A 55,833-nucleotide genomic window follows, 5' to 3' on the forward strand; every position below is an offset into this window, starting at 1 on the left:
CGGTGAGGTGACCGAGTAGGCACGCCACAGGCGCACCCCGTCGACGTCGACCCCGATCCGCACGTACTGACCGGCCGTGTGGCCGCGCCAGCCCCGTCCCGGCCTGATCACGATGGTCGCGGCGTCAGCCGTCTCGGGGTGTACGGCCTCGATGCGCCCTCGCAGGTCAGCGCCCGCACGCAGCGGGCTGACCAGGTCGAGGTAGTCCGACGGCAGCAGAGGCGTCGTGACCATCTCCAGCAGTTTCCACGCCCTGCTGCGGAGGGCTGTACTCGTCATGACCCCAGCTTGCTGTGCCTCAGGGCGTAAAGTCCTGACCGTAGGACGTAAATCTGGTCGACTGAATTGTTCGCAGGGAACAAAAACGTGAGTCATGTGATCCGGAGGGCCAGCGAACTGGCCTTGGATGAGACGACGGTCACCGTACTTCGGGCCGCGCTGAAGACCACCGCCGACGAGATCGTCCAGGCGATCATCGACGAGGTCCCTTCCTACGCGGGTGCCCTTTCGGGCCGCATGGGCGGCACGATCCGCCGAGCCGTCCGCACCGCCCTGGGGCACTACCTGGACCTCGCGAGCGGGAACGCCACCGGCGGCGACGGCGGTGACGCGGCCTACGAGCTGGGCCGCGGCGAGGTGCGCGACGGCCGTTCGATGGACGCCCTGCTCAGCGCCTACCGCGTCGGCGCCCGCGTGGCCTGGCGATGCCTGGCGGCGGGTGCCGTGCCCGCGGGTCTGCCCGCCGCGGAGGTCGCCAAGTTCGCCGAGCTGACCTTCGCCTACATCGACGAGCTCTCCGCCGCGAGCGCCGCGGGCCACGCCGACGAACTGGCCGCCCGGGGCCGGGCCCACGAGCGCCACCTGGAACACCTGGCCCGCGACCTCCTCGCCGGCGCGAGCCCGGACGTGCTGCTGGCCTCCGCTCAACGGGCCGGATGGCAGCATCCGGTTTCGCTGACCGCGGTCCTGCTGCCCGCCGCCCAGGCCCGGCCCGCCTACCGCGCCCTCGACCCGAGCACCCTCGTCCTCGACGATCTGCCGGACGCCACCGGTGTGCTGCTCGTCCCCGATGCCGATCGATCACATCTCTCGCGGCAGCTGACCGACCGCACCGCCGTGGTCGGCCCGGCCCGGCCATGGACGCGGGCGTCCGCCTCGTACGCACGAGCCGTACGGGCGCGCTCCCTCTCCTCCGATATCCGCGACACCGAGGACCACCTGCCCGAGCTGGTGCTGAGCGCCGACGTGGACGCTTTCGCAGACCTGCGTGCCCGAGCCCTCGCACCCTTGCGGACCCTGCCTGTCGCGACCGCGCGGCGGCTGGAGGAGACGTTGCGGGCGTGGCTGCTGCACCAGGGCAGGCGGGATGAGGTGGCGGCGGCGCTGTTCGTGCATCCCCAGACGGTCCGGTACCGGATGTCGCAGCTGCGGGAGCTGTTTCCGGACCTCGCATCGCCAGACCGGGTCCTTGAACTGACGCTGGCGGTGGGTCTTCGGGTCGGCTGACGCGTGCTTCGGCTGTCCATGACCGCGTCCGCGAGCGGTCCAGGGGCGAGGGCCGGGCCGCTCGCGTCGGGGACCACCGTGGTTCCGCGAGGGCCTTGTGCCTCCCCTCCGCCAGGTCAACCGTGATGTCGGCACGGCTCAGCGCCGATTACCGATGAGGCTCTCGCCTTCGGCAGGATGGTGACCATGAGCGAGATCCGCACCCCCCGCCTCCTCCTTCGCCGTTGGCATGACGACGACCTCGTGCCCATGGCGGAGATCAATACGGACCCGCAGGTCATGCGCTGGATCGACGACGGCGCGGTGCGTGATCTGGACCACACGGCCGAGGACATCGAGCGTTGGGAGGAGGAGTGGGACGAGGAGGGCTTCGGCCTCTTCGCGGTCGAGCTGCTGGCCTCCGGTGAACTGGCCGGCTTCACGGGGCTGTCCGTGCCTGAGTTCCTACCGGAAGTACTGCCCGCCGTGGCGATCAGCTGGCGGCTCGGCTCACAGTTCTGGGGCCAGGGATACGCGTCCGAAGCAGCCCAGGCCACGCTGGAATTCGCGCTCCAGGACCGCGGCCTCGACCGCGTCATCAGCATCAACCAGATCGGTGACGACGCCTCCGAGAACATCAGCCGCAAGCTCGGCATGGTGCCGGAACAGGTGACGGCACATCCGGTGTACGGCTATCCGCTGCGCGTCCACGCCATCGATCTCACCGAGTTCGAGGCATGACCTGGCTGAGCCTTGGAAGCGGCTGCGTCACCTCCGGGCGAAAGTCGGTTCGGCCCAGCCGGATCAATGCCGTACAGTTCACCGTACCGACGCGGGGTGGAGCAGCTCGGTAGCTCGCTGGGCTCATAACCCAGAGGTCGCAGGTTCAAATCCTGTCCCCGCTACTCACACGTGAAGGCCCGGTACACACCGGGCCTTCACTGCGTCTACGTCCGGCCGGGACCGGCTGCGACGCGGAACTGGACGCCGTGGCGTCCGGCGGCTCACCACCTCCAGTTCGAGGCGAGGACGCTGCTACAAGTGCGGCGCAGCGGTGTCTTCCTCGTGGCGCCGCGGTCGGCGTGGCGGGAGCCGGATCATGAAGCGGTCGGCGATCGATGCCATGAGCTCACCGGTCGTCGGCTGAGCCGGCAGGCGTGGGCGCCGGCTCCGAAGCTGCACGAGGCTCGGAAGTGCCGGCTGGCGGCGTGCCGTTGGCCTACGCGAAGAAGACCTGCCGCAGCCGGGCTCACCCCGCCCGACGAGCTGGGTGAGGCGGAACGCGTTCCTGCCGACGACGTTCTCGACGCCGCCACACCGGATCGCCTTGGGCATCGCGGGCCGGATTCCTGAGGGCCCGAGGTGGACGTGGAAGGCCGCTCCGCCATCCAGATCCGGTTCTGACAGATGTGATACGGACGATCTGTCAGTGACGGTCTCAGAGTGCGTCCACCGCGCTCACCTTCCAGCCCTCGTCCGTGCGCGTCATCGTCATCCGTACCCGATTCAGGTCCAGTCGGGAGCCGGAGACCTGTGTGCTCTCGGTGACCTGGTTGACGAAGAGCAGGACCACGACCTTGTCCGGGGTGGCTGACACGACGGAGGCCGGGGCGGCGATCGTCGCCTTCACCACGCCGTGGTACTTCTTCGCCGTCGGGGCGACCACCGTCTTCGTGGTCTTGGTGTACTCGTCGCGGAAGGTGCCCGTCAGGTGGGTGCGGGCGCGGGTGAAGTCGCGGTCCAGGTGGTGGTAGTCGTACGACAGGACGGTCGGGGCCGCTTTGCGGGCAGCCGCGACTGCCTCGGCGCGGGCCGCCTCCGTACGACGGGCGTCCCGGTACTGCCAGCCCAGCACGGCCATCGCGACCAGGCCCGCCACCAGCAGGACGCCGAGCAGGGCCGTGGGCAGCCTTCGGTGGCGGGGTGTGCCGTGTTCCGTCGGTGTGTCGTCCTCCTCGAACGCCTCCGGCGATGGCTCCGGCGGGTCCTGCCAGCCGTTCTTCGGGGCGTCGATCAGGACCGTGCGTCCCGCGACGGTGGCTACCGGCTCCGCGTCGCGGTGGCCGCGTTCCGCGCGCTTGGCCGCCGCGCGGGCGGCTGCCGTCATCGTGCGCCGGGTGGCGGTCGTCTTCGGCATGGTCGTACTCCTCAATCGTGCTTGTCAGCCGACGAACTCGACGTCCGACGTCAGCCAGCGGCCGTCCCTGTGGACCAGGTCCAGCTGGAGGCGGTATGTTCGCGCCTCGCCCTGCGGCACCGCCGTGTTGGTCACCTTGCTGTCGGCCACCACCAGGACACGGGCCGAGTTCGCGTCGGAGCGGACGATGCCCGCCTCCAGGACCTGGCCTTCGGAGACCGACTTGTTCTGGCGCACCAACTCCGTCAACTGCTCCGTCTGCGCCGTGAACTGCTTCTTGAAGTCGCCGGTCGCGCCCGACAGGACGTTCGCGCTGTCGCGGTCGTAGTGGCGGTAGTCCAGCGACGTGAAGTTCAGGGCTGACTGTCGGGCCGCGGCCAGGATGTCCTGGCGGTGCCGGTCCGCCTCGCACTGTTCCAGGAGGCCCAGGGTGAGCCAGATCGTCAGTGCCGTGGTGACGACGGTCGCCGTCGCCAACCCCACAGGCAGGGGCTTTCTCATGCCATCGGGCCAACGAGTAGCCATTGCCACGACTCCTTTCCGAATACGGTTCGCTGACCGCCCGTCGAGCCGATCCGGACGGTCGTTCCGTCCGGGCCGGTGGTGGTGCCGGTCTCCGGGTCGTACGGGGCGACGTATGCCGCCCGGTTCGTGTCGCCGTAGCCGCCGGTCGCTCCTGGCGCGTTCTGCGCGCCCCGCACCGACGACTCGCTCCCGCGCGGCAGCGCGCAGCGGGCCTGCGTGTTCGCGTCGCGGGTGCTGGTGTCCGCCGGGTCGCGCCGTGTCATGCCGTAGCCCTGGGTGCAGGCCGGCGGGTCGTCGGCGTTCACCACCAGGCCGAAGTGGGTCGTGCCGTCACCGGGGATGACCGTGTAGCTGCCCGCCACCATCGCCGGGAAGGTGACCAGGGCCTGCTCCACGCCGGGGAGGCGAGCCAGGGTCACTTGGCCGCCGCTGATCAGGTTCGCCAGCAGGACCGACAGCTCGGGCTCCACCGACTTCAGCAGCGAGTTCACCTCCTGCGCCGCCGGTCGAGCATTGCCGATCAACTTGCGCAGGTCCCCGTCGCTCTTCTTCAACTGGGCGGAGAGCAGCGCCAGATCCCGTGCGAAGGATCTGATCGACGAACCCTGGTCCGCTTGCGTCTTCAGGACCGTCCGCGAGTCCTCGATCAGCTCGATCGTCTCCGGCAGCGCCTCCGACGCCGACTCGATCAGCTCGTTTCCCGAGTCCACCAGGCGGCTCAGGTTCGGGCCGGTCCCCGCGAACGCCTTCTCCAACTCGTCCACGGTGACCCGCAGGTCTTTCCTGCCGACCGAGTTCACCAGGCGGTCCAGGCTGAGGACCAAGTCCGTCGTCGGCAGCGGTACGCGGGTGTTCCGGCGCGGGATGTCGCTGCCGTCCAGCAAGTACGGGCCTTGGGATGTGCGCGGCTGCAGGTCGACGTATTGCTCGCCCACCGCCGAGCGGTTCGCCACCACGGCGAGTGTGTTCGCGGGGATGCGGGGCGCCCCGTCCTCGATGTCCAGGGCCACGGACACACCGTCGTCGCCCGTCAGGCGCAGCGCGCCCACCTTCCCCACCGGCACCCCGCGGTACGTCACCTCGGCGCCGGAGAAGACGCCCCCGGAGTCGGGGAAGTCCGCGCGGACCGTGTAGCCGCGGTCCAGGACGTCATCCACCAACCCGGTGTATTCGGCGCCCACGTACGACACCCCTACCGCCGTGATGGTGGCGAAGGCCAGCAGCTGGATCTTGACCGTACGGGTGATCACGGCTGGACCCCCTTCAGCATCAGCTCGGCGAGTTCGAGATCGATCCCCTCGGGCCAGTCGCCCCCGGCCGCGTAGCCGGCCGTGCACACCGGCGGGCACAGCAGGTCGTCGCCGACGGGCGGGGAGGAGGGTGACGACGGCGTGTTCGGCAGCGCCGTGGGCGTCGGTACACCCGGCACCTTCGGGAGATCCGGTACGTCCGGCAGGTCGGGGGTCTCGGGAAGCCCCGGCCCCTCCGTGTCCCCGTCTCCGTCGCCGCCGCCCGGCTTCTCCGTCAAGTTGCCGTAGATCCCGGCCAGATCCAGGTCCGCAGTGATGTGGAGGTTCACATAGTCGCCCTTGATCGCGTCCACCGCGTTGCGTGGGAACGGGTAAGTCGTCAGCAGTTCAAGGGAGTTGGGGAGATCGTCGCCCGCTTTGTTGAGCTGCCGCAGGATCGGGCCGAGCTGCTTCAGGTTGGCGACCGTGTCGTCGTGCGAGGCGTCGACCACCTTCGTGCCCGTCCTGCCGAGCTCCGACAGCGCGGTGAGCATGCGCGTCAGGTCACGCCGCTGGTCGGCCAGGACCTTGAGAGCCGGTGGCATCGTGTCGACCGCCTCGGCGATGGTCTTCTTCTCCTTGCCGAGGCGTCCGGCGAGTCGGTCCACCGCCTTCAGGGCGCGGACGATGTCCTTCTTCTGCTCGTCCAGGCCGCCCAGGAACACATTCAGCTCCCCCAGCAGGGACTTCACCCGGTTCTCGCGGCCCTGCAGCGCCTTGTTCAGCTCCACGGTGATCGTCTTCAGCTGGGCCACCCCGCCGCCGTTGAGCAGGGCCGACAGCGCGGACAGCACCTCTTCGATCTCCGGGTTGCGGCCGCTGCGGGACAGCGGGATCACATCGCCTTCGCCCAGTCGGCCGACCGGCGCCGTGGCCGTCGGCTTCGACAGCGCCACGTACTTCTCGCCGAGCATGCTCGTCTGGCGTAGTTCCGCTGTCGCGTTGGCCGGCAGCTTCACCGAGTCCGCGACCCGGAGGCGTACGCGCGCGTGCCAGCCGTCCAGCTCGACCTTCTCGACCGCGCCGACCGTCACGTCGTTGACCTTCACCGCCGACTGCGGCACGAGGTCGAGTACGTCTCGGAACTCGACGGTGACGTGGTACGCGTTGCCGTCCGAGGCGGCCCCGCCGGGGAGCTGGACGTCGTACCAGCCGTTGAATTCGCAGCCGGAGAGGAGCAGCGAACCGACCGCCGCCCATGCGAGCACCCCGCCCTTGCGCGCTGCCCCCCTCATGCCCTCGCCCCCAGAATGCCGCCGAGCGTGCGGTCGACCGTGCCCGTGACCGCCGGGCCGCCCTGCGGCACCTCGGGCAGGGAGTCGAAGAGCTCCTTCAGGTCCCGGCAGTCGGTCTTCTCGCCCGTTGTCCGCAGGATCGAGCAGAGCAGCGACGCCGGGTCCTGCGCCTGATCGGCGTTGTTGCGGGTGTCGAGGGTGCCGGCCGACGGGTTGTAGGCGTTGTTGAGGTTCGACATGCCGGTCGGGGCCACCTCCAGCAGCTCCTCCAGCGCCGCCCGTTGGGTGACGAGCACCTTGGTCACCTTGCTCAGGCCCGCCACGTTCGAGGTCAGCGACCTCTTGTTCCGCTGAACAAAGGCCGACACGTCGCCCAGCGCCGTCCCCAGATTCTTCAGCGCGGCCGCCAAGTCCTCGCGCTCGCCCGCCAGTTGACCGGCGACCTTCGCGAGGCTGCTGTTGAACGACCGCACGCTCTTGTCGTCGGCCGCCAGCGCCGCCGTGAAGACCTGGAGGTTGCGGACCGTGCCGAACAGGTCGGTGCGGCCGTCGGACAGGGTCGTGACCGCCGCCGACAGGTCCTCGACCGTCCGGTGCAGGTTCTCGCCCTGGCCGTCGAGATTGTCCGCACTCACCCCCAGCAGCCGGGACAGGGCCCCGTCCTTGTTGGCGCCCTCGGGGCCGAGCGCCTCGGCCGTGGTGTGGAGGCTGTCGAAGATACGGTCCAGTTCGACGGGTACGGCCGTACGCGACTCGGGGATCTCGTCCCCGTCCCGCAGCACCGGACCGTCGCCCCGGTACACCGGCAGCAGCTGCACATAACGGTCGCTGACCACCGAGGAGTTGATGATGGCCGCCTGTGCGTCCGCCGGGACCTTCCGGCCGGCGTCGTACTCCAGCTCCACCCGCACCCGCCCGCCCTCCGGCGTGATCTCCTTGACCTCGCCGATCCGGACGCCGAGGACGCGGACGTCCGAGCCCGGGTAGATGCCGACCGTGCGCGGGAAGTACGCCGTGACGCGGACCGGCTCGGGGCGCGGCCACAGGACGTAGGCGAGCGCGACGACCAGGACAAGGGAGGTCAGCAGGGCCGTGCGCTTCTTCCAACGGCTGTTCATCGCGCCCCTCCCGTCCGCGTCCGGGGCACCACCGGAGCCGCGACCAGGTTCTGGACGTAGGAGTCGAACCAGCGGCCGTTGCCCAGGGTGTTGGTGAAGAGCCGGACATAGGGAGCCATGAGCTTGATGCTCCGGTCCAGGCTGGATTGGTTCCGTTCGAGCATGTGCACCACGCGGTCCAGGCCCTTGAGCGCGGGCCCGATCTCCTTGTCGTTGTCCTGGACCAGGCCGGAGAGCTGGATGCCGAGGGCGGCGGAGCTCTTCAGCAACCTGTGGATCGCCTCGCGCCGTCTGCTGATCTCCTTGAACAGCTTGTCGCCGTCCTTGACCAGCGTGGTGAAGTCCGACGACCGGTCGGCCAGTACGTCCGTGACGCCGTTCGCGTGAGCGAGCAGCTCGCGCAGCGCCTTGTCGCGGGAGGCCACCGTCCGGGAGATCTGCGACAGGCCCTTGATCGACGCCCGTACCTCCGAGGGGGAGTCCTCGAAGGTGGACGAGATGGTGTCCAGGGCCTTCGCCACGCGGTCGGTGTCGACCCTCTCCGTCGTGGTGGTGAGGTCGCTGAAGGCCTGTACGACGTCGTATGCGGGGACCGTGCGCCGGAGCGGGATCTCGCTGCCCGGCTTCAACCGGCCCTTCCCCTTGGGGTGCAGGGCCATGTACTTCGCGCCCAGGATCGTCTTGACCCGGATCGACGCGCCGGTCTCCGTGCCGAAGGCGGGCTCGCCCTTGATCTTGAAGGTGACCTTGACATGGTCGCCGTCCAGGTCGACCTCCTGGACCTTGCCGACCTTGACCCCGGCGATCCGCACCTCGTCACCCGGCTTGAGACCGCCCGCCTCGGCGAAGGCGGCGCTGTACGTCTCGCCGTCGCCGATCACAGGGAGGCGGTCGGCGTTGAAGGCGGCCACCGTCAGCAGGGCGAGGACCGTGAGGCCGACCGCCCCGATGACGACGGCGTTGCGCTCACGGAAGGGGCCCAGGCGAGGGAGCCGTAGCGGCAGCCGTATGCGAGGGGGTTCCACGCGCACCTTGAACAGCGGTTTCGGGCGATTCTTCCTCCGGCTCATGCCCCGCACCTCGCCCTCGCCACATGCAGGTCGGGAGTCAGCACCTGCTTGGTCCTCGGGAGGACGATCCGGCCGTCGAAGTCACACAGGTAGAAGTTGAACCACGAGCCGTAGGACGCCGTCCCCGTCAGCTCGTTCAGCTTGTTCGGCAGCCGCTTCAGCACGCCCTCCACGGTCTTCTCGTTGTCGTTCAGCGTCCCGGTGAGGTCGGTCAGCTCGGCGATGTCGTCCTTCAGCGCCGGACGCGCGTCCTTCAGCAGGCCCGAGGTGGCCTCCGTCAGATCGCCGATGTTCGTCAGCGACTGCCCGATGGGCTTGCGGTCGGCGGACAGCCCGGAGATCACCCGGCGCAGTTGCGTCAGCAGCCCGGAGAAGCGTGCGCCCCGCTTGTCCAGCGTCCCCAGCACGGTGTTGAGGTTGTCGATCACCGAGCCGATCAGCTTGTCGCGGCCGGCCAGCGTCGAGGTGAGCGACGCCGTGTGCACGAGGAGGCTGTTCACGGTGCCGCCCTCGCCCTGGAGGGTGCGGATGATCTCGGTGGCGAGCTGGTTGACGTCGTTCGGGCTGAGCGCGGCGAACAGCGGTTTGAAGCCGTTCAGCAGGGCGTTGAGGTCCAGGGCCGGTTGCGTGCGGGAGAGCGGGATCGTCGCCCCGGGGCGCAGGTGCCTTCCGGCGCCCGCGCCCTCCGTCAGCGCCACGTACCGCTGGCCCACCAGGTTGCGGTACCGGATGACCGCGCCCGTGCCGGTGAGCAGCGGCCGGTCCTGGCTGACCGTGAAGGTGACCTCGGCCAGCGTCCGGTCCTTGATCCGGATGCCCTCGACCTCGCCGACCCGCACCCCGGCCACCCGGATGTCGTCGCCCTCCTCAAGGCCGGTGACGTCGCTGAAGACCGCGCGATAGCGATGCTCCGGGGTGAAGGAGATGTTCACGATGGTGGCGGCCAGAAGGGCCGTCGCCAGGACCGTCACCAGGGCGAAGAGGCTGAACCTGATCAGGGGAGCGGCGGTCTGCCGTGCGCCCGTGGTTCTCATGCCACACTCACCGCCGTCCCGCGCGCCAACGGCCCGAACAGCAGCGTCGCCACCGGCGGCACCGCGTCAGCGGGCACGCCGAGAACCGGGGCCACGAGCGACCCGACGGCCCGCTGTTCGGCCCTGGTCGCGGACACACCGCCCGGCCCGGAGGACGAACTCGCCGCCCTCGAACCGTCGTTGAGATGAACCCCGGGCGCCGGCACCGGAGGACCCGGCAGACCACGGCAATCGGGCCCCGACCGCTCGCCGTAACGCGGCTCCTCGCCCGGCTCGTACGCCCCCTGCGGCCGTACGACCTCCAGCGTGATGTGCATCTTCCCGCCCCGGAACGCCTCCTCCGAGGCCTTCTCCTGCCGGACCAGACCGGCCAGCAGACACGGGTACTCGGGCGAGTAGCGGGCGAACAGCTCCAAGGTCGGGCGCGAGACCCGGCCGAGGGTGATCAGCCGGCCGCCGTTCGCGTCGAGGAAGTCCTCCGCCGTGCCCGCCACGGTCGCCGTGGCCTTCAGCGCCGCCGCCAGCCGGTCCTTCTGCTCGACGAGGGTGCGGCTGGTGGTGACGGTGTTGCGCAGGATCTCCATCAGGTCGGGTGCCGCGTCGCCGTAGACCTCGGCGACCTCGGCGAAGCGGGCGATGTCCTCGGTGAGGGACGGCAGATGGGGGTTGAGGCGGCGCAGGTAGGCCTCCAGGCGTGTGAGGTTGTCCCCGATGCGGTCGCCGCGGCCTTCGAGGGCGGTGGCGACGGCGGAGAGCGTGGCGTTGAGCTTGCCGGGCTGGACGGCGCGGAGGAGGGGGAGCAGGTCGTTCAACAGCTGCTGCACCTCGATGCCGACTCGGGTGCGGTCCTGGGTGATGACGTCACCGGCGCGGATCGGGCGGGCGGACGTATCGGAGGGCGGCACCAGGTCGACGTACTTCTCGCCGAACAGCGTCTTGGGCAGCAGCCGCGCGTGCACGTCCGACGGGATGCGGGCGACGTGCTCCGGCTTCAGCGCGATGTCGAGCCGCGCCTTCGTGCCGTCGGCGTGCACCTCGCGCACCTCGCCGACCAGCAGTCCACGCAGCTTGACGTCGGCCCGTGGGTCGAGCTGGTTGCCGAGGCCGTCGGCCTCCAGCGTGATCCGCACGACCGGCGTGAACGCCTGCCGGTAGACGGCCACGGACAGCGACAGCAGCAGTGCGAGTACGGCGAGGAAGACCACGCCGTACAACCGCAGTCTCAGCACCCTCATACGACGTGCTCTCATCCGTCCGCTCACCCCGCGATCCGTACGGTCGTGTTGGCGCCCCAGATCGCCAGCGACAGGAAGAAGTCCAGGACGTTGATCGCCACGATCGACGTCCGCACCGCACGGCCCACCGCGACGCCGACGCCCGCCGGGCCGCCGCTCGCGTAGTAGCCGTAGAAGCAGTGCACCAGGATGATCAGGACGGCGAAGACGAGCACCTTGCCGAAGGACCACAGCACGTCGACCGGGGGCAGGTACTGCTGGAAGTAGTGGTCGTAGGTGCCGGCCGACTGGCCGTAGTAGCCGGTGGTGATCGTGCGGGCGGCGAGGTACGACGACAGCAGGCCGACCACGTACAGCGGGATCACGGCGACGAACCCGGCGATCATCCGCGTCGTCACCAGGAACGGCAGCGAGGGCACGCCCATCACTTCCAGCGCGTCGGTCTCCTCGCTGATCCGCATCGCGCCGAGCTGGGCCGTGAAGCCCGCGCCGACCGTCGCGGACAGCGCGAGTCCGGCCACCAGCGGGGCGATCTCGCGGGTGTTGAAGTACGCCGAGAGGAACGCGACGAAGTTGGAGGTGCCGAGCTGGTTGAGGGCCGCGTAGCCCTGGAGGCCCACCTCGGTGCCGGTGAAGAAGGACAGGAAGGCGATCACGCCCACCGTGCCGCCCACCACCGCGAGCGCCCCGCGCCCGAAGCTCACCTCGGCCAGCAGCCGCAGGATCTCCTTCTTGTAGCGACGCAGGGTGCGTCCGGTCCACGCCAACGAGCGTCCGTAGAAGGAGAGTTGGCGGCCCAGCTCCTCCAGGTTTCGCAACAGAGCCATGCCTCAACCTCTCTGCGGGACGACCTGGAAGTACACGGCGGTCATCACGAAGTTGGTCACGAACAGCAACATGAAGGTGATCACCACCGACTGGTTCACCGCGTCGCCCACGCCTTTCGGTCCGCCCTTCGCGGTGAGCCCCTTGTACGAGGCGACGATCGCCGCGATCGCGCCGAAGACGAGTGCCTTGATCTCGGCCGCCCACAGGTCGGAGAGCTGGGCGAGGGTGGTGAAGGAGGCGAGATAGGCGCCGGGAGTGCCGTTCTGCAGGACGACGTTGAAGAAGTAGCCGCCCGCCACGCCGACCACCGACACCAGCCCGTTGAGCAGCACCGCCACCACCATCGACGCGAGCACGCGCGGCACGACCAGCCGGTGGATGGGGTCGATGCCGAGCACCTGCATCGCGTCGATCTCGTCGCGGATCTTCCGTGCCCCGAGGTCCGCGCAGATCGCTGTGCCGCCCGCCCCCGCGATCAGCAGCGCGGTCACGATCGGCGATGCCTCGCGCAGCACGGCCAGCACGGAGGCGGCCCCGGAGAAGGACTGGGCGCCCAGCTGCCGGGTCAGGCTGCCGATCTGGAGCGCGATGACCGCGCCGAAGGGGATGGAGACGAGGGCGGTCGGGAGGATCGTCACGCTCGCCACGAACCACGCCTGCTGGATGAACTCCCTTGCTTGGAAGGGCCGTCGGGGGACGGTCCGGACGACGTCCAGCGCCATCGCGAACAGGTTCCCGGAGTGACGTAGCGCCCCGATCGGTGACAGGCTCATGCGTTGGCCCTCAGTGCGGCTTCGCGTCGCGCGATCGCCTCCCAGCGGGGTGGCCGGGGGATGCCCGGCCCCGGCAGCAGGCGGGGAGTCAGCTCCTCGACGGGGGCCCGGTCGACGAGCGCGGCCAGCTCCTGCTCGACCTGCGCGGCGTCCTTCTCCTCCGCCATGCCGATCGGGCCCTGCATACGGCCGTTCAGGAACTGCCGTACGACAGGCTCGCCGCTGGTCAGCAGTTCCTCCCGGGGCCCGAACATCACCAGCTCGCGGCGGAACAGCAGCCCGATGTTGTCCGGCACCTGCCGGGCCGAGGCGATGTCGTGCGTGACGATCAGGAAGGTGGCGTCGATCTGGGCGTTGAGGTCGACGATGAGCTGGTTGAGGTAGGCGACGCGGACGGGGTCCAGGCCCGAGTCGGGCTCGTCGAAGAGGATGATCTCGGGATCCAGCACCAGGGCCCGTGCGAGCCCCGCCCGCTTGCGCATGCCGCCCGAGATCTCACCGGGCAGCTTCCCTTCCGCCCCGATCAGCCCGACCATGTCCATCTTCTCCAGCACGATGCGCCGGATGTCGCTCTCGGACTTACGGGTGTGCTCGCGCAGCGGGAAGGCGATGTTGTCGTACAGGTTCATGGAGCCGAACAGCGCGCCGTCCTGGAACAGCACGCCGAAGAGCTTCCGCACCTCGTACAGGTCGTGCTCGCGGAGCCGGGTGATGTCCCGGCCCTGGATCGTGATCGACCCGCGCTCCGGCTTCAGCAGTCCGACGAGCGTCTTGAGGAACACCGACTTGCCCGTGCCCGACGGGCCGAGCATGACCGAGACCTCCCCGGCGGGCAGCGTCAGCGACACGTCCTGCCAGATGACCTGGTGACCGAAGGACTTGGTCAGCCCTTCCACACAGATCTCGACACCCATCCGGTCCCACCCTTCACCCATGCCCGTGGAGCAGCTCTGACATCTGCTCTACGGGGAGGGGACGGGCGTCCGTCGCTCGGGGCGCGGAATTTTTTCTACGGCAGGGAGGTCGCCGTCGGCAGGGGGGTCGCCGTGGGGAGGGGGAGCGGGGCGGACGGTACGGCCGGGGGCTCGACCGGCAGGTCAGGGGCCTCGGGGAGGTCCGGCAGCTCCGTCACCTGGGAGACCTCCGGCGCGGACAGCACCGGCAGCGGAGACACGGGGAGCGGGGGGACGTCCGGGGCCGCCGCCGGCAGCGACGGCACGGACAGCGGCAGCAACGATTCGCCTGCCGGGGACTCGGCCGCCTTCGGTTCGCCCGATGTGGCGGTCGGCGTGTTCCCCCGGCGCGTGCGACCGTCGCCACCGCCGTCGGGCCGCTGAGCCTCCACGCCCCCCGGCGAGGCGACGGCAGGCCGCGGAGCCGCACCGCCTCCGCCTCCGCCCCCGTCGAGCGCGTACGGCAGGACGAACCCCGCCACCGCCAAGGTCGCCGCCGTCGAAGCCAGCCCCACGGCCTGCACCCTGCCGCCGCCGCGCGGCCGCCCCCACCCGATGAGGAACAGCGCGAAGCCGAGCGTCGCGGCCAGGGACTGCCGCAGGGTCCGCCGCGCCCGGGCGAGCAGCGACTCGACGGTCCGGTAGCTCAGTCCCATCCTGGCGGCGACCTGCCCGACGTCGAGGTCCTCCGACTTCAGCCGCAGCGCCTCCGCCTGGCGCGCGGGCAGCTCACCACTGCGGACCGCCAGCCACGTCGCCTCGGCCCGGTCGCACACCGCCTCCTCGACGGGAACGGGACCGGGCGCGACGAGGGTCGGGATCGTCCGCACCTCGGCCTCACGGTTCACCTGCCGGTAACGGTCGACGCACAGCCGCATCGTGACCGTCGTCAGCCAGGCCGCCAGCCGCTCGTCGTCCAGGCCGGGGCGCTCGGCGGCGCGCAGCATCGCCTCGTGCACCGCGTCCTCGGCGTCCTCCGCACTCATCGACCTGCGCCGGGCCACCTTGAGCAGTTGCTCGCGGTGGCTCCACATGCGCTGCCAACGCTCGTCGGAGGAATCCGCCTCCGCAGGCATGTCCGTCGCCATGAGGGCCCCTTCGCGCTCACCCGCCGGTCCTGTGCCGTCCGGCGGGGCGCGACATTACCGCTCGGTATCCGCCGTTGTGGAGGGGGTGGCGGTCATCGATTCCGCGCTGTTACTGGTCAGCGGGGCGTCGACGGACAGCAGGTCGTCGGCGGGGAGCTCGATGTCCGGGGAAGGGAGGGGGAGTTGCGGGCTGTCGGACTCCTCGGGGGCGGCGGTCGGACGGGACGGGGCGGGGGGCGATTGTGTGCGGGACGGGGAGGCGCTCGCAGGGGCGGAGGGTGCCCGTGTGGCCTTCTTCGGCTTCGGGTGTGACCGTGACGACGGCTCGGGGCGTGCCGAGGAGCCGGCGGAGGCGTCCGGGATCACCCGGTGTCCGTCCAGGAAGTACGCGTACCAGGCCCGCACCGTGCGTAGATAGGCCGCCGAGTGGTTGTAGCCGAGGATCGCCCGGTCCAGCTCGGCCGGGACCGACAGATCCCGCCCGCCCGCGCACAGGTAGCGCCCGGCGGCCAGGGCCGCGTCGAAGACGTTGTTCGGATCCGTACGCCCGTCACCGTTGCCGTCCGCGCCCCAGCGGGCCCACGTCGACGGGATGAACTGCATCGGCCCCACCGCCCGGTCGTACACCGTGTCCCCGTCGTGGGCGCCCCCGTCCGTGTCCCGGATCAGCGCGAAGGCCACGCCGTCCAGCCGTGGGCCGAGGATCGGTGTCACGGTCGTACCGTCCGGCGTCACGCTCCCCCAGACTCCGTCCGGGGGGACCCCCATCTCGCTTCGCTCGCCCCGGGCCTGCCCGGACTCCACCTGGCCGAGCGCCGCCAGCAGCTGCCACCGAAGGCGACAGCCGGGCGCCTCGCGAGCGAGCCGCTCCTCCGCCCGGCGGTACGCGGCGAACACGCTCGCCGGCAGCGCGCCGTACTCCTCCGCCTCGTCCCCGTCGGGCTTTCCGGTCCGCAGCGGCGGCAGGTCCGTGCGGTACGGGGTGTCGCCGGAGACGCTCGGTCCGTGCTCGGCGGGTTCCTGCCTCGGCGTCGGCGCCGAGGCGCGTGCCGGGACCGTGCCCGGCGCCCCTGACGCGGTCAGCGCGACCATCGCCGCCATCGCGGCCGCCGTACCCCTGGCGGCTCTGACTCCGTGCCCTGCCACTGTCCGTTCCCCTCCCTGAAGACGGCTGTCGTCTGCTCTACGGGGCGGGGCGGCGGGTCCGTCGCACGGTGTCACCTGTCCGGGCTATTCCTGGAGGTGAGGGTTCCGGAGTTCATCTACTCAGGAGTTGTGGACCCGAGCGCTCGGAGGCATCCCGTGGAGGACAACCGCCGGCTCCCCCTCGTCTACGTCCGCGGCTTCGCCGGCGGGACCCGGGGGATCGACAAGGCCGTGGACGACCCCTTCTACGGGTTCAACGAGGGGTCCACCCATGTGCGCGTCGGCGCGCACAACCAGCCTCTCTTTCATCAGTTCGAGAGCCCGCTGCTGCGGCTGCTGCGCGAGGAGGGGTACGAGCTACTCGTGAAGGGGAGCCAGGAGGCATATCTGGCCGGGCACTCCGAGATTCCCGCCAACTCCGTCTGGATCCACCGGTTCTACGACCGGTCGGCCAGTACCTGGGGCGGCAGCCCGCAGGACTACCGGCTGGAGAACGCCGCCGTCGACCTGCTCGACCTCATCGACCGGCTGCGGGAGAAGACGGGGGCGCCCGCCGTCCTTCTCGTGGCGCACTCCATGGGCGGGCTGATCTGCCGGTGTCTGCTCCAGAAGGTCCTGCCCGACCGGGGTCGCGAGGCGGCCGGCTGTGTCGCCAAGTTCTTCACCTACGGCACCCCGCACGGCGGCATCGTCTTCGACATCGGGGGTGGATGGCTGGAGCGGATGCGGGACGCCTTCGGGATCCAGGGCGCGGACATCTTCGGGCCCCGGCGGATGTACGAGTACCTCACTCCACAGGCCGACCTGGATCCCGACGGTCCGCCCGACGGGTGGGACGCCCGGGTGATGCCCCAGGGCGCGGGCGCGCTGCCCGTCGAGCAGGTCTTCTGTCTCGTCGGCACCAACCCGACGGACTACGACGTCGCCCTCGGCCTGTCGTCCGCCGCCGTCGGACCGCACAGCGACGGGCTCGTGCAGATCGAGCGGGCGTACGTGCCGGGCGCCCACCGGGCCTACGTGCACCGCAGCCACAGCGGGCGCTACGGCATGGTCAACTCCGAGGAGGGCTACCAGAACCTGCGGCGGTTCCTGTTCGGGGACACCCGGGTCGAGGCCTCGCTGGTCGGCCACCGGCTGTCCACCGACGACGACCTGGTCTGGCAGGCCGAGACCCGGCTCTCGGTGCGCGGGCTGCCCGTCCCCATGCACGAACGGTTCGCGGCCCACTGGAGCCCGATCCAGCTCGATCCACCCCCGGACGGGCAGGAGGCGTCGGTGCCCCTGGCGACCACGTTCCTCAACAGCGGTCTGCGCGCCGCCGAGGGCGAGCCCATGCGGTTCACCCTCGATCTACGGCTGATCTCGCTGCGCGAGGAGGGCGGCATCCTGAACCTCTTCGACCATCTGGAGCAGTCCGCCGATTTCGCCGACACGCTGGTCATCGACGTGGGCACACCCGAGGCCGATCCGGACGTCCAGGGGATCCGGGCCGCCTGGAACTCGGAGATCGAGGGCGCCATCCGCGCCCATCGCGCGGCCGCCACGCCTCGCGCCGACGAGGACCCCGCCCCCGGCCGCTGGGTCGCCCACATCCCGTTGCCCGCCGTCGCCACCCCGCTCGTCGGCCCCCACGCCCGGATCCGGCTCGTCGCCACGCCCTGGGCATGAGCGAGTGGCCGGACCTCGTCGGCGCTGACCCGCAGGTACAGTGACCCCATGCCGAAGCCGCCGTCGACCGACGCGGTCCCGGTGACACCGGATGTCCTGCTCGTCGTCGCTGAGCCCCGTACGTCCGAGCCGCTCTCCGCGCTGCTGGAACTCTCCGGCTACCGGACCGTCGCGGTGGACCGTGCCACCGAGGCCGGGCTGTTGCTCGGTGAGCGGCGGTTCGATCTGGTCATCCTCGATGTGACCGTGCCGGACACCGCCGCCCTGCGGCACAGTCGCCGTCTCCTCGCCCCCGACCGCCCGGCCGTCCTGCTGCTCACCGGCACCGGCGAGTTCCTCGGCAGCCTCCCCGGCGGCGCCCCCGACGCCGACGGGCAGACCGGCGGGGCGCACGGCCGGGTCGCCGAAGTCCTCGCCCGGGCACGGCAGTTGGTGCGGGGCGAAGGGCCCGCCGGAGGGGACGGCGCGCTGCGCTACGGCGATCTCGTGCTCGACGACGCCACCCGCCGGGCCCGGCGCGGTGAACGCGGCATCGAGCTCACCCCGGCCGAGTACCGGCTGCTGCGCTGCCTCCTCGTCAACGCCGAGCGCGTGCTGTCCAAGGAGCAGATCGGCCGGCATGTGTGGGACGACCCGCCGACCGACAGTGCCATCGAGCGGCTCGTCTCCCGACTGCGCCGGAAGGTCAACGGCGAGCAGAGCGCGCTGATCCACACCCGGCGGGGCTTCGGCTACTGGCTGGGGCGGGCGGCACGGCCGTAGAGCCACCATCCCCTGTGCCCTGGGTCACATTGGTCGAGTGTCCGGGATATGTCTGGGAGCCGTCAGCCCGGTTCGTTTGACTGGCCCCGGCTTTCCCTCCCCCCACGACCGAGGAGACCGCGCCCATGGAGCTGGACTTCGACCCCGAAGCCCTGCGTGCCAGGTACCGTGCCGAGCGCGAGCGTCGGATCCGGCCCGACGGCAACCGGCAGTACCGGTCCACCGTCGACGAGTTCGGTTCCTACGCCGACGACCCGTACACCGAGTTCACCGAGCGGGAGCCGCTGCGCGACCGTGTCGAGGCCGTCGTCATCGGCGGCGGCTTCGGCGGGCTTCTCGCCGGTGCGCGGCTGCGGCAGGCCGGTGTCGGGTCGATCCGGGTGATCGAGGAGGCCGGGGACTTCGGCGGCACCTGGTACTGGAACCGTTACCCCGGCATCCACTGCGACATCGAGTCGTACATCTACCTGCCGCTCCTCGAAGAGCTCGACCACGTCCCGAAGTGGAAGTACGCGCCCGGCGAGGAGATCCGGCAGCACGCCATGGCGATCGGCCGGCACTTCGACCTCTACCGCGACGCCTGCTTCCAGACCCGGGCGACCGAACTGCGGTGGGACGAGAGCGACTTGGCGTGGGTCGTCCGCACCGATCGCGGTGACGAGATGCGGGCCGGTCATGTCGTCATCTCCAGCGGCACCCTCAGCCAGCCCAAGCTGCCCGGCATCCCCGGGATCGAGAACTTCCGCGGCCGCACCTTCCACACCAGCCGCTGGGACTACTCCTACACCGGCGGCGATGCCGCGGGCGGTCTCACCGGCCTCGCCGACAAGCGCGTCGCCCTCATCGGCACCGGCGCCACCGCCATCCAGGTCGTACCGCATCTCGGGGCCGACGCCCGCGAGTTGTACGTGTTCCAGCGCACGCCCTCCTCCGTCGACGTACGCGACAACCGGCCCACCGACCCGGAGTGGGCCAAGGCGCTGGGGCCCGGCTGGCAGCGGCACCGTATGGAGAACTTCCTCAAGGTCGTCACCGGTGTCCGGCAGGACGAGGACCTGGTGAACGACGCCTGGACGTCCAGTGCCCGGCTCCAGGAGAAGCTCATCCCGACCAACGCCTACGCCGATGTCCCGCCCGAGGAACGCGAACTCGCCTATGAGATCGCCGACTTCCAGAAGATGAACGAGATCCGGGCGCGGGTCGACGCGGCGGTCGAGGATCCGGAGACCGCCGAGCTGCTCAAGCCCTGGTACCGCTACATGTGCAAGCGGCCCACCTTCAGCGACACCTACCTCCAGACCTTCAACCGGCCCGGCGTCACCCTCGTCGACACCGCCGACACCCATGGCGTGGAGCGGATCACCGAGAACGCGGTCGTGGTCGGCGACCGTGCATACGAGGTCGACTGCGTCATCTTCGCCACCGGCTTCGAGGTCGGGGTCTCGGGCGTGCTGTCCGGGCGGCTGCCGGTGTACGGCCGCGACGGCGCCGATCTGCTGCGGACGTGGATGAGCGGGGGCCCGAAGACGCTGCACGGCTTCTACAGCCAGGGATTCCCCAATCTCTTCCATCTCGGCCCGCTGCAGAACGCCTCCGCCGTGAACTACGTCCACATCCTCGACGAGCAGGCCACCCATGTCGCCGAGGTCGTCGCGGAGGCCCGCAAGCGGTCGGCCCGGTATGTCGAGCCGACCGCCCGGGCGCAGGACGACTGGGTGGCGACCATCCGTCACAAGGCCGCCGACCTGCACAAGTTCCAGGCCGAGTGCACCCCCGGCTACTACAACAACGAGGGCCGGCCGAGGGAGCGCAGCGAGTCGTACGGCGACGGCCCGGTCGCCTTCCACGAACTCCTGCGGCGCTGGCGCGAGGACGGCGGTATGCGCGAGGTTCTGGTGGAGGGGGGTGGCGAGGCGTGAGCAGGTACGGCGACGGCGGCCGATCCGTCAGCAGCACCCGTTGGGTGCCCCAGCGGCTCAACCCGCCCAATCCGCTGTGGGGTTCCAACGGGGTCGCCTTCGGGCCGGACGGGCGGCTGTACGTCGCCCAGTTCCTCGCCGGGCAGATCAGCGCCGTCGACCCGGCCACGGGGGAGGTGGAAGTGGTCGTACCGATGGACAGTCCCGTCCAGTCCCCGGACGACCTCGCCTTCGGCGCGGACGGGTCGATGTACATCGCCGACCTGGTGCCGGGGCGGGTGTGGCGGCGGAGCCCGGACGGGGAGTACACGCTCGTGTCCGGGGATGTGGCCAATCCCAACGGCATCACGTGTGTCGGTGACCGGCTGTTCGTGAACGAGATGAAGCCGGACGGGCGACTGATGGAGCTGTTTCCGGACGGGGGTGACCCCTTCGTCCTCACCGAGGGGCTCGCTCTCGGCAACGCCATGCAGCTCGGCCCGGACGGCCACCTCTACTACCCGCACATGATGAGCGGCCCGAATCCCCTGCTCACCGGCCAGGTCTGGCGGATCCCGCCGGACGGGGGAGTGCCCGAGGTCGTCGCGGACGACGTCCATCAGCCGGTCGCCGTACGGTTCGACCAGGGCGGCGTGCTGCATGTGCTCTCCCGTGGCCCCGAGGGCATCGTCACCCGCATCGACCTGCACGGCAGCGGCTCCCGCGACCTCGTCACCAGCGGGGTCGTCGGGCTGGACAACGCGGCCTTCGACACCGAGAACCGCATGTTCGTCTCCAGCTACGCCAGCGGCGGCATCACCGAGATGCACCCCGACGGGCGCACGCGGGAGATCGTGCCGCGCGGCCTGGACGGGCCGTACGGCGTCACCATCGACCTGGGGGGACACGTCTACGCCGCCGACCACTACCGCGTCACGAGCCCCGAGCCCTCGGGGGAGGGCGGCGTCACCACGCACTCCCTGCTGCACTTCGCGCACGGCATCGTGGCCGACGGCGAACTGCTGCACCTCACCTCGCAGTTCGGGCAGGTCCAGACGTACGACCCTGAGACGGGGGCGGTGCGCGAGCGGGCCGGCGGGCTGCGTCGGCCGCTCGGCATCGCGGTCGCGCCGGACGGCTCGCTGGTCGTCGCCGAGTCGGGCGCGGGGCGGGTGGTGGGCATCGGCGAGGACGACGCGATCAGCGTCCTGGCGGAGGGACTCGATCGGCCGGCGGATGTCGCGTTCGACGGCGAGGGGCGCTGCCATGTCAGCGACGAAGGGGCCGGCACGGTGCTGCGGATCGAGGGGGACGGGTCGGTGGTGGTCGTCGTGGACGGGCTCGACGCTCCGCAGGGCCTTGCCGTCCTGGGCGACGAACTGTTCACGGTGGAGACGGGGCGGCGTCGGCTGCGGGCGGTGTCCTTGACTACGGGGGAGGTGCGCACCGATGCGGAGGACCTGCCGGTCGGGGCGCCGGCGGGGGTGGTTCCGCGTGCCGAGCCTGCCCTCTTCGCCAACGGGATGCCAGGTATGGCACGGCGGTTCGCAGGGCTTTCCATCACGCAGGACGGGGCGCTGCTCCTGTCGGGGAATGGGGAGGGGACGGTGTTGCGGCTGACACCGAGAGTGTGAGTGCCGCGTGATGCTGGTGCAGGACCGTCAGCCGAAATGTTCGGGCCCCTGCACATGGCGCTCACTCCTCGAACAACGGCTCCTGCCCGTCGAACTGCTCGTCCTTCTCCGGCCGGTCCAGCCTGCGCTGCCGCGCCCCCACCACCAGCGCCGTGACCGCCGCCGTCGCCGCCAGCGCGGTCGGGACCATCCAGCCGCGGTCGAAGAGGTGGCCCATGGTGTGGTCGAGGGAGAGGCGGCCGGGGCCCGCGACGGCTAGGCCGGCCGCGGCGAGGCCGAGGGTGGCCGCGGTCTCGTAGCCGCCCTCTTGGGCGAAGAAGCCGTTGGGGGCGTGCACCGCGGCCGCTCCCGCCATGCCGCCGGCGGCCGCGGCGCCCGCGAGCGGTGTCGCGAGGCCCAGGGCCAGCAGCGTGCCGCCGCCGGCCTCGGCGAGCCCCGCGGCCGTGGCGCTCACCTTGCCCGGCCGGTAGCCGATCGACTCCATGAACTGGCCGGTCCCCTCGATGCCGTGTCCGCCGAACCAGCCGAACAGCTTCTGTGTGCCGTGCGCGGCCAGTACGCCGCCGGCACTCAGCCGGAGCAGCAGCAGGCCCAGATCACGTCGGTTGTAAGCGCTCACAGCGACTCCCGGGGCAGACAGCAGGGACAGGTCCCCTCCCGCGTATCCACCGTCGCACCCGGAATACCCGACCGGCCTCCGGTCGCCGCCGTTCGGGTGGCGGACCGCAGGGCCCGGTGTGAGGCTGACCGGTATGACGATTCAGACGTCCAAACTCAGCGACCCCGCCGTCCGCGCCTTCGTCACCGCCGTCAACGCCCACGACCGCGAGGGCTTCCTGAGCATCCTCTCGCCCGGCGCGACCATGGCGGACGACGGCACCGACCGTGACCTCGCCGACTGGATCGACCGGGAGATCTTCACCTCCCACGGTCATATGGAGGTCGACAACGAGTCGAACAACGGCCGCGACCTCCTCGCCAGCTACCGCAACGACACCTACGGCGAGATGCGCACCACCTGGCATTTCGAGGTCGAGGAGGACGGCAGGATCTCCCGCTTCGAGACCGGTCAGGCGTAACCGGTTTCTGTCAGCCGTGCCCGGGGGCTTGCCTTAGTGTGCGCTCCAACCCATAACGTCCCACCTCATGGAGACCAAGAGGACTTTGGGACGCGACGGCATAGAGGTAAGCGCTCTCGGCTTCGGCTGCTGGGCCATCGGCGGTGAATGGCAGTCCGTCGACGGGCAGCCCCTGGGCTGGGGCAAGGTCGACGACGAGGAGTCGGTACGGGCCGTCCGGCGCGCCCTCGACCTGGGTGTCACCTTCTTCGACACCGCGGACACCTACGGTGCCGGCCACAGTGAGCGCGTCCTGGGCCGCGCCCTCGGCAAGCGCCGCGCCGATGTCGTCGTCGCCACCAAGTGGGGCAACGTCTTCGACGAGGAGACCCGCACCCTCACCGGCGCGGACGACACCCCCGAGTACGCCCGCCGGGCGCTGACCGCGTCCCTGAAGCGCCTGGACACCGACCACATCGATCTGTATCAGCTGCATCTGTCCGACGCGGACCCTGAGCGTGCCGCCGAACTGCGCGATCTGTGCGAGGAGTTCGTGCGTGAAGGGCTGATCCGGGCCTACGCCTGGAGCACCGACGACCCCGCCCGCGCCGCCGTCTTCGCACGCGGGGAGCACTGTGCGGCCGTACAGCACATGGCGAACGTGCTCCAGGACGCGCCCGAGATGTTCGCGCTGTGCGCGGAGCTGGGGCTGGGGAGCATCAACCGCAGCCCGCTGGCGATGGGGCTGCTGACCGGCCGGCGCAGGAGCGGGGAGGCGCTGGAGGCCGGGGACATCCGGAATCGGCCGCCGGAGTGGCTGAAGGGATTCGCGGACGGGTCCGGTGCCGATCCGGACTGGGTCGGCCGTGTCGACGCGCTCAAGGAGGTCCTCGGCAGCGAGGGCCGCACGCTCGGCCAGGGCGCGCTCGCCTGGCTGTGGGCCCGCAGCCCGCACGCCGTGCCGATCCCGGGGTTCCGCTCCGTCGCGCAGGCCGAGCAGAACGCGGGGGCGCTGGAGAAGGGGCCGCTCACCGCGGAGCAGCTGGCCGAGGTCGACCGCATCCTCGGACGCTGATCACTTTGTCGTAGGCGACTGCGACTGCACGGCAGCCGTTCCACGCACCGGTGCGTATCTCGCGGTCCCACGCGAGATCCACCCCCACCCGGTGGCATGGAACGGCTGCCGTCCCCCCTCGGTTTGGCCTGCGGAAGCTCCCTACTCCAAATGTGAAGCTCTGGTGTAGGTGATGTTGAGCATAAGTCGCCTACCGGCACCGACGCAGCGGAATTTCACATTCCGCTTGTGCAAGTTGTGGAGACAACTATCGGCCGTCGGATCTCAGCCACGCCCCACGTACGGCATCGCGGTCGCCAGCACCGTCGCGAACTGCACATTCGCCTGAAGCGGCAGCTCCGCCATGTGCCGCACGGTCCGCGCCACGTCGGCGACGTCCATCACGGGCTCGGGCGCCACCGTGCCGTTCGCCTGGAGAGCGCCGGTCTGCATGCGTTCCGTCATGTCCGTCGCCGCGTTGCCGATGTCGATCTGGCCCACGGCGATGTCGTACGGCCGCCCGTCCAGTGAGAGCGCCTTCGTCAGACCGGTCAGCGCGTGCTTGGTCGCCGTATAGGCCACCGAGTGCGGGCGGGGCGTGTGCGCGGAGATCGAGCCGTTGTTGATGATCCGGCCGCCCCGTGGGTCCTGCTCCTTCATCTGCCGGTACGCCGCCTGCGCGCACAGGAACGCCCCGTTCAGGTTGGTGTCCACCACATGCCGCCAGGCGTCGTACGGCAGCTCCTCCACCGGCACCCCGCCCGGCCCGAACGTCCCCGCGTTGTTGAACAGCAGGTCGACCCGCCCGAACCGCTCCACCGTGGCGGTGAACAGGGCGGCCACGTCCTCCTGATGTGAGACGTCGGTCCGTACGGCGAGCGCGGCGCCCTCCGGCACCAGTGCCGCCGTCTCCTCCAGCGTTTCCACGCGCCGCCCCGCCAGCGCCACCGACCAGCCCGCGCGCAGCAGTTCCACCGCGACCGCCCGCCCGATACCGGAGCCGGCGCCGGTCACCACGGCGATCCTCGGGTCCGTCCTCGTCTCCGTTTGCCTGTCATTCATGGGGCCGCAGGCTACGCGACGGTCCGCCATTCGGAACTCATCTGTCTGCCATCCGAGTGTTGTGTACGCGCCAAGCCCGTGTCGTCACCGGCCACTCCAATGCCTCATGCATCCATCAGTCAGGGGAGGACCGGATGACCATCACGACAGACTCGCCCCAGCACAGCCCCGAACTGCGCGCGGCGGCCCGCCACATCGCCCGCCGCCGCTTCCTGACCGTCACCGGCGCGGCCGCCGCGCTCGCCTTCGCAGTGAACCTGCCGGCCGTCGGCGTCGCGGGCGCCGCAGAGCTCGACGCCCGCAGGATCACCGACAACCCCTTCACCCTCGGCGTCGCCTCCGGCGACCCGCTGCCCGACTCCGTCCTGCTGTGGACCCGCCTCGCCCCCGCCCCGTACCAGGCCGACAGCGGGCTGCCCGCCCAGCGGATCACCGTGCACTGGGAGCTGGCGCACGACGAGGGGTTCACCCGGATTGCCAGACGCGGCGCGGCCATCGCCTACCCGGAGTTCCACCACACGGTCCACGTCGAGGTCGGCGCGCTCGACGCGGACCGCGTCTACTACTACCGCTTCCGCACCGGCACCTGGATCAGCGAGACCGGCCGCACCCGCACCGCACCCGCCCGGACCGCCGCGGCGAGCTCCCTCACCCTCGCCGCCGTGTCCTGCCAGGCCTACACCGACGGCTACTTCACGCCGTACCGCCATCTCGCGCAGGACGACGTGGACGTCGTGTTCCACCTCGGCGACTACCTCTACGAGTACGCGGTCAACGCCGTCGGCGGCTACCGCAACTACACCGACCGCACGCTCCCCGCGCTCTTCAACCGCGAGACGGTCACCCTGGAGGACTACCGGCTGCGCTACGCCCTGTTCAAGTCCGACCCGGACCTCAAGGCCGCGCACGCCGCGCATCCGTTCGTCGTCACCTGGGACGACCACGAGACCGAGAACAACTACGCCGACGACACCCCGGAGAACAGCGTCCCGCCGGAGGAGTTCCTGCTGCGCCGGGCCGCCGCCTACCGCGCCTACTGGGAGAACCAGCCCCTGCGCCTGCCGCAGCGCCCCACCGGCCCCGACATGCAGCTCTACCGCCGGCTGCACTGGGGCAGGCTCGCCCAGTTCGACGTCCTCGACACCCGGCAGTACCGCTCCAACCAGGCCTACGGCGACGGCTCACAGATCCCCGGCCCCGAGGTCGACGACCCGGCGCGCACCATGACCGGCGCGACCCAGGAGCGGTGGCTGCTGGATGGCTGGCGCGACTCGGCGGCCCTGTGGAACGTCGTACCGCAGCAGGTCACCTTCTCCCAGCGCAAGTTCGACCTGACCACCCCGTCACGGGTGTCCATGGACGCCTGGGACGGCTACCGCGCCTCCCGCCGCCGGGTCCTGGACGGCGCCAAGGCGGCAGGGGTCGAGAACCTCATGGTCCTCACGGGTGACGTCCACGTCGGCTACGGCTTCGACATCAAGGACGACTTCGACGCCCCCGACTCCGCCACCCTCGGCACGGAGATCGTCGCCACATCCATCGCCAGCGGCCGCGACGGCACCGACAAGCCCACCAACTGGGACACCTATATGCAGGCCAACCCGCACATGCGGTTCTACAACGGGCGGCGCGGCTATGTGACCATCGCCCTCGGACAGCAGCTCGCGCGGGCCGACTTCAAGACGGTGCCGTACGTGACCACGCCCGGGGCGCCGGTCACGACGGCCGCGTCCTTCGTCACACAGGTGGGGGAGCAGGGGCTCAAGCCGGCGTGAGCGCGACCGCTTCGGCGTCCTCGCCGGGGTAGCGGACGCCGACGCGGTCCCGGATCGCGTCGAGCGTCCGCATCACGGCGAGCGTGCCCTCCAGCGGAACCAGCGGTGACTCGGTCTCACCGGCCCGCAGGGCCCGCATCACTTCGGCGGCCTCGTGGCGCAGGGTGTTGCGGGGCCCGTCCGCCGGGTCGGCCGTGAACTCCTCGGGGTCACGGCCGTCCCGGTGCAGCACAAAACGGTCCGGGAAGAAGAAGCCGCCCGGTACGTCGATACGGCCTCCCGAGCCGGTGATCGACGCGGAGGTCGCCGTACCGCCGACGATGGAGCAGTGCAGCGAGGCGAGTGCGCCGCTGTCCCAGGAGAGCAGGGCCCCGGTCTGGAGGTCGACGCCCTCGGGCGACATCATCGCGCGTGCCGTCACGTCCGACGGCTCGCCGAGCAGCAATTGCGCGAAGGACACCGGGTACACGCCGAGGTCCAGCAGGGCGCCGCCGCCCTGGGCCGGGTCGCGCAGCCGGTGCGAGGGCGGGAAGGGGCCGGCCAGCCCGAAGTCGGCCTGGACATGGCGCACCTCGCCGATCGCGCCGTCTTCGACGAGGGCCTTCAGGCGCCGGACCAGCGGGTTGCAGTACATCCACATGGCTTCCATGAGGAAGCTGTTCTTCGCATGCGCCAGGGCGACCAGTTCCTCGGCCTCCCGCGCGTTCAGCGTGAACGCCTTCTCGCACAGCACATTGCGCCCGGCCTCCAGGCACAGCCCCGCCGCCTCACGGTGCGCCGAGTGCGGGGTGGCGACGTACACGACATCGATGTCGCCGTCCTCGGCCAGCGCGCTCCAGTCGCCGTAGGCACGGGAAATCCCGAACCGCTCCGCGAACGCGTCCGCCGACTCCTGCCGCCGCGAGGCGACGGCCACCACCTCGGCATCGGGCAGATCGACGAGATCCGCGGTGAACGCGGCGGCTATCCCACCGGTCGCCAGAATCCCCCACCGCACGTTCCGCTCGGCCATCGCGGCCCCGCCCCTCGCTCATGTGTCCCCAGGCACTCCGTACGAGCTGAGAGCATAGAGGGCGGATTGCCGGGAGAGGGCGGAGAGGGAGGGACGCATGGGCGACCACGGGGGGCCGATACCGGACGTGTCGGAGTCGGCGGCACCGACGATGGACCGACCACCCACCCGTACCCTCCGCACCACAGGCCTCCTCGTCACCTTCATCCTCGGCGGACTGACGGCCACGCCCCCGCTGGCGATGGACATGTACCTCCCGGCGCTCCCCGAGGTCACCGGCTCCCTGCACGCGCCCGCCGCGACCGTCCAGCTCACCCTCACCGCCTGCCTCGCCGGCATGGCCTTCGGGCAGCTCGTGGTCGGCCCGATGAGCGACCGCTGGGGCCGCAGACGCCCGCTGCTTGCGGGCCTCGCCGTGTACGTCGTGGCCACCGCGCTGTGCGCCCTCGCACCCACCGTCGAGTCCCTGGTCGCCTTCCGGCTGGCGCAGGGACTCGCGGGCGCGGCGGCGATCGTCATCGCGCGGGCGGTCGTACGCGACCTCTACGACGGCCTGGCCATGGCCCGCTTCTTCTCCACCCTCATGCTGATCTCCGGCGTCGCCCCGGTCGTGGCGCCGCTCATCGGCGGGCAGATCCTGCGGGTGACGGACTGGCGGGGCGTGTTCGTCGTGCTGACGGTGGTCGGGGTGCTGCTGACCTGCCTGGTCTGGCGCAGACTCCCGGAGACCCTCGCGCCGGAGGAGCGGCACGCCGGTGGGGTGGGCGAGGCGTTGCGCGCCATGCGCGGGCTGCTCGCCGACGCCGCCTTCGCCGGATACACACTGGCCGGCGGCTTCGCCTTCGCGGCGCTGTTCGCGTACATCTCGGCCTCCCCCTTCGTGATCCAGGAGATCTACGGCGCCTCCCCGCAGACCTTCAGCCTGCTGTTCGGGCTCAACTCGGTGGGCCTGGTGGCGGTCGGCCAGCTCAACGGCAAGGTGCTGGTGGGGCGGGTGAGCCTGGACCGGGTACTGGGCGCGGGCCTCGCCGTGGTGATCCTCTCGGCGACCGCGCTGCTGCTGATGTCGCTCGGAGTGTTCGGCGAGGTGGGACTGCTGCCGGTGGCGGCCGCTCTCTTCGTCCTGATGTCCGCGATGGGCATCACCCTCCCCAACACCCAGGCCCTCGCCCTCCAGCGCACCAAGCACGCCGCCGGGTCCGCCTCCGCGCTCCTCGGCACGACCTCCTTCCTCATCGGCGCCGTCGCCTCGCCCCTCGTGGGCATCGCCGGGGAGGACACGGCCGTCCCGATGGCCGTCGTCCAACTGGCCGCAGCACTGGTGGCGCTGGCCTGCTTCATGGGAATGTGCCGTCCTTGGAACAGACGTGCGGACAGATGTGCGGTTGCGGAGGGAGCAGACAGCTGAGCGCGCCGAGACTGCGCGGGGACACTCCGGAAAGGGCCGGACTCGACCCCGAGGAGATCCGACATCTGGTCCGTGAGGTCCACGACCTCACCACCGGCCCCCGTCCCTGGGCGGCCGGCACGGTGCTGGTCGTCGGACGGGGCCCGTACATCGCCGTCGAGGAGGCGGCGGGCTGGGCGGTGCGGTACGCCGCCTACGACGAGGAGAAGGACGCCGGCGTCGAGCTGCCGCCCGACTCCCGTGTCCCGATGACCCCCTCGACCCCCTTCGACCTCGCCTCCCTCACCAAGCTCTTCACCTCGGTCGCCGCCGTGCAGCAGATCGAGCGCGGCACGCTGGGCATCGACGCGCGGGTCGGGGCGTATCTGCCGGACTTCCGGGCGGCGGTCCGGTACGGCATCACCGTGCGGCAACTGCTCACTCACACCTCCGGGCTGCGGCCGGAGCTGCCGCTGTACGACTGCGCGGACGACGCGGAACGCCTGGAGATGCTGCGCGCGGAACCCCCGATAGGAGTTCCCGGCACCTACTGCTACTCCGACCTGAACCTGTTGCTCCTCCAGCACGTCCTCGAACGCGTCACCAGCCGTACCCTCGACGTCCTCATCCACGACGGCATCACGCGCCCGCTGGGCATGACGGCGACCCACTTCGGCCCCTGCCCCGGCGCGGCGGCGACGGAGGACCAGCGGCGGCCCTGGGGGAAGGCGGACCGGGGGATGCTGCGGGGGGTTGTCCATGACGAGAACGCCTGGGCGCTGGGTGGGGTGGCGGGGCACGCGGGCCTGTTCTCCACGGGGCACGATCTCGCGGTCTTCTGCCGGGCGCTGCTGTCCGGGGGTGCGTACGGGCCCGCCCGCATCCTCGGGCCCGACTTCGTGGAACTCCTGCTGACCCCGCCGGGGCTGGGGTTCGCCGTGGACCAGCCGTGGTTCATGGGGGAGCTGGCGGGGCGGGGGGCGGTCGGGCACACCGGGTTCACGGGGACGTCGCTGGTGCTGGATCCGGCGACGGATACGTTCCTGGTGCTGCTGGCGAATACGGTGCATCCGCGGAGGCGGGGGGTGGCGAGCGAAGCGAGATGGGGGTCCCCCCGGACGGAGTCTGGGGGAGGGCCTCGGGCGGGGGCGGGGACTCGGGTGGCTCGGGCGGTGCGGGGGCGGTAGCGGGGTTTTTCGCCCCCGCCGCCCCTACCCGTCCCATCCTGGGGCTCCGCCCCAGACCCCGCTCCTCAAACGCCGGAGGGGCTGACATACCCAGCCCGTCCGGCGTTTGAGGACGAGGCCCGTTCAGGGCCGAAGCGGGGGTCCGGGGGCGGCAGCCCCCGGGGACGGGACGGGTAGGGGCGGCGGGGGCGAATAAAGGTCGGCCCAGTACCCCCCACCGGCGCCCTCATAGAATCGCCCCGTGAACGCCGCCCCCGTCCCCCCACCCGCCGAAACCCTCCGCACCACCCTCGCCACCCTCCTCGACGGCCTCCCACCCCGCCAGGCCGCCCAGGCAGTGGACCGCCTGATCGCCACCTACCGCGGAGCCACCCCCACCCACACCCCCATCCTCCGCGACCGCGCCGACGTAGCCGCCTACGCCGCCTACCGCATGCCCGCCACCTTCGAGGCCGTCCACACGGCACTGGAGGCGTTCGCACAGGCAGTACCGGACTGGACCCCCACCACCCACACCGACGTAGGCGGCGGCACCGGTGCGGCGACATGGGCCGTCACCGCGACCTGGCCGGGCGAGCGCAGCGTCACCGTGCTGGACTGGGCAGACCCCGCCCTCCAGATCGGCAAGGAGATCGCCGCCGCCAACCCGGCCCTGAAGAACGCCCGTTGGCACCGCGCCCGCATCGGCAGGGAACTCACCCTCGACCCCGCCGACCTGGTCACCGTCTCCTACGTCCTCAACGAACTCACCGCCCCCGACCGCACCACCCTCCTCGACACCGTCGCCTCCGCCGCCCAGGCAGTCGTGATCGTCGAACCCGGCACCCCGGACGGCTACACCCGCGTCATCGAGGCCCGCGACCGCCTCATCGCCGCCGGCTTCCACATCGCCGCCCCCTGCCCGCACAGCGCCGCGTGCCCCATCGTCCCCGGCACGGACTGGTGCCACTTCTCGGCGAGGGTCAGCCGCTCCTCCCTGCACCGCCAGATCAAGGGCGGCTCCCTCGCCTACGAGGACGAGAAGTTCAGCTACGTCGCCGCCACCCGCCTCCCTCCCACCCCGGCCCCTTCCCGGGTCGTACGCAAACCCCAGATCCGCAAGGGCCAGGTACTCCTGGACCTCTGCGAAACCGAGCCCTCCCTACGGCGCACCACGATCACCAAGCGCCACGGCGACCTCTACAAGGCGGCGAGGGATGCCGATTGGGGCGACGCCTGGCCCCCGGCAGAGGAGCAAGAGCCCTAGGAGTCGGCGGTCCACCGTGCCAGCATCCCCTCCGCCTCCGCCTCCGCCCGGTCCGCGGCCGACAGCCCGCCGATCGTGACGTGGTGGTTCCCACCCGGTACCCACAGCACCCGGGAGTCGGGGCCGCCGGGACGGAAGGGCTCGGCGACCGAGGGGTCCAGCGTGCCGTTGACGAACAGCAGGCGGCTGCCGCGCCGGCGGACCCAGTGGTCGATGTCCGGCATGGCGTCGGGGTCGAACCGCAGCGGGATGTCGCGCGGTACGAAGGAGCGGGGCTGGATGGGGTCGCGGTAGCGCAGGAGCCCGGTCAGGTGGGACGTCGGCACGCTGATGTATCCGAGCTGGGTGCCCAGTTGGTACCAGTACGGGATGTAGTTCCGTGCCGTCGCGTCGGCGTACAGGGACAGTCCGGCTGTGCGGTCCAGCCAGGCGTACAGCTCGTCCGACGTGGCGGCGGGGCCGGGAATCGCGGCGTGGTCCGCCGGTTCCGCGTCCTGCCAGTACATGAAGGACGCGCGCAGCACGGCGATCTCCAGTGCCTTGTCGGCGCTTCCGATGATGCGGAAGGTGCCGCCGGACGCCGTCGCCCAGGCCTCGTAGCGGGCGACCATCTCCGTACGGCGCAGCAGGATCCGCCGTTGCGCCGCCCTCACCGCCTCCCGGACCTGCGGGCTGCCGACGTTGTCGAGGAAGCGGACGAAGGCGGAGTCGTCCCGGTCGTCGACGTTGTTCGGGGCGCCGTACGCCACCGTGCCGTCCACGTCGTCGGGGTGGAAGCGGCGGTGGTAGATCGAGGCCATGCCGCCCTTGCTGCCGCCCGCCGAGATCCACGCGCCGCGGTACAGAGCGCGGAAGACCCGGACGATGTGGTGGTGGTCTTCCGCGGCCTGGCGGATCGTGAGGTGGGTGTAGTCGGGGGCCGGGGGGCGGGACGTACCGAAGTAGCGGTGTTCGAGGAGTAGTTGGTTCGCGTCCAGGAGCACCGTCGGTTCGGCCCGTCTCGGGGTGAGCACCGCCTGGTAGCCCGTCGTGAACAGGACCATCGGGCGGTCCGCCGACCTGTGCAGCAGCGTGACGCGCTGCTCGAACGTGCCCGCCGACGCATCGGTGTGATCCACTCGCTGACGCATCCCGAGCACGAAGAACCGGTAACCGGGCTCGGCCCCCGTCCGCTCCTCGATCAGCCTCACCCCTGGCAGCGCCCGTAGCGCGTCGGCGATGTCATTACGACGCCCCGGACGTGACCAGCCCGCCGCCGAGACCATCGGTGCCACCGACGCCGTAGCCGTGGCCGTGAGCATCCGTCGTCTCGTCCACATCGTGATCCTCCTCGTCATCGCCGACCGCCTCAGTACAGCCGCCGGGCACCGGACCGGGGATCCCGCACGAGAGGGGCCCGCCTCCCTCCGATGGGGGAGACGGGCCCGCCCGGCACGTCACGACGACTCGTCGGCCGTAGTCGCCCTTTCCTGTTCCTGTTGTTTCTCCTGGAACCGGAGCAACAGCTCCCGCTTCTGCGCCGTGGCGTCCGCACCGCCCCCGACCCGGCCTCCCTGCCGCCCGCCGCGCAGCGCCTTGCGGCCGAGGTTCCGGCGTGTGCCGCCGACTCCGAGCATGTCTCCACCGCTTCGGGCCATGGTGAGGCTCCTTTCCGCTAGGGCAACGAGACGTTTCGTCTCGCTCTCGCAATCAGGGTCCAGCGAGACGCTCCGTCTTGTCAACTGATAAATTCGAGCCATGGCAGCCCAGAAGTCCGCCCACCCCGCACCCAACTCCACCCGCCGCAGCGAGAAGTCCCGGCGGGCCATCTACGACGCCGCCCTCGCCCTCGTCGCCGAGGTCGGCTACCCCAGGACCACCATCGAGGGCATCGCCGCCCGGGCCGGCGTCGGCAAGCAGACGATCTACCGCTGGTGGTCGTCGAAGGCGGACGTCCTGCTTGAGGCCTTCCTCGACCTGAGCGAGCAGGCGTCCCGGGACGCGGGCCCGGAGTACGAGTTCGCGATCCCCGACACCGGCGACCTCGCCGCCGACCTCAAGGCCGTACTGCGCCTCACCGTCGACCAGCTCAAGGACCCCCGCTTCGAGGCCCCGTCCCGCGCCCTGGCCGCCGAGGGCGTGGTCAACGAAGAGGTCGGCCGGGTCTTCATGACCAAGCTCCTCGAACCCTCGCTTCTGCTGTACGTCGACCGGGTGCGCGCCGCCCAGGTGGCCGGCCAGGTCCGCCAGGACGTCGATCCGCGCATCGCCCTCGAACTCTGGGTCTCACCGCTCGCCCAGCGCTGGCTGCAGTACACGGGCCCGATCTCGTACGCATACACGGACACCCTCGTCGACTACGCCCTGTACGGCATCGCACCCCGCGCACGCTAGAGCCGCCGAGATCATTAAGGGCGTAAATGCTGCCAAAGCAGCCCATAATCCCTGATCAAACGGCTCTGTACGCCTCGCCCCACCTACCCCGGTTGTCCGCTACGGCCCCCCGAAGCGCACGATGGTGGGACCATAGGGCATGCTGTTCCGCACGACAGCGAGGCGAGGGGATAGATGAGCGCGGAGTTGGGCGGCCGGACCGGACTGCAGGGCAGACTCTCCCAGTGGCTGCGCGGACGCCGCCCCAAGGACGCCGCCGCCGATGACGGCGGTCGTGAAGCCCTGCTGCTCGCCGCCGCCGGAGCGGGGCTGCCGCTCGCGCCCGCCGCGCACCCCGCCCCCGGTTATCGATGTTCGTGCGACCGGGTCGGCTGTCCCACGCCGGCCCGGCACCCGGTGTCCTTCGCTTGGCAGACGCAGTCCACCACCGACCGGGGACAGATCGAGCGCTGGGCCCGGCACCAGCCGCAGGCCAATTTCATCACCGCCACCGGCATGGTCCACGACGTGCTCGATGTGCCGCTGGAGGCCGGGCGGCAGGCGCTGGAGCGGCTGCTCGCCGCCGGCGTCGAGGTCGGGCCCGTCGCCGAGAGCGACGACGGACGCCTGCTGTTCTTCTCCCTCACCCGCGGCACGCCCGAGGACGAGGACGAGTGGTGGCCCTGCGAGCTGGACTGCCACCCCGAGACCATGGACGAGCACCCGGGACTGCGCTGGCACTGCCGGGGATCGTATGTCCTCATGCCGCCCGCCCGGCTGCCGGGCGAGGGACAGGGCGTGCACTGGGTACGCGGGCTTGAGCATCCGCTGCCCGACCCGCTGAGCCTGCTGGAGATCCTCACGGACGCCTGCGCCCGCCATGCGGGTGAGGAGCCCGACCACCACGTCCCCGCGGCCTGGCCCCTCCGCCACTGAGCCGGCGCTACTCGCCCTTCGCCGACGTCAGCCCCTGCGTCCGCCCGATCAGCTCGACCTTTCCCGAGCCCTTCGGGTCGATGGCGATCTCGTTCGAGACGATCTCCATCGTCAGGGACTGCTTTATCTCGCCCGTGGTCACGGCCTCCACGGCTCTGCCCGGTGAAGGGACGCTGGTGCCCGCGTAAGCCGTGCGCTTCTCGTAGTAGCGCGTGGTGAAGAACACCATCGCGTCGCCGTCCGCCGTACGCAGCGCCACGGGGGCGTAGTCGCCGTCGGTCAGCGGCTCGTCGATGAACTGCGTGGCCAGGCCGGGCCGCTTGGCGTCCTTCTTCCGGTCGGCGCGCCACTCGCTGGTGTGGCGGCCGGACGCGAAGACGTCCCCGCCGTCCTTGAGGTACCCGGCGTACTCCTTGCTCAAGTCCTTCGGCGGTACGGCCAGTTCGGTCGAGTTCAGGGAGACCGCCTCGGCCCAGCCGTCCTTGTCGGTCTTGAACTCCGGTACGTCGTCGGGGGCCACCAGCGTCAGATACGCCGCCTCCCACGCGTCGTCCAGACCGCTGCGCGTGAACACGAAGAGCCAGCGCGCGTTGCGGATCTTGTTGGCGGCTGCGTCGGCCACGAACCAGCGGGGCCAGCCCGCCTTCTTCGGGATCGTGATCTTCACGTCCGACAGCTCCAGCGGGGTGTGCGCCGAGTTGCCGCTCGGGCTGAGGACCTTGCCCGCCTTCAGCTGTGCCGCGTTGATCTCGCCCATGCCGCCGGTGACGAAGTCGGCGTCGAGGGAGCTGTCGAACGCCTTGTCCGCCTTGTTGTACGCGACAGTGAACTGCTGGAGCGCCTTCGCGGCCTCCGCCTTGGTGGCCGAGGGGAGGATCTCCCGCTCCCCGTGGACCACCACGCAACCGCTCGCCGTCAACGACAAAGCGGTCACGGATGCCGCTATCAGTACGCCCCGGTCAAGCCTGCGGAGCCTTCGAGGGCCGCGTTCCCTGGTCATCAGGTGCCTTCACCTTCCCCTTCCCGGAGGCGAACCCTACCGGGGCCAGGAAGAGCGCGAGCGTCGGGATCAGGTACAGCAGCCACACCGTGACCTGGAGGACGGTCGGGTCGGGCTGGAAGTTGAACACGCCCTTCAGCAAGGTGCCGTACCAGCTCGCCGGATCGATGGTGTCGCTGATGTCGAACGCCTTGTCGCTCAGGCCCGGCAGCCAGCGCGCCTCCTGGAGGTCGTGGAAGCCGTACGCCAGCACCCCCGCCGCCACGACGACCAGCATGCCGCCGGTCCAGGTGAAGAACTTGGCGAGGTTGATGCGCAGCGCGCCCCGGTAGAACAGCCAGCCCAGGACGACCGCCGTGGCGATGCCCAGGGCGACGCCGATCAGCGGGCGCGGGGTGCCGTCACCGGCCGCGCGCACCGACGCCCACACGAACAGGGCCGTCTCCAGGCCCTCCCGGCCGACGGCGAGGAACGCGGTGGCGACCAGCGCGCCCGTGCCCATCTGCAGGGCGGCGTCCAGCTTGCCGTGCAGCTCGGCCTTCAGATGCCGCGCGGTGCGCCGCATCCAGAACACCATCCAGGTCACCAGGCCGACCGCGAGCAGCGACAAGGACCCGCCGAGCGCCTCCTGCGCCTCGAACGTCAGCTCCTGCGAGCCGAATTCGAGCGCGCAGCCGAAGCCGAGCGCGAGGGCGACCGCGACGCCGATGCCGATCCAGATGGGTTTGAGGGCGTCCCTGCGGTCCGTCTTCACCAGATAGGCGATGAGGATGCAGACGACGAGCGAAGCCTCCAGGCCCTCGCGCAGTCCGATCAAGTAGTTGGAGAACATGGGCCCTTACGCCCCCTTCCCGAACAGCGTGCTGCCCCACCAGTCGTCCTTGTCGCGGACGCCGGGCGGGACCGCGAACAGCGCGGAACCCACGTGCTGGATGTACTCGTTGAGCGAGTCGATGGCCAGATTGCGCTGGATCCGGATGAACCCGGTGCGCGGATCACGCTGGTAGGCGAGGAAGAACAGCCCCGCGTCGAGCCTGCCGAGGCCGTCGGTGCCGTCGGTGAAGGAATAGCCGCGGCGCAGGATCGTCGCCCCGTGGTTGGTCTCCGGGTGCGCGAGGCGGACATGCGCGTCGGGCTTCATCGCCTTCAGGAACGGCTTGTCACGCTCCTTGGCCTTGCCGACCGGGGCGCCCTCGCCCTTGTCGCGGCCGATGATGTCCTCCTGCTCCTGGAGGGAGGTGCGGTCCCAGGTCTCGATGTGCATCCGGATGCGACGAGCGACGAGGTAGGACCCGCCGGTCATCCACGCGGGCCCGTCCTTCTCCCCGACCCACACGAACTTCTTCAGTCGGTCGGTCTCCGTCCCGGCGATGTTCCGGGTCCCGTCCTTGAAGCCCATGAGGTTGCGCGGGGTCTGCTCCTCGGGGGTCGTGGACGAGGTCTTCCCGAAGCCGAGCTGGGACCACTTGATGACGACCTTGCCGAAGCCGATACGGGCCAGGTTGCGGATCGCGTGCACGGCGACCTGCGGGTCGTCCGCGCAGGCCTGGACGCACAGATCGCCGCCGCTGCGGTTCTTGTCGAGGTTGTCGCCGGCGAAGTGCGGCAGCTCGGCGAGGGCCTCGGGCCGCTGCCCGGCGAGGTCGAACTTCTCGAACAGCGAGGGCCCGAACCCGATGGTGAGGGTGAGACGGGACGGCTTCAGGCCCAGCGCCTCACCGGTGTCGTCCGGCGGAGCCTCCGCCAGCCCGCCGTACGCGCCCTCACCGACCGCGTGCCCCGCGGTCATCCGGCGCGCGGCGGCCGTCCAGTCCTTCAGCATCTGCACGAACTCGGCGCGGTCGTCGGTCTTCACGTCGAACGCGGCGAAGTGCAGCCGGTCCTGCACCGGGGTGGCGATACCGGCCTGCCGCTCACCGTGGAAGGGGATCGCGGCCCCCGTCTCGGCGGCGGCAGGCTCGACGTCGTCGCCCGTGCGGGCCATCGCCACGGCACCGCCGGCCGCGACGGCACCGAGCGCGAGCCCGGCACCGCCCCAGCCGATCAGCGCACGGCGGGAGGGAGTGGTCTCAGGTGCGTCGGTCATGCCCGTGTCCCCTGCCTCACTTGACGACGACGGCGGCGGCGAGCTTGGACAGCGGCTCCGCGAGGGCGTTGACGCCGTCCGACAGCTCCTTCTGTTCGGCCTTGCCGACCTTGTCGTACGAGGTGAAGTCGTACGACGCCTTGTCCGCCCGGTACTTGTCGAGCAGCGTGTTCAGCGCGCCGAACTGCTTGTCGAGCTCGGTGACGAGGGCGGAGTCGTTCTCCTCGGCGACCGGCTTCAGCAGCTCGTACGCCTTCTGAGCGCCCTCGACATTGGCCTTGAAGTCGACGAGGTCGGTGTGCGAGTAGCGCTCCTCCTCGCCGGTGACCTTGCCGGTGGCGACCTCGTCGAGGAGTTCCTTGGCGCCGTTGGCCATGGAGGTCGGGGTGATCTCGGCCTTGCCGACCCGCTTCTGCCAGTCCTTCAGGTCGGTGATGAGCTGGTCGGCGAGCTGCTTCTCCCGGTCGCCGATCTTCTTGTCCTGCCAGAGGGCCTTCTCCAGCCGGTGCCAGCCGGTCCAGTCCGTGGCCGGGTCCTGGCCGTCCTCCAGACCGTCCTCGCGGACGTCGACCTTCGGGTCGATGTCACCGAAGGACTCGGCGACGGGCTCGGTGCGCTCCCAGCCGATACGGGAGGTGGCGTAGGCCTTCTTCGCGGCCTCGATGTCCCCGTCCTTGACGGCCTTCGCGAAGGTCTCCGCGAGCGGCAGCGTCTCGTCGGCCTGCTCCTGGACATAGGTGCGGTAGGCGGCGACGGCCTTGTCCAGCCGCGGGTCACGCTTGGCGACGGCGCCCTTGCCGGTGGCCTTGACGGTCTGCCGGATGCCGTCGCCCTTCATGCCCGGCTTGCAGGCGATGGTGTAGTCGCCCGCCTTCACCTCGGCGGTGACGCGCTGCTTGGTGCCGGGGCCTATGTTCTCGCGCTCGGTGACGATGCGGTCGTCGGGGAAGAGGATGTAGACCTCGGTGACCTTGGAGCCCTTGTTCTCGATGGCGAGCTCGACATGCCCGGCCGGGAACTCCTTCGTCGACACCTCGCACTTGTCGTCCGTCGAGGTCACGTTGACGACCCGGTCGCCGCCCTCCGTGCTGCCCTTCTCGGTGCACCCCGTGACGGCGGTCAGAGCCGCCACGGCGGCGATGGCGGTGGTGACGGGGAGTCTGACGGTGCGCATGAAGGCTCCATGGGATGGCCGGAAATGTGCGTGACGAGCCTCACATGCAGGAAGGTGAGGCTCGCCTAACGCAGATAAGGATTACCTAAGTGGCCAAAATTGACCCCATAGTGAAGTCAAAGGAAGGTCAAAGGTTCCGCCGGGGTGCCACGAGCAGCTCCCCTGTCCGAGGATGCGAAAGCACTTCGACGGGCTGGTCATAGACCTCCGACAGCAGCCGCTCCGAGAACACCTCGGCCGGCGGCCCGTCCGCCGCGACCCGCCCGGCGTGCAGGATCGCGACGCGGTGCGCGTACGCGGCCGCGAGCCCCAGATCATGCAGCACGACCACGACGGCGTCCCCGGCCCGGGCCCGCTCCCGGCACACCCTCAGCACCAACTCCTGGTGCTTCAGGTCCAGTGCGGCGGTGGGCTCGTCGAGCAGCAGCAACGGCGTCCGCTGCGCGAGCACCCGGGCCAGCGCGACCCTGGCCCGCTCACCGCCGCTCAACGCGGAGAACGACCGCACCGCGAAGTCCCCCACCTCGGTGGCGGCCATCGCCTCGGTGACGGCTAGGTCGTCCTCGGCGGGGGAGGTGGCATGGGGCGCGCGTCCCATCCGTACGACGTCTTCGACCGTGAAGGGAAACGAGAGGCTCGCCGACTGGGGGAGCACCGCCCGCCGCAGGGCGAGCTCGGGCGCGGTCCAGTCCGCCGCCGGCCGCCCATGAATCCGTACGACACCCTCGACGCCCGGCAGATCACCGGCCAGCGCCCCCAACAACGTCGACTTCCCCGCCCCATTGGGCCCGACGAGCGCGAGCACCTCACCGGCCCGGGCGCCGACGGAGACCCCACACAACACCTCACGGGATCCGAGCCGGACACGAAGCCCCACGGCCTCGGCGAGGGTGTCGCCGGGTTCGGCGGGTGGGGGAGGGGTGGGGCGGGGGCGGAGGAGTCTCATGCGGGGGCTCCTTGGAGGGGCGATTGGGGGTGGCGTGGTACCGCGGAAAAGGCGGGGGGCTGAGCGTCGTCCCGGCGGAAGAAGGGTGGCGCGGTGGTGGGGGAGACGGGCCAAGGGTTGGTGTGGGCGGTTGATGAGGGGGTGCGGTGGCGGGAGGGCTGTCTCCGGGGCTCGCGAGGGGGATCGGTGGGTGGGTGGCGGCGGGGGCGGCCTTGGGTTTGATGGGGCGGTGTGGTGGCGGGCTGGGGGGATGAGGTGGCGTGATGGCGGCGGGTCGGGTCTGCTCTGGTGGTCGGTCGAAGGGGCGGCGGGGCCCAGGTCGGTGACGGGCGGTCGGCGTTGTCGCCGGGTCGGGCCACGTCCGCAAGGGGCGCGGGGAACTGCGCGACCAGCCCCCACCGACCCGCAGCCGGCCCGCAACCCTCACGTCCCCACCGACCCGCAGCCGGCCCGCAACCCTCACGTCCCCACCGACCCGCAGCCGGCCCGCAACCCTCACGTCCCCACCGACCCGCAGCCGGCCCGCAACCCTCACGCCCCCACCGACCCGCAGCCGGCCCGCAACCCTCACGCCCCCACCGACCCGCAACCGGCCCACGACCCACACGCCCCACCAACCCGCAGCCGGCCCACAACCCCTACGCCCACCCCCCTTGCCGCCGCCGAGTTCTCCGTAGCAGCCAGAAGAAGAAGGGGCTGCCGAGCAGGGCCGTGAGCACGCCGAGCGGCAGCTCCGCCGGCGCCGCCACGGTCCGCGCGGCGAGATCCGCCGCGAGCAGCACCACCGCCCCGCCCAGCGCACTGCCCGGAATCAGGAACCGATGCCCCGGCCCCGCCGCCATCCGCAGCAGGTGCGGCACGACCAGCCCGATGAACCCGATGACCCCGGAGACACTGACCGCCGCGGCTGTCAGCAGGGCGACGACAAGGATCAGCGCGACCCGCATCCGCTCCACGTCCACCCCCAGATGCCGGGCGGGCCGGTCGCCGAGTGCGAGCAGGTCCAGGCGGCGTGCGTACATCGGCGCCACCACCAGCCCCACCACCGCACACGGCAGAACCGCCGTCACCTTCGGCCAGGTCGACTGCGCGAGGGAGCCCAGCTGCCAGAAGGTGATCTGGTTCACCGCGGCGGTGTCCGCGAGGAAGATGAACAGACCGATCAGCGCCCCGGCGAAGGCGTTGACGGCGATCCCCATGAGGATCAGCGTCACGACCTCCGTACGCCCGCCCGACCGGGACATCGCGTACACCAGCAGCACGGTGCCGAGCCCGGCGACGAAGGCCATCGCGGGCAGCGTCCAGTTGCCGAGGAAGGTCAGCCCGAGCGAGATCGAGGCGACCGCGCCGACCGCCGCGCCCAGGGAGACCCCGATGGTGGCCGGTTCGGCGAGCGGATTGCCGAACACCCCCTGCATCAACGCCCCCGCACACCCGAGCGATGCCCCGATGAGCAACGCGAGCACGATCCGAGGGAAGCGCACGTTCCACAGCACGGACTCGGCGACCCGGTCCAACTCGCCCCCGCCGAGCCCGACTTTGTGCTGGATGGAACCGAGGACGTCCCCGACGGGAATCGGGTAGGCGCCGATCCCGGCGGCGACCGGGACGAGGGCGAGCAGCGTGAGGCTCAGCCCGACGGTCAGCAGCCAGGCCCTGGTGTGCCGTCGCCGCGGTGGTGTCGAGGCGACCGCCTCGGACGGCGCGGCCTTCTCCAGTACGGTCATCCCGCGTTCCCCTCGGTCCGCCGCCGCTTCAGCAGCGCAAAGCTTAGGTTAGCCTTACCTTCACTCGCCACCTTCTTCGGCGCCTCCCCCTCCCGCAAGTGCTTCAATTCCCAAGTGACTGATTACGACGTCGTCCGCGTCTTCTGCGGACCGACCGGCGGATACGGCAACGAACTCGGCGTAGTCCGCGAGGGATCCGTGCTTCCCGACCCCGCGGAACGGCAGGAGTTCGCGGCGAAACTCGGGTTCAGCGAGACCGTGTTCGTGGACGACCCCGAGCGCGGTGTCATCGACATCTACACGCCTTCCTCGCGGCTGCCGTTCGCCGGGCACCCGTGCGTAGGTGCGGCCTGGCTGCTCGACGTGCCCGAACTGGTCGTTCCGGCCGGGGTGGTCGGGGCGCGTCAGGACGGGGAGTTCTGCTGGATCGAGGCGCGGGCGGAGTGGGCGCCGCCCCGCACCCTGCGGCGGTACGGCAGCGCCGCCGAGGTCGATGATCTCGCGGTGCCTCCGGCCGGGGAGTGGGTGTATGCCTGGGCGTGGGAGGACGAGCCGGGCGGGCGGGTGCGTGCCCGTGGCTTTCCCGGGAGGGGCGACGGTGTCGAGGAGGACGAGGCCACGGGGGCGGCGGCGCTGCTGCTGACCGATCAGCTCGGCCGCGCCCTGAACATCACCCAGGGCGCGGGTTCCCAGATCCTCACGGCACCGCAGCCTGGGGGCTGGGTGGAGATCGGCGGGAGGGTGTTCCTGGAACGGTGACGTGCGCGGTCAGGCGGACAGGGGGAACTCTTCCGCCAGGGCCCGGAAGACCGCCGTGTTCAGCGCGAACGCCCGCTTGCACTCCGCCACGATCCGCTGCTTCTCCAGGTCGTCGGCCTGGACGCCGTCCAGCAGTTCGCGGTAACTCCGCTTGAACGCTGCCGGGTTGGTGATCTCCTCGAAGACATAGAAGCGGACTCCATCACCCTTACGGGCGAATCCCCATGTCTTCTCCGCCTTGTCGCGGATGATCTGCCCGCCGGAGAGGTCGCCGAGGTAGCGGGTGTAGTGGTGGGCGACATAGCCGGCCGGCCAGTCGGCGGCGCACTCCCGCACCCGCTCCGCGTACGCCCGCGTCGCCGGCAGCGCCGACACTCCCGCGCGCCACTGCGGACCCCGCAGATGCGCCAGGTCCCGCTCCAGCGACGCCAGCCGGAACAGCTCCGGCCGGATGAACGGACCGGCCACCGGGTCCGACGCCAGCCGCTCGGCGCCGGCCTCCAGGGCCTCGTACACGAACCACAGCTGCTCGGTGTACCGCGCGTACGCCTCCACGCCCAGCCGGCCGCCGAGCATGTCGCTCATGAACGTCGAGGTCTCCGCCTCGGTGTGCTCTTCGTGGGACGCGGTGCGGATGACTGTCGAGAAGGAGTCCATACGAGTATCCTCTTAGGTTAGCCTTACCTAAGTCAATAGCTTTGCCGACAGCATGTCGGTAAAAGGGTACCGAGAAAACCCGCCCTCCGCAGAGGACGGGTTCCGGCGGCCGGCTACGGCAGGGTGAGGATCTCCGTCCCCGTCTCCGTCACCACCAGTGTGTGCTCGAACTGCGCGGTGCGCCTGCGGTCCTTCGTGACGACCGTCCAGCCGTCGTCCCACATGTCGTACTCGTGCGTGCCCAGCGTCAGCATCGGCTCGATCGTGAACGTCATCCCGGGCTGGATGACCGTCGTCGCGTGCGGGCTGTCGTAGTGCGGGATGATCAGGCCCGAGTGGAAGGACGAGTTGATGCCGTGGCCGGTGAAGTCACGGACCACGCCGTAGCCGAAGCGCTTGGCGTACGACTCGATCACGCGGCCGATGATGTTGATCTGGCGGCCCGGCTTGACCGCCTTGATCGCGCGGTTCAGGGACTCCCGGGTGCGCTCCACCAGCAGACGGCTCTCCTCGTCCACCTCGCCCACCAGGTACGTCGCGTTGTTGTCGCCGTGCACGCCGCCGATGTACGCCGTCACATCGAGGTTGATGATGTCGCCGTCGCGCAGGACCGTGGAGTCCGGGATGCCGTGGCAGATCACCTCGTTGACGCTGGTGCACAGGGACTTCGGGAAGCCGCGGTAGCCGAGCGTCGAGGGGTAGGCGCCGTGGTCGCACATGTAGTCGTGCGCCACCTTGTCCAGCTCGTCCGTGGTCACACCGGGCGCGATCAGCTTCGCCGCCTCGGCCATCGCCCGCGCGGCGATACGGCCGGCGACGCGCATCGCCTCGACGGTCTCCGGGGTCTGCACCTCCGGACCCTTGTACGGGGTCGGCGCGGGCTTGCCGACATACTCGGGCCGGCGGATGTTTCCGGGTACGGAACGGGTGGGAGACAGCTCCCCTGGTACGAGCAGCGACTGGCCAGACATGCCAGCGAGTCTAAGACAGCCGCCATGGGGGACGATGACCGTGGCGATCCCAGTGGCGATCCCAGGTGAAAGGAGCCGGTCATGGCCCTGTTCAAGAAGCGCGCGGTCGGCAAACCGGGCGAGTGGTACTACTGCCTCGTCCACAAGAAGGTCGAGGAGGGCCCGGAGTGCCCGGCCAAGGACCGCTTCGGGCCGTACACCAGCCGCGAGGAGGCCCAGCACGCCATGGACCTGGCCCGTGAGCGCAACCTGGAGTGGGAGAACGACCCCAGGTGGCACGACGCCCCGACGGGCCCGGCGGACGACAGCTGATCAGCCCTGCGCCGGTGCGGCTGCTGCCGCCGCGCGCTGCTCCCGCAGCCGTACCGCGTGCTCGTTCGTCCGCGCGTCGTACGTCATCAGCTTCGGCAGACACAGCGCCAGCAGCCCCACCGCGCCCACGCACAGCAGCCCGCCCGACCAGACCGACGTCCGCACACCGCGCCAGGCCGCGACACCGCCCAGGTAGGTCTGGCCCAGCTGCGGGCCCACCGAGTACGACAGCAGCTCGATCCCGGCGAGCCGGCCGCGCAGCTCGTCCGGGATCGTCTGGTTCCACATCACCCCGCGGAAGAGTCCACTGACCATGTCGGCGCAGCCGCCGAGCGTCAGGAACAGCAGCACCAGCCATACGTTCCTGGAGACACCGGCCGCCGCGATGGCCACGCCCCACAGCGCCGCCGACACCACGACGGCCCGCCCGTGCCGGTGCACCCGCGAGGTCCAGCCGCTGGTCAGGCTCACCAGCATCGCGCCCGCCGGGATGGCGGCGTACATCAGGCCCAGCGACCAGGGGGCGTTCAACTCGTCCGCGAGGAACGGCAGTACGGCCAGCGGCATCGCGAACAGCATCGCCGCGATGTCGATGACATAGGTGCCGAGCAGCTCCTTGCGGCCCCAGGCGTAGCGGGCGCCCTCCGCGATGGCCTTCAGGGACGGCTTCGCGGCCTCGTGGGATGCGGGGGAGGGGGCGAGGCCGATGACGAACACGACGGACACGGCGAACGTCAGCAGATCCACGCCGTACGCCCAGCCGAGCCCCGCGTACGCGACGACCACACCGGCCAGGGCCGGGCCCGCGACACCGCCGACCTGCCAGCGCAGCGAGTTCAGGGCGCCCGCCGCCGGGAGATGGTCATGGGCGACGATGCGGGGCAACAGGGCGTCCATGGCGGGGCGTTGCACCGACACCAGCGCGGAGGACAGGGCGGCGATGACGTACAGCGGCCACACGGCGGGCCGCGGCAGCAGGGCGTTGAGCAGCAGTACGGCGCTCAGCAGGCCCTGCCCGGCCTCCGTCCACACGATCAGCTTGCGCTTGTCCAGGGCATCGGCCAGCGCACCGCCGTACAGCCCGAACACCACCAGCGGCACCAGCTCCACGGCCCCGATCGCCCCGACCGCCGCGGCGGACCCGGTCAGCTCCTTGATCTGCACGGGCAGCGCGACGAAGGTCAGAAAGCTCCCGAAGTACGTGACCAGACCCGCCAGCCACAGCTTCCGGAAGTCGGCGGAGGCACGCCAAGGGGCGAGGTCGGGAAGCATGGCGCGCAGGCGGGAGGGCGAGTCGGAGGTCACGACGGTTCATGTTCGGGTGGGGTATGTGGGGCGGGCAACCGAATTTGCCCGCCGGCGGCTCACCACCGCGGCGGTGGCGGTGCCGTCAAGGACTCCGCCAGCCTCGACAGCCGGTCCCGGAACCGACCCCGCCCCCTCCCGGAGGGCACCGCGTTCTCGCCGGCCGCCGCGCTCACCAGGTGCTGGACGGTGTCCAGGTCCAGCTCCGCACCCTCCGGCACGGCCAGCGTCTCGTGCGCCATGGCCGTCAGCTCGCCCTCACCGGGGCCGAGCGCCAGCACCGTCGCCCCGGCCCGCCGCACATCGTGCACCCGTTCCAGGAGCGGTGCCCCCGGCCGGTCCGGCGCCACCACCAGCAGCGTCTCCCCGCGCCGCGCCGCCGCCAGCCGCCCGAGCCCGACCGCCAGATGCGCCGGATCCGAGGCCCGCGCGTCATGCCGTACGAGAGTCGGGGCCAGCTCCGGCGTCCCCGACCACGCGGCCTCGTCCACCAGATGCGCCGCCAGATGCCACGGCTCGTACTCCCGCGTGCCGACCAGCAACAGCCCACCACCATGCGCCACCGCCGACGCCCGCAACGCCCCCGCGAACCGCCGGGTCGCCCCCAGCCACTCGGTCCCGGCGAGCACGTCACGCAGCAACGCGACACGTACGGCATCCATGCGACCGCATCCTGCCATAGGGCCTGTTCCGAGTTCCCCGCCTGCGCCCCGACGCCCGGCACGCACCCTCGCCGCACGGCGCCACAGGACAGGTGGCTCCGCCACATGACCTGCGACGCCGCACGCCGAGGGCACGCACCGAACGCCGCTGCGCCCGCGCTTCGCGCGGACGACGGGGAACTCGGAACAGGCCCTAACCGACCACTCGTGACCCGGAGTTCACCACGAATTCGCCCAACCTGGGCAGACGCCTTCGTTATCCCGCACAATCGCCCCGGCGGTGATACCGGCGACCCGAGGAGCTCCGATGACAGAGACCAGCGTCCCGTTCCGCGCCGGCACCGAGGGCTACGCCAGCTTCCGCATCCCTGCCGTCGTCGCCGCCGCGACCGGCACCCTGCTCGCCTTCTGTGAGGGCCGGGTCAACTCCGCCGCCGATCATGGGCACATCGACATCGTGCTGAAGCGGTCGACGGACGGCGGCCGCACCTGGGGGCCCCTGGCGGTCGTGGGCGACAACAACTACCACCTCGCGGGCAACCCCGCCCCGATCGTCCTGGACACCGGCCGGATCCTGCTCGTCTACATCCGCAATCATGTGAGCGCCACCGAGGCCGGCATCCTGCGCGGCGAGGTGAGCGACGCCGACGGGCGGCGGATCTGGGTGCGGTACAGCGACGACGAGGGCGTCACCTGGTCCAGCTCCAAGGAGATCACCGCGCAGGTGAAGCGGCCGGGGTGGAGGTGGTACGCCACCACGCCCGGCCACGCCATCCAGCTGAGCACCGGCCGGGTCGTCGTCCCCGCCAACCACACGATCCCGCCCACCGGCGACGACATCGGCACCGAGGCGAGATACAACAGCGGCCACTGTCTCCTCAGCGACGACGGGGGTGGCAGCTGGCGCATCGGCTATGTCGACGAGAACACCGACGGCTACATCAACGTCAACGAGACCACCGCCGCCGAACTCCCCGACGGCCGCGTCTACTTCAACACCCGCAACGACTCCGTGTCCCCCGGCAACCGCGCCGACGCCTACTCCGGCGACGGCGGCACCACCCTCACGAAGCCCTTCCGCCCGCAGGCCGGCCTCGTCGCCCCCATCTGCCAGGCCAGCGTCCTCCAGCTCCGCGACCCCGACGTGCTCCTGTTCTCCGGTCCCGCCGACCCCGGCGCCCGCGCCCTGATGACGATCCGCGCCTCCACCGACCACGGCGTCACCTGGCGCGCCGTGTACCCGGTGGACGGGCTGCCCGCCGCGTACTCGGACCTGGTCCGGATCGACGAGGACACGGTCGGACTCCTCTACGAGACCGGCGACTTCGGCCCGTACGAGAGCATCACCTTCAAGCGGGTGCCCGTGAACCGGCTCACCTGAGCGATCGGCGCGGGCGGGGCGGACGTAAAGTCGGCCCATGACCTCTACCGACAGTGCACAGCAGCCCGCCGACACCCCCGCGAAGGCCCCGGCCAAGGACCCCTGGGACCTCCCCGACGTCTCCGGGCTCGTCGTCGGCGTGCTCGGTGGGACCGGGCCGCAGGGCAAGGGCCTGGCCTACCGGCTGGCCCGGGCCGGACAGAAGGTGATCATCGGCTCGCGGGCGGCGGAGCGCGCCCAGGCCGCCGCGGAGGAGCTCGGGCACGGCGTCGAGGGCGCCGACAACGCCGAGTGCGCCCGCCGCAGCGACATCGTGATCGTCGCGGTGCCGTGGGAGGGGCACGGCAAGACGCTGGAGGCGCTGCGCGAGGACCTCGCGGGCAAGCTGGTCGTCGACTGCGTCAACCCGCTCGGCTTCGACAAGAAGGGCGCCTACGCCCTCAAGCCGGAGGAGGGCAGCGCCGCCGAGCAGGCCGCCGCCCTGCTGCCGGACTCCCGGGTGACGGCGGCCTTCCACCATCTGTCGGCGGTCCTGCTGGAGAACCCGGACATCGACGAGATCGACACCGATGTGATGGTCCTCGGCGAGGTCCGGGCCGACGTCGAGATCGTCCAGGCGCTCGCCGGCCGCATCCCCGGCATGCGCGGCATCTTCGCCGGGCGGCTGCGCAACGCCCACCAGGTGGAGTCGCTGGTCGCGAACCTGATCTCGGTGAACCGGCGCTACAAGGCGCACGCGGGGCTCCGCGTCACGGACGTCTGAGGAGATGGGGGACACTGTTCGGGTAGCTGTGCCAGCGGCTGCGCCCAGCAGTGTCCCCGAAGGAGCCGAGTGAAATGCCCCGCCTTGGTGTCTATGCCCTGATCGTCTGTGTGCTCGCCGTGGCCGCGGCCGTGGTCTCCTTCGCGCAGGGCAGCTGGCTGGGGATCGTGTGGGTGCTGCTGGCGGGGCTGTCGTCGAACATGACCTGGTACTACCTGAAGCGGGCCAGGGACGAGCGACGGGGCTCGGCCACCGGCTGACCGGCGGCCCGGCTCACGGGACGAGCGAGCAGCCCTCGTTCGAGCCCTGCCAGAAGCGGTAGAGGTTCTCGCCGCAGTAGCGCTCCACATCATGGACGTCCAGGCTGTCCAGGATCGTGTAGATCAGCTGGAAGAACTCGCGGTTCACCGCGGGGACCATGAGCAGCGCGAAAACGAACAGCAGCCCGAACGGGGCGAACGGCTCCACCTGGCGCCTGATGTTGTGCGACAGCCAGGGCTCGATCACGCCGTAGCCGTCCAGACCCGGCACCGGCAGGAAGTTCAGGATCGCGGCCGTGACCTGGAGCAGCGCGAGGAAGGCGAGCGCGAAGCGGAAGTCCCGGGGGACTCCGTCCAGCGCGTCCAGCCAGAACGGCGCGGTGCACACGGCGGCGAACAGCACGTTCGTCAGCGGGCCCGCCGCCGAGATCAGACTGTGCCGCCAGCGGCCCCGGATCCGGCCGCGCTCGATGAAGACGGCACCGCCGGGGAGACCGATGCCGCCCATGATCACGAAGATGACCGGGAGCACGATGCTGAGCAGGGCGTGCGTGTACTTCAGCGGGTTGAGCGTGAGATAGCCCTTCGCGCCGACCGAGATGTCACCGCTGTGCAGGGCGGTACGCGCGTGTGCGTACTCGTGCAGACACAGCGACACGATCCAGGCGGCCGTCACGAACAGGAACACGGCCACGCCGGGCTGCTCGGCGAACCCGGCCCAGGTGGCCCAGCCGGTCACGGCGGTGACGGCCAGGATCCCGAGGAAGACGGGGCTGATCCGCCGTTCGCTGCGGCGGCTGAGAGCGGTGGTCATGAGGACGGGCTCCTGAAGGACGGGACGAGGAACGGGGCGGCGGACCTGCCCGACCGTACCGGGCGTACGGGGAAAACGTCTCGCGAGGGGCGGCGGTTCCATGGAGGGTGGGGGCATGGCGATGTGGCAGGTGTTCTACGCGGACTGGCAGATGGAGTGCTGCGGGACGCCGTTCAAGGTGGGCGACGAGGTGAGCTGGCCGCTGCTGCAGAGCGACGGCGACGAGTTCTTGGACCCGAGTGATGGCGACCCTTGAGGTGCCGGACGGGGCTCGCCTCGCCGGGTGAGCTCCCGTGAGCTCCCCACCACCACCCCGCGAACCGCCCCCACTCCCCGACCCTGTGATCGCCCCGACGCCACCAGAGACAATGGACCACGTGCGCTACCGGATCCTCGGCTCCACCCAGGTACTACGCCCCGACGGCCGCCCCGTTCCGGTCGGCGGGGCGCGGCTTCGTGCCCTGCTCACCGTGCTGGCGCTGCGGGCCGGGCGGACCGTGCCCGTGGGGCTGCTGGTCGACGAGGTGTGGGGCGGGGAGCCGCCCGTCGACGCCACGGGCGCCCTCCAGGCGCTCGTCGGACGGCTGCGGCGGGCCCTCGGGGCGGACGCGATCCTCTCCGCGGAGGGCGGCTACCGGCTCGCCGCCGCGCCCGACGACATCGACCTGCACCAGTTCGAGCGGCTCGTAGGCGAGGGCACGCGCGCGTTGGCCGACGGCGACCCCGCCAAGGCGGCCGGCGTCCTCGACGACGCCCTCGCCCTGTGGCGCGGCCCCGCCCTCGCCGACCTCCCCGACCGCACCGCCGAGGCCGTCCGGCAGGAGACCCGCCGCGTCGACGCCCTGCGCGCCCGCCACACCGCCGCCCTCGCCCTCGGCCAGGCCGAGCAGTCCCTGCCCGAGCTGACGGCCCTGTGCGACACCCATCCCCTGGACGAGCCCCTCCAGGCCCTGCGCCTGCGCGCCCTGCGCGACGCGGGCCGCACGGCTGAGGCGCTGGCCGCCTACGAGGACGTACGCCGACTCCTGGCGGACCGACTGGGCTCGGATCCCGGCCCGGAACTGCGGTCGCTGCATGGGGAGTTGCTGCGGCTGGGGGAGGGCGCGCATGCGGGAGAGCGCGGAGTCCGGCCGCAGGTCGACGCCGGGGCGGGTGGGTCGAAAGACGGGGGCGGCCGGGTCGGCAACCTCCGTGCCCGGCTCACCTCTTTCGTCGGGCGTGAGGCCGACATCGAGGCCATCCGGGGTGACCTCGCCGCCACCCGGCTCGTCACCCTGCTCGGCCCCGGCGGCGCCGGGAAGACGCGGCTGTCGCAGGAGGCCGCCGAGACCGTGCGGGACGGTGTGCCGGACGGGGTGTGGTTGGCCGAGCTCGCGCCGGTCGACGACCCGGGGGCCGTACCGGAGGCCGTGCTCACCGCCGTCGGCGCCCGCGAGACCGTGCTGTACGGCGCCGGTGCCGAGGCCATGCGGGCGGCCGGCGAGCGGCACGACGACCCGGTCGAGCGGCTCGCCGAGCACTTCGGCAGGCGCCGGGTCCTGCTGATCCTGGACAACTGCGAGCATGTCGTCGAGGCCGCCGCCCATCTCGTCGAGGAGCTGCTGGAACGCTGTCCGAAGCTGACGGTGCTGGCCACGAGCCGTGAACCCCTCGGCGTACCGGGCGAGTTGCTGCGCCCCGTGGACCCGCTGCCCGAACCGGTCGCGCTGCGGCTGCTGGCCGACCGGGGAGCGGCGGCGCGGCCCGGCTTCCGTACCGAGGCCGACCCGGCGGCCTGCGCCGAGATCTGCCGGCGGCTAGACGGACTGCCCCTCGCCATCGAGCTCGCCGCCGCCCGGCTGCGCATGATGACCCCACGTCAGATCGCCGACCGGCTCGACGACCGCTTTCTGCTGCTCACCTCCGGCAGCCGTACCGTCCTGCCCCGCCAACAGACGCTGCGGGCCGTCGTCGACTGGTCCTGGGAGCTGCTGGACGAGGACGAACGGGAGGTGCTGCGGCGGCTGTCCGTCTTCGCCGGCGGCTGTGACCTCGCCGCCGCGGAGGCCGTGTGCGGGCCCGCCGCCCTGGAGGCCATGGGCTCCCTCGTCGACAAGTCCCTTGTCGTGGCCACCCCTTCGGGCGACGGCGGGATGCGCTACCGGCTGCTGGAGACCGTCGCCGAGTACGCCGGCGAACGGCTCGACGAGACCGGCCGACGGGCCGAGGCCGGCCGCGCGCATCTGACGTACTACCGCGAACTCGCCCGCACCACCGACCCGTTGCTGCGCGGCCCCGGCCAGCTCGCCGCCATCGAGCGGCTGGAGCGCGAGTACGAGAACCTGCGCACCGCCCTGCGCTTCACCGTCGCCGGCGGCGAGGAGCAGGAGGCGCTGTGTCTGATCCTGTCGCTGGCCTGGTACTGGCAGATGCGGGACCTGCGCGTCGAGGCCCGCAACTGGGCCCGGGAGACCATGGCCCTCGGCCCCGACCCGTTCACCGCAGCCGGCCCGCCGGCCGAGCCCCTCTGGGAGCGCTGCACGGACAGCCCGCCGCCCTGGACCGGAGCGGTCCTCGCCGAGGCCCGGCGCGGACTGCACCTCGTCCATCTCGCCTGCATGGACACCGAGCTGGACGCCTGGCAGACCCCGGAGGCGCAGTCGAAGCTGCACACCATCGCCGCCACCTACCAGCCGGGCCAGCCGCAGACCTGCCGTATCCCGGGCTCCCTGTGGTTCTTCGCCGTCATGCTCTCCGGGGACATGGCCCGGCTGCGCACGGTCATCGACGCCACCGTCCGCACCTCGCGCGAGACACCCGGATACGACTGGGAGCTCGCCGCCAGCCTGCAGTGGCGCGCCAACCTGTTCGCCAACCGCAGCGACTGGGCCGGTGACGCGACCCGCGACGCCGAGGAGTCACTGCGGATCTACCGGCGCCTGGGCGATCTGTGGGGCACCGCCGAGGCGCTCTCCGCGCGGGCCGAGTCCCATGAGCGCAAGGGCCGTTACGACCTGGCGGGCGCCGACTACGAGGCGGCGATCGAGATCGCCGAACGGCTCGGCGCCCGTGCCCAGAAGGCGGTGTTCATGTCCCGGCTGGGCAGCGCGCTGCTGGAGTCCGGCGAGCCCGAACGCGGTGAACAGCTCCTGCGCGAGGTGATCACGGTGCAGGAGGGCTCGGGCAACGCGGCGATGCCCGCCGCGCGGCTCTTCCTCGCCGGACGGCTCGGCATGACCGGCCGGATCGACGAGGCGCGTGAGCAGATCCGGCTGCTGCGCGAGGAGTTCCGCGCCGCCCACTTCATCGTCTTCGACGCCTCCATCCTCGGCACGGAGGCCCTGCTGGAGGCGGTCGACGGCAGGCCCGAGGCCGGTCTGGACAAGGTCCGCGGGGCGCTGGAGAAGGCCCACGACCCGCTGTCCCAGGCCATCGCCCCGCATATGCGCGCCATGTACCTGCACATCGCCGCCCTCGCCCTCGCCGCCGTCGACGGCAGCGCCCGCGACGGCGCCCGCTGCCTCGCCGCCGGCGACGCCCTGCTGCCCGAGGGCCACTTCCAGTCGGCCATGGAGCGCGAGACCCACACGAGGGCCGAGCGGGCGCTGCGTGCCGCACTCGGCGACGCCGCCTTCGAGGCGGCGTACGCGGAAGGCGGCGGCCTCTCCTACCCGGAGGCCGCCGCCCTCGCCTGACACGCACGTAGGCGCGGGTCAGCTCTTGGTACGGAACTTGTGGATGGCGATCGGCGCCATCACCGCGGTGATGGCCACCGACCAGCCGAGCGTCACCCACAGATCGTGGGCCACCGGCCCGCCCACCATCAGTCCGCGCGAGGCGTCGGCCAGCGTGGACAGCGGGTTGTAGTCGGTGAAGGCCCGCAGCCAGCCCGGCATCGTGGTCGTCGGCGCGAAGATCGACGAGCCGAACTGCAGCGGGAACAGCACCAGGAACCCCATCGCCTGCACGGACTGCGCGCTCTTCATGATCACGCCCAGGGTGAGGAACACCCACATGATCGACGAGGCGAACGCCGTGGACAGCGCCACGGTCGCGAACAGCCCCGGCCAGTTGGTGATGTCGAACCCGACCGCGACGGCGACCACCATCAGTACGGCGGTCGCGAACAGCATCCGCATCAGCTCCACGGAGATCTTCGCGAAGAGCACCGAGCCCCGCCCGATCGGCAGCGACCGGAAGCGGTCCATCACACCGGAGTTGAAGTCCTGGCTGAACCCGGTGCCGACGCCCTGCGAGAGCGTCATGCTCATCATCGCGATCATGCCCGGGATGACGTACTGGACGTACCGGTCCTGTCCGCCGCCCAGCGCCTGCCCGATCGAGCCGCCGAAGACGAACACGAACAGCAGCGTGAAGATGACCGGCATCAGCAGCGCGTCGGCCATCGACTCCGGGTCCTGCCGGATCCACAGCAGATTGCGGCGGACGAGAGCACCGGTGTGCCGCACATGCCCGCGCAGCGGGATACGGGCGTCATCGGTGGGAGCTGAGGTGGGTACTGCGGTGGTGGTCGAAGGGGCGGCGCGAAGCGCCTCGTTCAGGGTGGTGGTGGGCGACGGGCGGGAGCTCATACGGCGACCTCCTCGCGGTCGTCGACGGGCACGGTGTCCTGTGGCGCACTGGCGCGGTGGCCGGTGAGCGAGAGGAACACCTCGTCCAGGCTGGGCAGTTCGGTGGTGATGGCGGCGAGCGTGATGCCGCGCGCGGTGACGGCGCCGACGACGGCCGTCAGCTGCTCGTCGCTGAGGATCGGCACCAGGAGGGTGCCGGAGGCGGGGTCCACGGTGGTGGTCGCGAGCCCGGTGATGCCGAGATCGTCGAGATACCCGGCGAGCGGCCCCAGCTCCAGCGCGTCGACCGGTCGGATCCTGAGCGTCCGCCCGCCGACCCTGGCCTTGAGCTCCTCGATCCCGCCGCCCGCGACGACCTTGCCCCGGTCGACGACGGTCAGCTCGGAGGCGAGCTGCTCGGCCTCCTCCATGTACTGCGTGGTCAGGAGCACGGTCACGCCGTCCCCGACCATGGCCTTGACCTCGTCCCACACCTCGTTGCGGGTGCGCGGGTCGAGCCCTGTGGTCGGCTCGTCGAGGAAGAGCACGGCGGGCCGCCCGATCATGGAGGCGGCCAGGTCGAGCCGCCGCCGCATACCGCCGGAATAGGTGCTCGCCGGCCGCTTGGCGGCCTCGGTCAGCGAGAACCGCTCCAGCAGCGCGTCGGCACGCGCACGTGCCTCCTTGCGCGGCAGATCGAGCAGCCGCCCGATCATGTACAGGTTCTCCCACCCCGGGAGCTTCTCGTCCACGGAGGCGTACTGCCCCGTCAGCCCGATCACCCGGCGCAGCTGCCGAGGCTGCCGTAGGACGTCGTATCCGGCGACGGTCGCCTGCCCGGCGTCCGGCGCGAGCAGCGTGGACAGGATCCGCACCAGGGTGGTCTTGCCCGCCCCGTTCGGCCCCAGCACGCCCATCACGGTGCCCTCACGCACCTCCAGGTCCACACCGTCCAGAGCCTTGGTCTCGCCGTAGTGCTTGACCAACCCCCGCACGGAGACGGCACCACTCACGCCGCCCGGCTTGTCGTCGATTTCCTTCATGGGGAAGACGGTGCCACTCCCCACCGACAAACCACCGACAGATCACCGACAGAACAAACAACAACCGGTGGGGCAGCGCCCTGCCTTTGTCTTTTGTCTTGAGGGGCGCGGGACCTGCGCGATCAGCCACGACCGTCTTTAGGGGCGCGGGGCTGTATCGATATGCGGCTCCGCCGCGTGGGCGCGACCAGCCACGACGAACCCGCACCCGACAACTCACACAGCGAGGCACATCAGTAGTCGCACCGCTCAGAAGCTAACGCCGAACGGTTTCACCCAACCGAGGCACCCGCCCAGCAACCACCCGCTCCCGCCCGACCCGCGGAGCAACCCGTCGCCGATCCACCGCATACGCCACCCCGGCAACCCCCAGCCCCAGCACACCGAGCCCCGCACCGGCCACCGCGGGAGACGTCACCCCGAACCCGGCCGCTAGGGCCAGCCCTCCGATCCAGGCCCCACCGGCGTTCGCGAGA

The 55,833-nt window shown here is 71.0% G+C and carries 55 protein-coding genes and 1 tRNA gene (2 of these 56 only partly in view); 23 read left to right on the forward strand and 33 right to left on the reverse strand.

Annotated features, from left to right (window positions below):
- Nucleotides 1-279, reverse strand: partial view of a ferredoxin reductase gene (locus IE325_RS35240; protein ID WP_190074201.1) — the 5' portion only. It extends 777 nt beyond the left edge of the window; only the first 279 of its 1,056 coding nucleotides appear in the window; its start codon is at nt 277-279; its stop codon lies beyond the left edge, outside the window.
- 87 nt (nt 280-366) lie between these two features.
- On the opposite strand from IE325_RS35240, the gene IE325_RS35245 reads away from it, so the two are divergent.
- The 4 genes from IE325_RS35245 to IE325_RS47285 all read left to right on the forward strand — a co-directional run bounded on the left by IE325_RS35245 (nt 367) and on the right by IE325_RS47285 (nt 2,838).
- The gene (locus tag IE325_RS35245; RefSeq protein WP_190074202.1) at nt 367-1,506 is read left to right on the forward strand and encodes a PucR family transcriptional regulator; all 1,140 of its coding nucleotides are present in this window, start codon (nt 367-369) and stop codon (nt 1,504-1,506) included.
- 186 nt (nt 1,507-1,692) lie between these two features.
- Complete coding sequence (locus IE325_RS35250) at nt 1,693-2,226, forward strand: GNAT family N-acetyltransferase (RefSeq protein ID WP_190074203.1); 534 nt, start codon at nt 1,693-1,695, stop codon at nt 2,224-2,226.
- A gap of 90 nt (nt 2,227-2,316) precedes the next feature.
- A tRNA-Met gene (locus tag IE325_RS35255) sits at nt 2,317-2,390 on the forward strand.
- A 7-nt stretch (nt 2,391-2,397) separates the two neighbouring features.
- Entirely contained in the window at nt 2,398-2,838 is a 441-nt protein-coding gene (locus IE325_RS47285) for a DUF429 domain-containing protein (RefSeq protein WP_491590973.1), read from the forward strand.
- Nucleotides 2,839-2,923: 85 nt separating this feature from the next.
- Here IE325_RS47285 and IE325_RS35260 read toward each other — a convergent pair whose 3' ends face one another.
- The 13 genes from IE325_RS35260 to IE325_RS35320 all read right to left on the reverse strand — a co-directional run bounded on the left by IE325_RS35260 (nt 2,924) and on the right by IE325_RS35320 (nt 15,871).
- Nucleotides 2,924-3,622 carry an Rv1363c family protein gene (locus IE325_RS35260; protein WP_190074204.1) on the reverse strand — a complete coding sequence of 233 codons (699 nt, stop codon included), beginning with the start codon at nt 3,620-3,622 and terminating at the stop codon, nt 2,924-2,926.
- Nucleotides 3,623-3,646: 24 nt separating this feature from the next.
- On the reverse strand, nt 3,647-4,123 hold the full coding sequence (locus IE325_RS35265; RefSeq protein ID WP_229912233.1) for an Rv1363c family protein: 477 nt from the start codon (nt 4,121-4,123) through the stop codon (nt 3,647-3,649).
- Nucleotides 4,120-5,397, reverse strand: a complete 1,278-nt coding sequence (locus IE325_RS35270) for an MCE family protein (RefSeq protein ID WP_190074206.1) — start codon at nt 5,395-5,397, stop codon at nt 4,120-4,122. The genes IE325_RS35265 and IE325_RS35270 overlap by 4 nt, the downstream gene beginning before the upstream one ends.
- The gene (locus tag IE325_RS35275; protein WP_190074207.1) at nt 5,394-6,671 is read right to left on the reverse strand and encodes an MCE family protein; all 1,278 of its coding nucleotides are present in this window, start codon (nt 6,669-6,671) and stop codon (nt 5,394-5,396) included. Before IE325_RS35275 ends, IE325_RS35270 begins: the two co-directional genes overlap by 4 nt.
- Nucleotides 6,668-7,789 (reverse strand): MCE family protein, encoded by a 1,122-nt coding sequence (locus IE325_RS35280; RefSeq protein WP_190074208.1) that lies wholly within the window; start codon nt 7,787-7,789, stop codon nt 6,668-6,670. The genes IE325_RS35275 and IE325_RS35280 overlap by 4 nt, the downstream gene beginning before the upstream one ends.
- Nucleotides 7,786-8,859 (reverse strand): MCE family protein, encoded by a 1,074-nt coding sequence (locus IE325_RS35285; RefSeq protein ID WP_373315271.1) that lies wholly within the window; start codon nt 8,857-8,859, stop codon nt 7,786-7,788. The genes IE325_RS35280 and IE325_RS35285 overlap by 4 nt, the downstream gene beginning before the upstream one ends.
- Nucleotides 8,856-9,893 (reverse strand): MCE family protein, encoded by a 1,038-nt coding sequence (locus tag IE325_RS35290; RefSeq protein ID WP_190074209.1) that lies wholly within the window; start codon nt 9,891-9,893, stop codon nt 8,856-8,858. The genes IE325_RS35285 and IE325_RS35290 overlap by 4 nt, the downstream gene beginning before the upstream one ends.
- Entirely contained in the window at nt 9,890-11,128 is a 1,239-nt protein-coding gene (locus tag IE325_RS35295) for an MCE family protein (protein WP_190074210.1), read from the reverse strand. The genes IE325_RS35290 and IE325_RS35295 overlap by 4 nt, the downstream gene beginning before the upstream one ends.
- A 23-nt stretch (nt 11,129-11,151) precedes the next feature.
- Nucleotides 11,152-11,955: an MlaE family ABC transporter permease gene (locus IE325_RS35300; RefSeq protein WP_190074211.1), complete on the reverse strand. Its 804-nt coding sequence runs from the start codon at nt 11,953-11,955 to the stop codon at nt 11,152-11,154.
- 3 nt (nt 11,956-11,958) lie between these two features.
- Nucleotides 11,959-12,729 carry an MlaE family ABC transporter permease gene (locus tag IE325_RS35305; RefSeq protein WP_190074212.1) on the reverse strand — a complete coding sequence of 257 codons (771 nt, stop codon included), beginning with the start codon at nt 12,727-12,729 and terminating at the stop codon, nt 11,959-11,961.
- Entirely contained in the window at nt 12,726-13,643 is a 918-nt protein-coding gene (locus tag IE325_RS35310) for an ABC transporter ATP-binding protein (protein ID WP_190074213.1), read from the reverse strand. The genes IE325_RS35305 and IE325_RS35310 overlap by 4 nt, the downstream gene beginning before the upstream one ends.
- A 95-nt stretch (nt 13,644-13,738) precedes the next feature.
- Complete coding sequence (locus IE325_RS35315; protein WP_190074214.1) at nt 13,739-14,770, reverse strand: sigma-70 family RNA polymerase sigma factor; 1,032 nt, start codon at nt 14,768-14,770, stop codon at nt 13,739-13,741.
- Nucleotides 14,771-14,824: 54 nt separating this feature from the next.
- Nucleotides 14,825-15,871 carry a lytic transglycosylase domain-containing protein gene (locus tag IE325_RS35320; protein WP_229912245.1) on the reverse strand — a complete coding sequence of 349 codons (1,047 nt, stop codon included), beginning with the start codon at nt 15,869-15,871 and terminating at the stop codon, nt 14,825-14,827.
- 201 nt (nt 15,872-16,072) lie between these two features.
- Between IE325_RS35320 and IE325_RS35325 the strand changes: the two genes are divergently transcribed.
- From IE325_RS35325 to IE325_RS35340, 4 genes are all read left to right on the forward strand, one after another.
- Entirely contained in the window at nt 16,073-17,584 is a 1,512-nt protein-coding gene (locus tag IE325_RS35325) for an esterase/lipase family protein (protein WP_190074215.1), read from the forward strand.
- A 48-nt stretch (nt 17,585-17,632) separates the two neighbouring features.
- On the forward strand, nt 17,633-18,346 hold the full coding sequence (locus IE325_RS35330) for a response regulator transcription factor (protein WP_190074216.1): 714 nt from the start codon (nt 17,633-17,635) through the stop codon (nt 18,344-18,346).
- Between the two features lie 125 nt (nt 18,347-18,471).
- On the forward strand, nt 18,472-20,265 hold the full coding sequence (locus IE325_RS35335) for a flavin-containing monooxygenase (RefSeq protein WP_190074217.1): 1,794 nt from the start codon (nt 18,472-18,474) through the stop codon (nt 20,263-20,265).
- Nucleotides 20,262-21,878: a hypothetical protein gene (locus tag IE325_RS35340; RefSeq protein WP_229912235.1), complete on the forward strand. Its 1,617-nt coding sequence runs from the start codon at nt 20,262-20,264 to the stop codon at nt 21,876-21,878. The genes IE325_RS35335 and IE325_RS35340 overlap by 4 nt, the downstream gene beginning before the upstream one ends.
- A gap of 61 nt (nt 21,879-21,939) precedes the next feature.
- Here the strand turns inward: IE325_RS35340 and IE325_RS35345 are convergent, their stop codons facing one another.
- Nucleotides 21,940-22,497: a DoxX family membrane protein gene (locus IE325_RS35345; RefSeq protein ID WP_190074218.1), complete on the reverse strand. Its 558-nt coding sequence runs from the start codon at nt 22,495-22,497 to the stop codon at nt 21,940-21,942.
- A 133-nt stretch (nt 22,498-22,630) separates the two neighbouring features.
- Between IE325_RS35345 and IE325_RS35350 the strand changes: the two genes are divergently transcribed.
- A complete protein-coding gene (locus IE325_RS35350; RefSeq protein ID WP_190074219.1) occupies nt 22,631-22,957 on the forward strand; it encodes a nuclear transport factor 2 family protein in 327 nt (108 codons plus the stop codon).
- A 67-nt stretch (nt 22,958-23,024) separates the two neighbouring features.
- Nucleotides 23,025-24,011, forward strand: coding sequence for an aldo/keto reductase (locus IE325_RS35355; RefSeq protein WP_190074220.1), 987 nt, complete (start codon nt 23,025-23,027; stop codon nt 24,009-24,011).
- A gap of 264 nt (nt 24,012-24,275) precedes the next feature.
- On the opposite strand, the gene IE325_RS35360 is transcribed toward IE325_RS35355, so the two are convergent.
- Nucleotides 24,276-25,052 carry an SDR family oxidoreductase gene (locus IE325_RS35360; RefSeq protein WP_190074221.1) on the reverse strand — a complete coding sequence of 259 codons (777 nt, stop codon included), beginning with the start codon at nt 25,050-25,052 and terminating at the stop codon, nt 24,276-24,278.
- 134 nt (nt 25,053-25,186) lie between these two features.
- Between IE325_RS35360 and IE325_RS35365 the strand changes: the two genes are divergently transcribed.
- Nucleotides 25,187-26,827 (forward strand): alkaline phosphatase D family protein, encoded by a 1,641-nt coding sequence (locus IE325_RS35365; protein WP_190074222.1) that lies wholly within the window; start codon nt 25,187-25,189, stop codon nt 26,825-26,827.
- Here the strand turns inward: IE325_RS35365 and IE325_RS35370 are convergent.
- Nucleotides 26,814-27,839, reverse strand: coding sequence for a Gfo/Idh/MocA family protein (locus tag IE325_RS35370; protein WP_190074223.1), 1,026 nt, complete (start codon nt 27,837-27,839; stop codon nt 26,814-26,816). The two genes, IE325_RS35365 and IE325_RS35370, sit on opposite strands and share 14 nt — an antisense overlap.
- A gap of 151 nt (nt 27,840-27,990) precedes the next feature.
- On the opposite strand from IE325_RS35370, the gene IE325_RS35375 reads away from it, so the two are divergent.
- The 3 genes from IE325_RS35375 (at nt 27,991) to IE325_RS35385 (ending at nt 31,659) form a co-directional block, all read left to right on the forward strand.
- On the forward strand, nt 27,991-29,247 hold the full coding sequence (locus IE325_RS35375) for a multidrug effflux MFS transporter (RefSeq protein ID WP_229912247.1): 1,257 nt from the start codon (nt 27,991-27,993) through the stop codon (nt 29,245-29,247).
- Entirely contained in the window at nt 29,217-30,413 is a 1,197-nt protein-coding gene (locus IE325_RS35380) for a serine hydrolase domain-containing protein (RefSeq protein WP_190074269.1), read from the forward strand. The genes IE325_RS35375 and IE325_RS35380 overlap by 31 nt, the downstream gene beginning before the upstream one ends.
- Nucleotides 30,414-30,654: 241 nt before the next feature.
- Nucleotides 30,655-31,659, forward strand: coding sequence for a small ribosomal subunit Rsm22 family protein (locus IE325_RS35385; RefSeq protein ID WP_190074225.1), 1,005 nt, complete (start codon nt 30,655-30,657; stop codon nt 31,657-31,659).
- On the opposite strand, the gene IE325_RS35390 is transcribed toward IE325_RS35385, so the two are convergent.
- Both IE325_RS35390 and IE325_RS35395 read right to left on the reverse strand, forming a co-directional pair.
- The gene (locus IE325_RS35390) at nt 31,656-32,978 is read right to left on the reverse strand and encodes a S28 family serine protease (RefSeq protein ID WP_229912237.1); all 1,323 of its coding nucleotides are present in this window, start codon (nt 32,976-32,978) and stop codon (nt 31,656-31,658) included. The genes IE325_RS35385 and IE325_RS35390 overlap by 4 nt on opposite strands.
- 117 nt (nt 32,979-33,095) lie before the next feature.
- Nucleotides 33,096-33,296 (reverse strand): DUF6243 family protein, encoded by a 201-nt coding sequence (locus IE325_RS35395; protein WP_190074226.1) that lies wholly within the window; start codon nt 33,294-33,296, stop codon nt 33,096-33,098.
- Between the two features lie 100 nt (nt 33,297-33,396).
- On the opposite strand from IE325_RS35395, the gene IE325_RS35400 reads away from it, so the two are divergent.
- Both IE325_RS35400 and IE325_RS35405 read left to right on the forward strand, forming a co-directional pair.
- A complete protein-coding gene (locus IE325_RS35400; RefSeq protein WP_190074227.1) occupies nt 33,397-34,032 on the forward strand; it encodes a TetR/AcrR family transcriptional regulator in 636 nt (211 codons plus the stop codon).
- A 174-nt stretch (nt 34,033-34,206) separates the two neighbouring features.
- A complete protein-coding gene (locus IE325_RS35405) occupies nt 34,207-34,947 on the forward strand; it encodes a bifunctional DNA primase/polymerase (RefSeq protein ID WP_190074228.1) in 741 nt (246 codons plus the stop codon).
- A 7-nt stretch (nt 34,948-34,954) separates the two neighbouring features.
- Here the strand turns inward: IE325_RS35405 and IE325_RS35410 are convergent, their stop codons facing one another.
- The 6 genes from IE325_RS35410 to IE325_RS35435 form a co-directional block, all read right to left on the reverse strand.
- Nucleotides 34,955-35,947, reverse strand: a complete 993-nt coding sequence (locus IE325_RS35410; RefSeq protein ID WP_190074229.1) for an SCO2278 family lipoprotein — start codon at nt 35,945-35,947, stop codon at nt 34,955-34,957.
- On the reverse strand, nt 35,907-36,779 hold the full coding sequence (gene efeU, locus IE325_RS35415; protein WP_190074230.1) for an iron uptake transporter permease EfeU: 873 nt from the start codon (nt 36,777-36,779) through the stop codon (nt 35,907-35,909). Before efeU ends, IE325_RS35410 begins: the two co-directional genes overlap by 41 nt.
- A gap of 6 nt (nt 36,780-36,785) precedes the next feature.
- A complete protein-coding gene (gene efeB, locus IE325_RS35420; RefSeq protein ID WP_190074231.1) occupies nt 36,786-38,033 on the reverse strand; it encodes an iron uptake transporter deferrochelatase/peroxidase subunit in 1,248 nt (415 codons plus the stop codon).
- Nucleotides 38,034-38,049: 16 nt separating this feature from the next.
- Nucleotides 38,050-39,207, reverse strand: a complete 1,158-nt coding sequence (gene efeO, locus IE325_RS35425; protein ID WP_190074232.1) for an iron uptake system protein EfeO — start codon at nt 39,205-39,207, stop codon at nt 38,050-38,052.
- 127 nt (nt 39,208-39,334) lie between these two features.
- Complete coding sequence (locus tag IE325_RS35430) at nt 39,335-40,153, reverse strand: heme ABC transporter ATP-binding protein (RefSeq protein ID WP_190074233.1); 819 nt, start codon at nt 40,151-40,153, stop codon at nt 39,335-39,337.
- A 638-nt stretch (nt 40,154-40,791) separates the two neighbouring features.
- Nucleotides 40,792-41,880, reverse strand: coding sequence for a FecCD family ABC transporter permease (locus IE325_RS35435; protein ID WP_190074234.1), 1,089 nt, complete (start codon nt 41,878-41,880; stop codon nt 40,792-40,794).
- Between the two features lie 114 nt (nt 41,881-41,994).
- Between IE325_RS35435 and IE325_RS35440 the strand changes: the two genes are divergently transcribed.
- Complete coding sequence (locus IE325_RS35440; protein WP_190074235.1) at nt 41,995-42,639, forward strand: PhzF family phenazine biosynthesis protein; 645 nt, start codon at nt 41,995-41,997, stop codon at nt 42,637-42,639.
- Between the two features lie 9 nt (nt 42,640-42,648).
- On the opposite strand, the gene IE325_RS35445 is transcribed toward IE325_RS35440, so the two are convergent.
- Nucleotides 42,649-43,296, reverse strand: coding sequence for a biliverdin-producing heme oxygenase (locus IE325_RS35445; protein WP_190074236.1), 648 nt, complete (start codon nt 43,294-43,296; stop codon nt 42,649-42,651).
- Nucleotides 43,297-43,409: 113 nt separating this feature from the next.
- A complete protein-coding gene (map, locus tag IE325_RS35450; protein WP_190074237.1) occupies nt 43,410-44,267 on the reverse strand; it encodes a type I methionyl aminopeptidase in 858 nt (285 codons plus the stop codon).
- A gap of 81 nt (nt 44,268-44,348) precedes the next feature.
- Here map and IE325_RS35455 point away from each other — a divergent pair, with 81 nt between their 5' ends.
- Nucleotides 44,349-44,579: a hypothetical protein gene (locus IE325_RS35455; RefSeq protein ID WP_190074238.1), complete on the forward strand. Its 231-nt coding sequence runs from the start codon at nt 44,349-44,351 to the stop codon at nt 44,577-44,579.
- On the opposite strand, the gene IE325_RS35460 is transcribed toward IE325_RS35455, so the two are convergent.
- Nucleotides 44,580-45,851, reverse strand: coding sequence for an MFS transporter (locus IE325_RS35460; RefSeq protein WP_190074271.1), 1,272 nt, complete (start codon nt 45,849-45,851; stop codon nt 44,580-44,582).
- Between the two features lie 92 nt (nt 45,852-45,943).
- Nucleotides 45,944-46,546 carry a hypothetical protein gene (locus IE325_RS35465; protein ID WP_190074239.1) on the reverse strand — a complete coding sequence of 201 codons (603 nt, stop codon included), beginning with the start codon at nt 46,544-46,546 and terminating at the stop codon, nt 45,944-45,946.
- A gap of 307 nt (nt 46,547-46,853) precedes the next feature.
- On the opposite strand from IE325_RS35465, the gene IE325_RS35470 reads away from it, so the two are divergent.
- From IE325_RS35470 to IE325_RS35480, 3 genes are all read left to right on the forward strand, one after another.
- Nucleotides 46,854-47,927: a sialidase family protein gene (locus tag IE325_RS35470; RefSeq protein WP_190074240.1), complete on the forward strand. Its 1,074-nt coding sequence runs from the start codon at nt 46,854-46,856 to the stop codon at nt 47,925-47,927.
- 37 nt (nt 47,928-47,964) lie between these two features.
- Nucleotides 47,965-48,690, forward strand: a complete 726-nt coding sequence (npdG, locus tag IE325_RS35475; protein ID WP_190074241.1) for an NADPH-dependent F420 reductase — start codon at nt 47,965-47,967, stop codon at nt 48,688-48,690.
- A gap of 74 nt (nt 48,691-48,764) precedes the next feature.
- Nucleotides 48,765-48,950, forward strand: coding sequence for a hypothetical protein (locus IE325_RS35480; protein WP_190074242.1), 186 nt, complete (start codon nt 48,765-48,767; stop codon nt 48,948-48,950).
- Between the two features lie 13 nt (nt 48,951-48,963).
- Here IE325_RS35480 and IE325_RS35485 read toward each other — a convergent pair whose 3' ends face one another.
- The gene (locus IE325_RS35485; RefSeq protein ID WP_190074243.1) at nt 48,964-49,764 is read right to left on the reverse strand and encodes a site-2 protease family protein; all 801 of its coding nucleotides are present in this window, start codon (nt 49,762-49,764) and stop codon (nt 48,964-48,966) included.
- 115 nt (nt 49,765-49,879) lie between these two features.
- Between IE325_RS35485 and IE325_RS35490 the strand changes: the two genes are divergently transcribed.
- Nucleotides 49,880-50,020 carry a DUF6578 domain-containing protein gene (locus IE325_RS35490; RefSeq protein ID WP_190074273.1) on the forward strand — a complete coding sequence of 47 codons (141 nt, stop codon included), beginning with the start codon at nt 49,880-49,882 and terminating at the stop codon, nt 50,018-50,020.
- Nucleotides 50,021-50,132: 112 nt separating this feature from the next.
- Nucleotides 50,133-53,438 (forward strand): AfsR/SARP family transcriptional regulator, encoded by a 3,306-nt coding sequence (locus IE325_RS35495; RefSeq protein WP_190074244.1) that lies wholly within the window; start codon nt 50,133-50,135, stop codon nt 53,436-53,438.
- A gap of 18 nt (nt 53,439-53,456) precedes the next feature.
- Here IE325_RS35495 and IE325_RS35500 read toward each other — a convergent pair whose 3' ends face one another.
- The 3 genes from IE325_RS35500 to IE325_RS35510 all read right to left on the reverse strand — a co-directional run.
- Nucleotides 53,457-54,335, reverse strand: a complete 879-nt coding sequence (locus IE325_RS35500) for an ABC transporter permease (RefSeq protein WP_229912239.1) — start codon at nt 54,333-54,335, stop codon at nt 53,457-53,459.
- Nucleotides 54,332-55,357 carry an ATP-binding cassette domain-containing protein gene (locus IE325_RS35505; RefSeq protein WP_190074245.1) on the reverse strand — a complete coding sequence of 342 codons (1,026 nt, stop codon included), beginning with the start codon at nt 55,355-55,357 and terminating at the stop codon, nt 54,332-54,334. Before IE325_RS35505 ends, IE325_RS35500 begins: the two co-directional genes overlap by 4 nt.
- Before the next feature lie 256 nt (nt 55,358-55,613).
- Nucleotides 55,614-55,833 carry the final stretch of an MFS transporter gene (locus IE325_RS35510; RefSeq protein ID WP_190074246.1) on the reverse strand. It continues 1,004 nt past the right edge of the window, so only the last 220 of its 1,224 coding nucleotides appear in the window; the start codon falls outside the window, past its right edge — the gene reads right to left on this strand; it ends in the stop codon at nt 55,614-55,616.

Origin of the sequence: Streptomyces lanatus (assembly GCF_014655715.1) — a bacterium.
Taxonomy (GTDB): domain Bacteria; phylum Actinomycetota; class Actinomycetes; order Streptomycetales; family Streptomycetaceae; genus Streptomyces; species Streptomyces lanatus.

Coding starts and splice junctions, on each gene's coding strand:
- efeB (WP_190074231.1), bottom strand. CDS start 38,033: ATGACCGACGCACCTGAGACCACTCCCTCCCGCCGTGCGCTGATCGGC.
- IE325_RS35495 (WP_190074244.1), top strand. CDS start 50,133: ATGGACCACGTGCGCTACCGGATCCTCGGCTCCACCCAGGTACTACGC.
- IE325_RS35260 (WP_190074204.1), bottom strand. CDS start 3,622: ATGCCGAAGACGACCGCCACCCGGCGCACGATGACGGCAGCCGCCCGC.
- IE325_RS35250 (WP_190074203.1), top strand. CDS start 1,693: ATGAGCGAGATCCGCACCCCCCGCCTCCTCCTTCGCCGTTGGCATGAC.
- IE325_RS35330 (WP_190074216.1), top strand. CDS start 17,633: ATGCCGAAGCCGCCGTCGACCGACGCGGTCCCGGTGACACCGGATGTC.
- IE325_RS35280 (WP_190074208.1), bottom strand. CDS start 7,789: ATGAACAGCCGTTGGAAGAAGCGCACGGCCCTGCTGACCTCCCTTGTC.
- IE325_RS35460 (WP_190074271.1), bottom strand. CDS start 45,851: ATGCTTCCCGACCTCGCCCCTTGGCGTGCCTCCGCCGACTTCCGGAAG.
- IE325_RS35480 (WP_190074242.1), top strand. CDS start 48,765: ATGCCCCGCCTTGGTGTCTATGCCCTGATCGTCTGTGTGCTCGCCGTG.
- IE325_RS35370 (WP_190074223.1), bottom strand. CDS start 27,839: ATGGCCGAGCGGAACGTGCGGTGGGGGATTCTGGCGACCGGTGGGATA.
- IE325_RS35320 (WP_229912245.1), bottom strand. CDS start 15,871: ATGGCGGCGATGGTCGCGCTGACCGCGTCAGGGGCGCCGGGCACGGTC.
- IE325_RS35430 (WP_190074233.1), bottom strand. CDS start 40,153: ATGAGACTCCTCCGCCCCCGCCCCACCCCTCCCCCACCCGCCGAACCC.
- IE325_RS35395 (WP_190074226.1), bottom strand. CDS start 33,296: ATGGCCCGAAGCGGTGGAGACATGCTCGGAGTCGGCGGCACACGCCGG.
- IE325_RS35315 (WP_190074214.1), bottom strand. CDS start 14,770: ATGGCGACGGACATGCCTGCGGAGGCGGATTCCTCCGACGAGCGTTGG.
- IE325_RS35275 (WP_190074207.1), bottom strand. CDS start 6,671: ATGAGGGGGGCAGCGCGCAAGGGCGGGGTGCTCGCATGGGCGGCGGTC.
- IE325_RS35285 (WP_373315271.1), bottom strand. CDS start 8,859: ATGAGCCGGAGGAAGAATCGCCCGAAACCGCTGTTCAAGGTGCGCGTG.
- IE325_RS35490 (WP_190074273.1), top strand. CDS start 49,880: ATGGCGATGTGGCAGGTGTTCTACGCGGACTGGCAGATGGAGTGCTGC.
- IE325_RS35375 (WP_229912247.1), top strand. CDS start 27,991: ATGGACCGACCACCCACCCGTACCCTCCGCACCACAGGCCTCCTCGTC.
- IE325_RS35360 (WP_190074221.1), bottom strand. CDS start 25,052: ATGAATGACAGGCAAACGGAGACGAGGACGGACCCGAGGATCGCCGTG.
- IE325_RS35500 (WP_229912239.1), bottom strand. CDS start 54,335: ATGAGCTCCCGCCCGTCGCCCACCACCACCCTGAACGAGGCGCTTCGC.
- map (WP_190074237.1), bottom strand. CDS start 44,267: ATGTCTGGCCAGTCGCTGCTCGTACCAGGGGAGCTGTCTCCCACCCGT.
- IE325_RS35505 (WP_190074245.1), bottom strand. CDS start 55,357: ATGAAGGAAATCGACGACAAGCCGGGCGGCGTGAGTGGTGCCGTCTCC.
- IE325_RS35350 (WP_190074219.1), top strand. CDS start 22,631: ATGACGATTCAGACGTCCAAACTCAGCGACCCCGCCGTCCGCGCCTTC.
- IE325_RS35265 (WP_229912233.1), bottom strand. CDS start 4,123: ATGAGAAAGCCCCTGCCTGTGGGGTTGGCGACGGCGACCGTCGTCACC.
- IE325_RS35455 (WP_190074238.1), top strand. CDS start 44,349: ATGGCCCTGTTCAAGAAGCGCGCGGTCGGCAAACCGGGCGAGTGGTAC.
- efeO (WP_190074232.1), bottom strand. CDS start 39,207: ATGCGCACCGTCAGACTCCCCGTCACCACCGCCATCGCCGCCGTGGCG.
- IE325_RS35305 (WP_190074212.1), bottom strand. CDS start 12,729: ATGAGCCTGTCACCGATCGGGGCGCTACGTCACTCCGGGAACCTGTTC.
- IE325_RS35290 (WP_190074209.1), bottom strand. CDS start 9,893: ATGAGAACCACGGGCGCACGGCAGACCGCCGCTCCCCTGATCAGGTTC.
- IE325_RS35470 (WP_190074240.1), top strand. CDS start 46,854: ATGACAGAGACCAGCGTCCCGTTCCGCGCCGGCACCGAGGGCTACGCC.
- IE325_RS35465 (WP_190074239.1), bottom strand. CDS start 46,546: ATGGATGCCGTACGTGTCGCGTTGCTGCGTGACGTGCTCGCCGGGACC.
- IE325_RS35365 (WP_190074222.1), top strand. CDS start 25,187: ATGACCATCACGACAGACTCGCCCCAGCACAGCCCCGAACTGCGCGCG.
- IE325_RS35390 (WP_229912237.1), bottom strand. CDS start 32,978: ATGTGGACGAGACGACGGATGCTCACGGCCACGGCTACGGCGTCGGTG.
- IE325_RS35300 (WP_190074211.1), bottom strand. CDS start 11,955: ATGGCTCTGTTGCGAAACCTGGAGGAGCTGGGCCGCCAACTCTCCTTC.
- IE325_RS35335 (WP_190074217.1), top strand. CDS start 18,472: ATGGAGCTGGACTTCGACCCCGAAGCCCTGCGTGCCAGGTACCGTGCC.
- IE325_RS35295 (WP_190074210.1), bottom strand. CDS start 11,128: ATGAGGGTGCTGAGACTGCGGTTGTACGGCGTGGTCTTCCTCGCCGTA.
- npdG (WP_190074241.1), top strand. CDS start 47,965: ATGACCTCTACCGACAGTGCACAGCAGCCCGCCGACACCCCCGCGAAG.
- IE325_RS35310 (WP_190074213.1), bottom strand. CDS start 13,643: ATGGGTGTCGAGATCTGTGTGGAAGGGCTGACCAAGTCCTTCGGTCAC.
- IE325_RS35355 (WP_190074220.1), top strand. CDS start 23,025: ATGGAGACCAAGAGGACTTTGGGACGCGACGGCATAGAGGTAAGCGCT.
- IE325_RS35405 (WP_190074228.1), top strand. CDS start 34,207: ATGAGCGCGGAGTTGGGCGGCCGGACCGGACTGCAGGGCAGACTCTCC.
- IE325_RS35445 (WP_190074236.1), bottom strand. CDS start 43,296: ATGGACTCCTTCTCGACAGTCATCCGCACCGCGTCCCACGAAGAGCAC.
- IE325_RS35400 (WP_190074227.1), top strand. CDS start 33,397: ATGGCAGCCCAGAAGTCCGCCCACCCCGCACCCAACTCCACCCGCCGC.
- IE325_RS35410 (WP_190074229.1), bottom strand. CDS start 35,947: ATGACCAGGGAACGCGGCCCTCGAAGGCTCCGCAGGCTTGACCGGGGC.
- IE325_RS35435 (WP_190074234.1), bottom strand. CDS start 41,880: ATGACCGTACTGGAGAAGGCCGCGCCGTCCGAGGCGGTCGCCTCGACA.
- IE325_RS35380 (WP_190074269.1), top strand. CDS start 29,217: ATGTGCGGTTGCGGAGGGAGCAGACAGCTGAGCGCGCCGAGACTGCGC.
- efeU (WP_190074230.1), bottom strand. CDS start 36,779: ATGTTCTCCAACTACTTGATCGGACTGCGCGAGGGCCTGGAGGCTTCG.
- IE325_RS35485 (WP_190074243.1), bottom strand. CDS start 49,764: ATGACCACCGCTCTCAGCCGCCGCAGCGAACGGCGGATCAGCCCCGTC.